This is a genomic window from Bacillus sp. RAR_M1_44, from assembly GCF_020165935.1.
GTDB classification, from domain to species: Bacteria; Bacillota; Bacilli; order Bacillales; family Bacillaceae; genus Bacillus; species Bacillus altitudinis.
On the sequence record NZ_JAIUKX010000001.1, the window covers coordinates 1,257,630 to 1,315,300 of the forward strand.

62 protein-coding genes and 1 other RNA gene (2 of these 63 cut by a window edge) are annotated in these 57,671 nt (G+C 41.9%); 14 read left to right on the forward strand and 49 right to left on the reverse strand.

From position 1 onward, the window contains the following. A protein-coding gene (locus LCD34_RS06875) for a heavy metal translocating P-type ATPase (protein ID WP_060781415.1) crosses the window boundary here: on the reverse strand, positions 1-195 show its 5' portion. The gene continues 1,905 nt to the left of window position 1, outside the view; 195 of the gene's 2,100 nt are visible here — the first part of the coding sequence; the start codon lies at positions 193-195; its stop codon lies off the left edge, out of view. A 422-nt stretch (positions 196-617) separates the two neighbouring features. Between LCD34_RS06875 and LCD34_RS06880 the strand changes: the two genes are divergently transcribed. From LCD34_RS06880 to LCD34_RS06890, 3 genes are read left to right on the forward strand one after another with little or no spacing between them, the layout of a single operon-like run. Then, complete coding sequence (locus LCD34_RS06880) at positions 618-1,361, forward strand: metal ABC transporter ATP-binding protein (protein ID WP_035701622.1); 744 nt, start codon at positions 618-620, stop codon at positions 1,359-1,361. Then, a complete protein-coding gene (locus LCD34_RS06885; protein WP_007500236.1) occupies positions 1,361-2,233 on the forward strand; it encodes a metal ABC transporter permease in 873 nt (290 codons plus the stop codon). The genes LCD34_RS06880 and LCD34_RS06885 overlap by 1 nt, the downstream gene beginning before the upstream one ends. A 13-nt stretch (positions 2,234-2,246) precedes the next feature. Then, positions 2,247-3,185, forward strand: coding sequence for a metal ABC transporter substrate-binding protein (locus tag LCD34_RS06890; RefSeq protein WP_025207974.1), 939 nt, complete (start codon positions 2,247-2,249; stop codon positions 3,183-3,185). A gap of 38 nt (positions 3,186-3,223) precedes the next feature. Here LCD34_RS06890 and LCD34_RS06895 read toward each other — a convergent pair whose 3' ends face one another. Beyond that, on the reverse strand, positions 3,224-3,772 hold the full coding sequence (locus LCD34_RS06895) for a hypothetical protein (protein ID WP_025207975.1): 549 nt from the start codon (positions 3,770-3,772) through the stop codon (positions 3,224-3,226). A gap of 88 nt (positions 3,773-3,860) precedes the next feature. Between LCD34_RS06895 and LCD34_RS06900 the strand changes: the two genes are divergently transcribed. After that, complete coding sequence (locus LCD34_RS06900; protein WP_050826611.1) at positions 3,861-4,469, forward strand: TetR/AcrR family transcriptional regulator; 609 nt, start codon at positions 3,861-3,863, stop codon at positions 4,467-4,469. Between the two features lie 14 nt (positions 4,470-4,483). Here LCD34_RS06900 and LCD34_RS06905 read toward each other — a convergent pair whose 3' ends face one another. The 10 genes from LCD34_RS06905 to LCD34_RS06950 form a co-directional block, all read right to left on the reverse strand. Then, positions 4,484-5,419 carry a response regulator gene (locus LCD34_RS06905; RefSeq protein ID WP_224558708.1) on the reverse strand — a complete coding sequence of 312 codons (936 nt, stop codon included), beginning with the start codon at positions 5,417-5,419 and terminating at the stop codon, positions 4,484-4,486. Next, complete coding sequence (locus tag LCD34_RS06910) at positions 5,416-6,732, reverse strand: sensor histidine kinase (protein WP_224558709.1); 1,317 nt, start codon at positions 6,730-6,732, stop codon at positions 5,416-5,418. The genes LCD34_RS06905 and LCD34_RS06910 overlap by 4 nt, the downstream gene beginning before the upstream one ends. A 117-nt stretch (positions 6,733-6,849) precedes the next feature. Next, positions 6,850-8,295 (reverse strand): aspartate ammonia-lyase, encoded by a 1,446-nt coding sequence (aspA, locus tag LCD34_RS06915; RefSeq protein WP_007500224.1) that lies wholly within the window; start codon positions 8,293-8,295, stop codon positions 6,850-6,852. 16 nt (positions 8,296-8,311) lie between these two features. Continuing rightward, positions 8,312-9,589, reverse strand: coding sequence for a cation:dicarboxylate symporter family transporter (locus LCD34_RS06920; RefSeq protein ID WP_007500222.1), 1,278 nt, complete (start codon positions 9,587-9,589; stop codon positions 8,312-8,314). A 439-nt stretch (positions 9,590-10,028) separates the two neighbouring features. Continuing rightward, complete coding sequence (locus LCD34_RS06925) at positions 10,029-10,226, reverse strand: hypothetical protein (protein ID WP_035701394.1); 198 nt, start codon at positions 10,224-10,226, stop codon at positions 10,029-10,031. Next, positions 10,223-12,658, reverse strand: coding sequence for a heavy metal translocating P-type ATPase (locus tag LCD34_RS06930; protein ID WP_224558710.1), 2,436 nt, complete (start codon positions 12,656-12,658; stop codon positions 10,223-10,225). The genes LCD34_RS06925 and LCD34_RS06930 overlap by 4 nt, the downstream gene beginning before the upstream one ends. A gap of 84 nt (positions 12,659-12,742) precedes the next feature. Next, on the reverse strand, positions 12,743-12,949 hold the full coding sequence (gene copZ / locus LCD34_RS06935) for a copper chaperone CopZ (RefSeq protein WP_008347645.1): 207 nt from the start codon (positions 12,947-12,949) through the stop codon (positions 12,743-12,745). A gap of 83 nt (positions 12,950-13,032) precedes the next feature. After that, positions 13,033-13,338, reverse strand: a complete 306-nt coding sequence (locus LCD34_RS06940) for a metal-sensing transcriptional repressor (protein ID WP_008347647.1) — start codon at positions 13,336-13,338, stop codon at positions 13,033-13,035. A gap of 97 nt (positions 13,339-13,435) precedes the next feature. Beyond that, positions 13,436-13,891: a DUF6376 family protein gene (locus LCD34_RS06945; protein ID WP_046527449.1), complete on the reverse strand. Its 456-nt coding sequence runs from the start codon at positions 13,889-13,891 to the stop codon at positions 13,436-13,438. Positions 13,892-14,146: 255 nt separating this feature from the next. Further along, positions 14,147-15,745, reverse strand: coding sequence for a histidine kinase N-terminal 7TM domain-containing protein (locus LCD34_RS06950; RefSeq protein WP_035389410.1), 1,599 nt, complete (start codon positions 15,743-15,745; stop codon positions 14,147-14,149). Positions 15,746-15,984: 239 nt separating this feature from the next. Here LCD34_RS06950 and LCD34_RS06955 point away from each other — a divergent pair, with 239 nt between their 5' ends. Continuing rightward, complete coding sequence (locus LCD34_RS06955; RefSeq protein ID WP_017359230.1) at positions 15,985-16,230, forward strand: hypothetical protein; 246 nt, start codon at positions 15,985-15,987, stop codon at positions 16,228-16,230. A gap of 102 nt (positions 16,231-16,332) precedes the next feature. On the opposite strand, the gene LCD34_RS06960 is transcribed toward LCD34_RS06955, so the two are convergent. Beyond that, positions 16,333-16,899, reverse strand: coding sequence for a hypothetical protein (locus LCD34_RS06960; RefSeq protein ID WP_224558711.1), 567 nt, complete (start codon positions 16,897-16,899; stop codon positions 16,333-16,335). Between the two features lie 427 nt (positions 16,900-17,326). On the opposite strand from LCD34_RS06960, the gene LCD34_RS06965 reads away from it, so the two are divergent. Continuing rightward, entirely contained in the window at positions 17,327-18,163 is an 837-nt protein-coding gene (locus LCD34_RS06965; RefSeq protein WP_108610980.1) for a hypothetical protein, read from the forward strand. A 110-nt stretch (positions 18,164-18,273) separates the two neighbouring features. On the opposite strand, the gene ssrA is transcribed toward LCD34_RS06965, so the two are convergent. The 7 genes from ssrA to LCD34_RS07000 all read right to left on the reverse strand — a co-directional run bounded on the left by ssrA (position 18,274) and on the right by LCD34_RS07000 (position 23,640). Next, positions 18,274-18,637, reverse strand: a transfer-messenger RNA (tmRNA) gene (gene ssrA, locus LCD34_RS06970). Between the two features lie 181 nt (positions 18,638-18,818). Next, a complete protein-coding gene (smpB, locus tag LCD34_RS06975) occupies positions 18,819-19,289 on the reverse strand; it encodes an SsrA-binding protein SmpB (protein WP_224558712.1) in 471 nt (156 codons plus the stop codon). 139 nt (positions 19,290-19,428) lie between these two features. Further along, positions 19,429-21,768 carry a ribonuclease R gene (gene rnr, locus LCD34_RS06980; RefSeq protein ID WP_008347660.1) on the reverse strand — a complete coding sequence of 780 codons (2,340 nt, stop codon included), beginning with the start codon at positions 21,766-21,768 and terminating at the stop codon, positions 19,429-19,431. A gap of 19 nt (positions 21,769-21,787) precedes the next feature. Continuing rightward, on the reverse strand, positions 21,788-22,534 hold the full coding sequence (locus LCD34_RS06985; RefSeq protein WP_008347663.1) for an alpha/beta hydrolase: 747 nt from the start codon (positions 22,532-22,534) through the stop codon (positions 21,788-21,790). A 123-nt stretch (positions 22,535-22,657) separates the two neighbouring features. After that, positions 22,658-22,891: a preprotein translocase subunit SecG gene (secG, locus tag LCD34_RS06990; RefSeq protein ID WP_003212746.1), complete on the reverse strand. Its 234-nt coding sequence runs from the start codon at positions 22,889-22,891 to the stop codon at positions 22,658-22,660. Between the two features lie 187 nt (positions 22,892-23,078). After that, complete coding sequence (locus tag LCD34_RS06995) at positions 23,079-23,369, reverse strand: AbrB/MazE/SpoVT family DNA-binding domain-containing protein (RefSeq protein ID WP_008347666.1); 291 nt, start codon at positions 23,367-23,369, stop codon at positions 23,079-23,081. A 37-nt stretch (positions 23,370-23,406) separates the two neighbouring features. Further along, a complete protein-coding gene (locus tag LCD34_RS07000) occupies positions 23,407-23,640 on the reverse strand; it encodes a helix-turn-helix domain-containing protein (RefSeq protein ID WP_008347669.1) in 234 nt (77 codons plus the stop codon). 154 nt (positions 23,641-23,794) lie between these two features. Here LCD34_RS07000 and LCD34_RS07005 point away from each other — a divergent pair, with 154 nt between their 5' ends. The 3 genes from LCD34_RS07005 (at position 23,795) to LCD34_RS07015 (ending at position 25,134) form a co-directional block, all read left to right on the forward strand. After that, complete coding sequence (locus LCD34_RS07005; protein WP_007500204.1) at positions 23,795-24,199, forward strand: helix-turn-helix domain-containing protein; 405 nt, start codon at positions 23,795-23,797, stop codon at positions 24,197-24,199. Between the two features lie 130 nt (positions 24,200-24,329). Beyond that, positions 24,330-24,731 carry a helix-turn-helix domain-containing protein gene (locus LCD34_RS07010; RefSeq protein WP_061420173.1) on the forward strand — a complete coding sequence of 134 codons (402 nt, stop codon included), beginning with the start codon at positions 24,330-24,332 and terminating at the stop codon, positions 24,729-24,731. Between the two features lie 82 nt (positions 24,732-24,813). Further along, complete coding sequence (locus LCD34_RS07015) at positions 24,814-25,134, forward strand: winged helix-turn-helix transcriptional regulator (protein ID WP_007500199.1); 321 nt, start codon at positions 24,814-24,816, stop codon at positions 25,132-25,134. 81 nt (positions 25,135-25,215) lie between these two features. On the opposite strand, the gene LCD34_RS07020 is transcribed toward LCD34_RS07015, so the two are convergent. From LCD34_RS07020 to LCD34_RS07035, 4 genes are read right to left on the reverse strand one after another with little or no spacing between them, the layout of a single operon-like run. Then, the gene (locus LCD34_RS07020; protein ID WP_224558713.1) at positions 25,216-25,905 is read right to left on the reverse strand and encodes an ABC transporter permease; all 690 of its coding nucleotides are present in this window, start codon (positions 25,903-25,905) and stop codon (positions 25,216-25,218) included. Between the two features lie 21 nt (positions 25,906-25,926). Continuing rightward, positions 25,927-26,844 carry an osmoprotectant ABC transporter substrate-binding protein gene (locus LCD34_RS07025; RefSeq protein WP_041507780.1) on the reverse strand — a complete coding sequence of 306 codons (918 nt, stop codon included), beginning with the start codon at positions 26,842-26,844 and terminating at the stop codon, positions 25,927-25,929. A 13-nt stretch (positions 26,845-26,857) separates the two neighbouring features. Beyond that, on the reverse strand, positions 26,858-27,511 hold the full coding sequence (locus LCD34_RS07030) for an ABC transporter permease (protein WP_008347681.1): 654 nt from the start codon (positions 27,509-27,511) through the stop codon (positions 26,858-26,860). Positions 27,512-27,524: 13 nt separating this feature from the next. Continuing rightward, positions 27,525-28,673, reverse strand: a complete 1,149-nt coding sequence (locus LCD34_RS07035) for a betaine/proline/choline family ABC transporter ATP-binding protein (RefSeq protein ID WP_017359222.1) — start codon at positions 28,671-28,673, stop codon at positions 27,525-27,527. 269 nt (positions 28,674-28,942) lie between these two features. Between LCD34_RS07035 and LCD34_RS07040 the strand changes: the two genes are divergently transcribed. Further along, a complete protein-coding gene (locus LCD34_RS07040) occupies positions 28,943-29,479 on the forward strand; it encodes a GbsR/MarR family transcriptional regulator (RefSeq protein WP_017359221.1) in 537 nt (178 codons plus the stop codon). Positions 29,480-29,534: 55 nt separating this feature from the next. On the opposite strand, the gene LCD34_RS07045 is transcribed toward LCD34_RS07040, so the two are convergent. Further along, positions 29,535-30,170: a MarC family protein gene (locus LCD34_RS07045; RefSeq protein WP_035389414.1), complete on the reverse strand. Its 636-nt coding sequence runs from the start codon at positions 30,168-30,170 to the stop codon at positions 29,535-29,537. 118 nt (positions 30,171-30,288) lie between these two features. Between LCD34_RS07045 and LCD34_RS07050 the strand changes: the two genes are divergently transcribed. After that, a complete protein-coding gene (locus LCD34_RS07050) occupies positions 30,289-30,753 on the forward strand; it encodes a hypothetical protein (RefSeq protein ID WP_224558714.1) in 465 nt (154 codons plus the stop codon). 15 nt (positions 30,754-30,768) lie between these two features. Beyond that, the gene (locus LCD34_RS07055) at positions 30,769-31,233 is read left to right on the forward strand and encodes a GNAT family N-acetyltransferase (protein WP_148779720.1); all 465 of its coding nucleotides are present in this window, start codon (positions 30,769-30,771) and stop codon (positions 31,231-31,233) included. 20 nt (positions 31,234-31,253) lie between these two features. On the opposite strand, the gene LCD34_RS07060 is transcribed toward LCD34_RS07055, so the two are convergent. The 13 genes from LCD34_RS07060 to LCD34_RS07120 form a co-directional block, all read right to left on the reverse strand. Further along, a complete protein-coding gene (locus LCD34_RS07060) occupies positions 31,254-31,535 on the reverse strand; it encodes a hypothetical protein (RefSeq protein ID WP_074041889.1) in 282 nt (93 codons plus the stop codon). Next, entirely contained in the window at positions 31,536-31,901 is a 366-nt protein-coding gene (locus LCD34_RS07065; protein ID WP_019743631.1) for a hypothetical protein, read from the reverse strand. Continuing rightward, positions 31,898-33,295 (reverse strand): hypothetical protein, encoded by a 1,398-nt coding sequence (locus LCD34_RS07070; RefSeq protein WP_224558715.1) that lies wholly within the window; start codon positions 33,293-33,295, stop codon positions 31,898-31,900. Before LCD34_RS07070 ends, LCD34_RS07065 begins: the two co-directional genes overlap by 4 nt. Next, positions 33,267-34,034 carry an ATP-binding cassette domain-containing protein gene (locus tag LCD34_RS07075; RefSeq protein ID WP_148779722.1) on the reverse strand — a complete coding sequence of 256 codons (768 nt, stop codon included), beginning with the start codon at positions 34,032-34,034 and terminating at the stop codon, positions 33,267-33,269. Before LCD34_RS07075 ends, LCD34_RS07070 begins: the two co-directional genes overlap by 29 nt. A 59-nt stretch (positions 34,035-34,093) precedes the next feature. Continuing rightward, a complete protein-coding gene (locus LCD34_RS07080; protein ID WP_008347702.1) occupies positions 34,094-34,363 on the reverse strand; it encodes a hypothetical protein in 270 nt (89 codons plus the stop codon). Positions 34,364-34,643: 280 nt separating this feature from the next. Further along, the gene (gene eno / locus LCD34_RS07085; protein WP_003212752.1) at positions 34,644-35,936 is read right to left on the reverse strand and encodes a phosphopyruvate hydratase; all 1,293 of its coding nucleotides are present in this window, start codon (positions 35,934-35,936) and stop codon (positions 34,644-34,646) included. A gap of 29 nt (positions 35,937-35,965) precedes the next feature. Continuing rightward, the gene (gene gpmI, locus LCD34_RS07090) at positions 35,966-37,501 is read right to left on the reverse strand and encodes a 2,3-bisphosphoglycerate-independent phosphoglycerate mutase (protein ID WP_017359214.1); all 1,536 of its coding nucleotides are present in this window, start codon (positions 37,499-37,501) and stop codon (positions 35,966-35,968) included. After that, positions 37,494-38,255, reverse strand: coding sequence for a triose-phosphate isomerase (gene tpiA / locus LCD34_RS07095; RefSeq protein WP_017359213.1), 762 nt, complete (start codon positions 38,253-38,255; stop codon positions 37,494-37,496). The genes gpmI and tpiA overlap by 8 nt, the downstream gene beginning before the upstream one ends. A gap of 30 nt (positions 38,256-38,285) precedes the next feature. Then, the gene (locus LCD34_RS07100) at positions 38,286-39,470 is read right to left on the reverse strand and encodes a phosphoglycerate kinase (RefSeq protein ID WP_017359212.1); all 1,185 of its coding nucleotides are present in this window, start codon (positions 39,468-39,470) and stop codon (positions 38,286-38,288) included. Positions 39,471-39,683: 213 nt separating this feature from the next. After that, positions 39,684-40,691, reverse strand: coding sequence for a type I glyceraldehyde-3-phosphate dehydrogenase (gene gap / locus LCD34_RS07105; protein ID WP_007500174.1), 1,008 nt, complete (start codon positions 40,689-40,691; stop codon positions 39,684-39,686). A gap of 31 nt (positions 40,692-40,722) precedes the next feature. Then, a complete protein-coding gene (locus LCD34_RS07110) occupies positions 40,723-41,760 on the reverse strand; it encodes a sugar-binding transcriptional regulator (RefSeq protein ID WP_008347711.1) in 1,038 nt (345 codons plus the stop codon). A gap of 288 nt (positions 41,761-42,048) precedes the next feature. Then, positions 42,049-43,434 carry an amino acid permease gene (locus LCD34_RS07115; protein WP_046527456.1) on the reverse strand — a complete coding sequence of 462 codons (1,386 nt, stop codon included), beginning with the start codon at positions 43,432-43,434 and terminating at the stop codon, positions 42,049-42,051. Between the two features lie 138 nt (positions 43,435-43,572). Then, positions 43,573-44,766 carry an ornithine--oxo-acid transaminase gene (locus tag LCD34_RS07120; protein ID WP_025207994.1) on the reverse strand — a complete coding sequence of 398 codons (1,194 nt, stop codon included), beginning with the start codon at positions 44,764-44,766 and terminating at the stop codon, positions 43,573-43,575. A gap of 209 nt (positions 44,767-44,975) precedes the next feature. Here LCD34_RS07120 and LCD34_RS07125 point away from each other — a divergent pair, with 209 nt between their 5' ends. Beyond that, a complete protein-coding gene (locus LCD34_RS07125; RefSeq protein ID WP_079920163.1) occupies positions 44,976-46,418 on the forward strand; it encodes a sigma-54 interaction domain-containing protein in 1,443 nt (480 codons plus the stop codon). Between the two features lie 27 nt (positions 46,419-46,445). On the opposite strand, the gene LCD34_RS07130 is transcribed toward LCD34_RS07125, so the two are convergent. After that, positions 46,446-47,183 carry a FadR/GntR family transcriptional regulator gene (locus LCD34_RS07130; protein ID WP_212046952.1) on the reverse strand — a complete coding sequence of 246 codons (738 nt, stop codon included), beginning with the start codon at positions 47,181-47,183 and terminating at the stop codon, positions 46,446-46,448. A gap of 173 nt (positions 47,184-47,356) precedes the next feature. Continuing rightward, the gene (gene rpoN, locus LCD34_RS07135) at positions 47,357-48,655 is read right to left on the reverse strand and encodes an RNA polymerase factor sigma-54 (protein ID WP_224558716.1); all 1,299 of its coding nucleotides are present in this window, start codon (positions 48,653-48,655) and stop codon (positions 47,357-47,359) included. Positions 48,656-48,725: 70 nt separating this feature from the next. On the opposite strand from rpoN, the gene yvfG reads away from it, so the two are divergent. Further along, positions 48,726-48,941: a protein YvfG gene (gene yvfG / locus LCD34_RS07140; RefSeq protein WP_008347725.1), complete on the forward strand. Its 216-nt coding sequence runs from the start codon at positions 48,726-48,728 to the stop codon at positions 48,939-48,941. Positions 48,942-48,965: 24 nt separating this feature from the next. Here the strand turns inward: yvfG and LCD34_RS07145 are convergent, their stop codons facing one another. The 9 genes from LCD34_RS07145 to LCD34_RS07185 form a co-directional block, all read right to left on the reverse strand. Continuing rightward, positions 48,966-50,291, reverse strand: coding sequence for an MATE family efflux transporter (locus tag LCD34_RS07145; RefSeq protein ID WP_224558717.1), 1,326 nt, complete (start codon positions 50,289-50,291; stop codon positions 48,966-48,968). A 64-nt stretch (positions 50,292-50,355) separates the two neighbouring features. Then, positions 50,356-51,171: an ABC transporter ATP-binding protein gene (locus LCD34_RS07150; protein ID WP_224558718.1), complete on the reverse strand. Its 816-nt coding sequence runs from the start codon at positions 51,169-51,171 to the stop codon at positions 50,356-50,358. Between the two features lie 11 nt (positions 51,172-51,182). Continuing rightward, positions 51,183-51,998, reverse strand: coding sequence for a nickel import ATP-binding protein NikD (nikD, locus tag LCD34_RS07155; protein ID WP_224558719.1), 816 nt, complete (start codon positions 51,996-51,998; stop codon positions 51,183-51,185). A 4-nt stretch (positions 51,999-52,002) separates the two neighbouring features. Then, positions 52,003-52,836, reverse strand: coding sequence for a nickel ABC transporter permease subunit NikC (gene nikC / locus LCD34_RS07160; protein WP_224558720.1), 834 nt, complete (start codon positions 52,834-52,836; stop codon positions 52,003-52,005). After that, positions 52,833-53,777, reverse strand: coding sequence for a nickel ABC transporter permease subunit NikB (gene nikB / locus LCD34_RS07165; protein WP_048001972.1), 945 nt, complete (start codon positions 53,775-53,777; stop codon positions 52,833-52,835). Before nikB ends, nikC begins: the two co-directional genes overlap by 4 nt. An 18-nt stretch (positions 53,778-53,795) precedes the next feature. Further along, positions 53,796-55,415, reverse strand: a complete 1,620-nt coding sequence (gene nikA / locus LCD34_RS07170; RefSeq protein WP_224558721.1) for a nickel ABC transporter substrate-binding protein — start codon at positions 55,413-55,415, stop codon at positions 53,796-53,798. Between the two features lie 164 nt (positions 55,416-55,579). After that, positions 55,580-56,743 carry a DegT/DnrJ/EryC1/StrS family aminotransferase gene (locus tag LCD34_RS07175; protein WP_224558722.1) on the reverse strand — a complete coding sequence of 388 codons (1,164 nt, stop codon included), beginning with the start codon at positions 56,741-56,743 and terminating at the stop codon, positions 55,580-55,582. Next, complete coding sequence (locus tag LCD34_RS07180) at positions 56,740-57,429, reverse strand: acetyltransferase (protein WP_224558723.1); 690 nt, start codon at positions 57,427-57,429, stop codon at positions 56,740-56,742. Before LCD34_RS07180 ends, LCD34_RS07175 begins: the two co-directional genes overlap by 4 nt. Continuing rightward, positions 57,392-57,671, reverse strand: partial view of a sugar transferase gene (locus LCD34_RS07185; RefSeq protein ID WP_017359198.1) — the end only. Its footprint extends 314 nt past the window's final position; the window shows 280 of its 594 coding nt (coding positions 315-594); the start codon falls outside the window, past its right edge; it ends in the stop codon at positions 57,392-57,394. Before LCD34_RS07185 ends, LCD34_RS07180 begins: the two co-directional genes overlap by 38 nt.

The window sequence follows — 57,671 nt, forward strand, 5'->3', positions numbered from 1 at the left end:
GGACTGAACGGTTTTTTCAATACGCTTTGACATCGTTTCTTGTGCATCAGCATGTGTCACAGTTAATGTACCCGTCGCAAAATTAATTGAGCAGGCTTCAACCCCTTCGAGTTTGCTGACGCCTGTTTCAATTTTACGTGCACAGTTTCCACAATCGAGACCGCTTAATACGTATTCATCCTTCATCTTTTTCATGTTCTCACCTTTTTCTATATAAGTAGCCTTCCCTGATTCAATTAAACCTATCAGCTGCTGTAGATATTATATATGAGCACATATTCATATATTGAATTACCCTTATTATATGAGGAGTTCTTACAAACTGTCAATCATTTATAAGCAAATGTTTGAGATTTTTCGTATTCAAGGATGTCACGTGAATTTTCAATAATCCATGCTCATGTCCCCTCTTCGTTGCATAACATAAAAACGATCGCTTGATGGGAATATTCAGCATTTCTCTTTACAAAAGAAGGACATACGATTAGAATAAGATAAAAGTTTCCTCAAGGAAACAAATTAGCGTTAGAGAATCATTTCATCCTTTAGTCAAAATTATTAAATGTATGCATATATTTTTAGGAAACGCAATTGATGATCGAAAGGGGCCGCAAGAGATGTCAAATGCTTTAACAATCGACCGCCTGTATGTCTCATACCACGGACAGGATGCACTAGAAAACGTCTCTCTTTCCATACAGGAAGGAACGATGACTGGAATCATTGGTCCAAATGGTGCTGGTAAATCGACTTTATTGAAAGCTTGTTTAGATTTAATTGAAAAGGATCAAGGGGACATTCGTTTTTTTGAACAACCTTTTAAACAAGTGAGAAAACAGATCGCCTATGTACCGCAAAGAAATGATCTAGACTGGACGTTTCCTATCCATGTGCTAGATACCGTACTGCTTGGCACATACCCAAAGCTCGGATTGATCAAACGACCGAAAAAAGAAGACCGTGCCTATGCGTACCATTGCTTAGAAAAGGTTGGGATGCAGGACTTTGCCAAAAGACAGATTGGGGAATTATCCGGCGGTCAGCAGCAGCGTGTCTTCCTTGCGCGAGCACTCGCTCAAAACGCACAGCTCTTTTGTTTAGATGAACCATTTGTCGGAATTGATATGGCAAGTGAAGAAACGATGATCCGCATTTTGAAGGAATTACGAGATGAAGGAAAAACCATTCTGGTCGTCCACCATGATTTAAGTAAGGCCGATGATTACTTCAGCCATCTCGTTCTTCTAAATAAGAAGCTGGTCAAAGCAGGGCCTGTACATGATATTCTTCGTCCTGAGGTCATGCTCCAAGCATACGAAACACAGCTGCCATTTTTAAAATCAGCAGGAGGAGACGCGTAATGGAATTCTTAACCGGACTTTTTGAATATGCATTTTTACAAAAAGCGTTATTTACATCCGTTATGGTAGGGATCATCTGCGGCGTCATCGGCTGCTTCATCATTTTACGGGGAATGGCTTTGATGGGAGATGCGATTTCACACGCTGTACTTCCAGGTGTCGCCATCTCTTATATGCTCGGCATTAACTTTTTCTTTGGTGCGGTTCTAACTGGTGTACTGACAGCCATCGGCATCGGATATGTCAGTCAAAACAGCCGCATTAAAAATGATTCTGCCATCGGGATCGTATTCACTGCTTTTTTTTCCATTGGGATCATTTTGATTACATTTTTGAAAAGTTCCAGCGATTTATATCATATCTTGTTTGGAAACGTACTAGCCGTTCGTTCATCTGATATGTGGATCACGCTTGGCATCGGCATTTTCATTTTGCTGGCTGTCATCGTTTTCTACAAAGAACTGCTCATTAGTTCATTTGATCCAGTGATTTCTTCGGTTTACGGTTTACCGAATCGCATGATCCATTATTTCCTCATGACCTTATTGACCTTAGTGACCGTGGCGTCCCTGCAAACTGTAGGTATTATTCTTGTTGTTGCAATGCTTATTACACCAGCTGCCACCGCTTATTTACTGACAGACCGGCTATGGATCATGATTTATTTATCTGCTTTTTTTGGAGCAGTTTCAGCCGTCGTAGGACTTGGGCTCAGCTTTACGTATAACTTGTCGTCTGGTGCTTCCATTGTGCTGGTCGCGACCATATTATTCGGCAGTGCCTTTATCTTTTCACCGAAACAAGGGATATTGTGGAGATCCTTAAAATCGAAGCGAAAACGAACACAGTTAAAAAAGGAAGCGTCTATGTAAAAGGAGGACATATATGAAGAAGGTATTAGCAATCCGTTTGACCGCAGTATGTATTGCCCTTTTGGTCATCGCAGGCTGTTCTACTCAGCAAAAAAGTTCCGGAAAAGATGACGGTACATTAAAAGTTGTCACGACCTACTCCATTCTTTATGACATTGTGAAGGAAGTAGGCGGACAGCATGTCTCTATTCACAGCATTGTTCCCATTGGTACAGACCCACATGAATTTGACCCACTGCCAAAGGATGTTCAGTATACGACGGATGCAGACCTTGTTCTATCTAATGGCTTGAACCTTGAAACAGGGAATGGCTGGTTTCAAAAACTGCTTGAATCGAGCGGCAAGGACGGGGATGATGCACCTGTAGCCGAGTTAAGTAAAGGCGTCAAAGTGAAGCATTTGTCTTCAAAAGGGCTTGAAAGCCAGCAGGACCCACACGCATGGCTGAATGTCGAGAATGGGATTCTTTATGCGCAAAATGCCAGAGATGCGCTCATTCAAGCAGATCCTGAGCATAAAGAGGATTACGAGAAAAATGCTGAAACCTATATCAAAAAACTTCAAACGCTTCACGATGAAGCAAAAGACAAGTTTGATCAACTCCCAAAAGACAAAAAACTCCTTGTCACAAGCGAAGGGGCATTCAAATATTTTGCGGATGCGTATGGACTGAAAGCCGGCTACATTTGGGAGATCAACACAGAAAGTGAAGGAACTCCTGGACAAATGAAGCGCATCATTCATTTTGTTAAAGACCATCAAGTTCCTGCCCTTTTTCTTGAAACAAGTGTAGATAAGCGCAGCCTTGAAAGCCTATCTGAGGAAACCGGAGTTCCGATTAAGGGGAAAGTATTTACGGACTCTATTGGCAAAGAAGGTGAAGATGGGGACAGCTACTATAAGATGATGAAATGGAATATTGACACCATTTACAAAGGATTGTCCTCATAGCAAAAAGACAGGTGGAATGAGTCCGCCTGTCTTTTTTGTCAACCTGCTATATTTTCCGGGTGTTTTTTCGGCCAAATGACGTAGCTGATGCTAATGATGAAATCAATGGTTAAGACCATCCCCCACACACTGACAAGCTGCATCAGAGATTCCGTTCGTTCTGGTGCTTGGATGAGATAGGTCAATCCATATAACAGCCCCGCTCCGATGACATAAGAGATGAAATGACGCGTCCAGCCCACCATCTCATACAAAGACCGCTCCTTCCCGTACTTTGGTTTTCCCTTCGGCTTAGGGCCTCCTGCAAAACGATAAGCAAACTTAGCATCCGCCCATTTCACCATTTGATGTCCAAAGGCAAGGCTCACACCAATATAAACAGCCGCAAGCCCGTGAATGACGTTCGCCACAGCCCCTTGCTTTAAATCTATATAAGTAGCCGCAAGAAGGATGAGATCTAAAACCGGCGTACAGACAAGAAAGAAAGCACCCCATTTTTTCTGTTTAAACACATAACGCAGTGTTAAGCCCATAAGAATAAACAGCCAAAAACCAATTTCACATGCCACAATCAATAAACCGACCAATTTCCCCACATCCTTTTTAACACGATTGTATTAAATAAAAAATAACACAACTGTGTTAAAAAAACAATAGCTGTGCTAAAATCAAGGTATGCCAAAAATCGTCGATCACCATAAACAAAAACAAAAGGTCGCTCAAGCTGCTATGAGAGTGATTAAACAAGAGGGATTGGAAAGCGCTTCTGTACGAAAAATAGCCGTTGAAGCTGGCATTTCAGCCGGCTCTATGCGTCATTATTTTTCCACACAGCAAGAATTATTTCTATTCTCCATGAATTTAATTCAGGAAAGAGTGAAGGAGCGAATTGCTAAGCTTCCATTAAACGGTTCAACAGAGGAAAATGTATTCACTTTATTGGAGCAGGTTCTTCCACTAGACGAAGAACGAATATTTGAAATGGAGGTGTGGCAGGCTTTTACAGTCAAGGCACTGACTGAACCAGATTTACAGCCGCTCAATGCAAAGATGTATGACGAGCTTTTTCAAACCGTTCAATTTTGCTTAATGAAATTGAAAGAGGATGAGCTACTGCTAGATCATCTCGATCTTTTATTAGAAACTGAGCGGCTTTATGCGGTCATCAATGGGCTTGCATTGAATGGAATCGTACAGCCCCATCGTTTACCGCCACAGCTCATGCGCTCCGTGCTACAGATGCATCTTCAATCCATCACAAAAAAAGACATGCTCTCCTTATAGAGAGCATGTCTTATTTAATCTTCCATGAAAATACGTTTCGCCTCGTAATAGAGCACCTGTACAAATTTCTTCACATTGATACGTGTGTGCTCTTCTCTTCCACTTTTCTCTTTTGTGAGTTCACTCATTTTCTTACGCACAATGGTAAAATCGAAAAATTTTGATGCATAGTTTTCAAAGGTTGGGTGAGAAAAATCGGTTAACCCGAGCGAGGCGATGTGTTTCAATGATTGGTTGATCGCACGTCTTACCCGCTGTTCCGCTGCTTTTGCTTCTCTTGCGATGTCTGCTGATGTAAAAGGTTCGTTTAATTTATCCTCTGTGATGCCAGTGAAAATTACTTTTAATGAAGGAAAAGAGTCGTGCTGATCGGCATGTAACGCTAAATACTGATCTGTGAAAAGAATCATATCTAGTAAATCCTTAGACCCTTTTTCGCCGACAATCCCAAGCTCCGCCAGCAAAAACTGACCTGCCTCTGCAAGACTTTTCCCACGCTGCTTCGTTTTCGTGGTCTGTCCGCGCTGCTGGAACTGCATGACCGATTTGAGCGAATGCTGAATATTTTCAATTGAGTGCTCTAAATGCAGACGTTCAATCATGAGGTGGAGCACACTTAAGACCTCTACCCGATTGATCGGCTTTGTCACATAATACTCGACACCGAGCGTATATGCCTGGCCGATGAGTTCCTTTGTTTCTACCTGTGACAGCATTAAATATTTCCCATGAAATTCATCCTTGATCGCTCGAATCGTCTCAAGCCCGTCCCTTTCCGGCATCAGAAGATCAATACACAAGATATCAATGTGCAAATCATTTAAATAGCTCGCTGTTACTTCAGCACCATCCTCTGCTTCCCCTGCCACAATGCCAAGCTCTTCATCTTCAATGAGCTGTGTGAGTGAAGAACGAACGGCTTCATCATCATCAACAATAAAAAATCTCATCTCCCATTCCCCTCTTTTCTGCTGACTTGATCAATTGGTATCGTTAAAGTGAACATCGTTTGTTGATTTGGGATACTCTTCATTTCAACACTTCCGCCAAGCTTCTCGGCTGTGTCTTTCACATAGGAAAGACCGATGCCGCTTGATGGGTTCCCGGCTTGGTCGTATTTTAAAGTGAAGCCCGGTTTAAAGATCACATGATGGTTACGCTCTTTAATGCCTGGCCCGTTGTCACTGATTTGAAAAATCACATCATTCTCTTTCCGCGAAATGGATAGTGATACCTCTCCATTTACTGGAATCGCTTCAACGGCATTGGATACAATGTTATTTAATAAAGATAGAATGGTATACACATGATAAGCAGGGTGTTGTCCTTCTTCATCATAATGAAAAACGATGTGTTTTTTAAGAGATTCCGTATAATTTTCATGGATACGAATCACAAGTCCAGCGATATGAGCAGGACTTGCATACTCCTGAAAGTTTTCCTCATGAATCAGTTTTGATAAGGCAGAAAAAATTCTCTGATTATCCTTTTTGATTTCGTGTACCTCACCTGCAATTTGCAAAGCTGTTTTTCCGAGTTTTTTTAAATCTAATGATTCCGTATCCTTTGCATGATGCAGTGATTGATACAATTGATAGGAAGTAGCTGTAATGTGCTCAGCATGTGCAAGGGTTTTATAAAAATATGTAGATTCCGTATAAAGATTTGACAGCAGCATCAGCAGGTGTTCCTTTTCCTTCTTCATTTGGCGCTCTCTCGCCTGTTCTTCGTATAATCGAATCATCGTATAACAAGCCAATACGAAAAAGCTTCTGAAAATCGCCAATACAAATAGTTGAAACAGCGTTCTCACTGTTAAAATTTCATCAATGGCTCCCCTGAGTGCAATCATTTCAACTACACTTGCGCATAGTTCCATGATGATCCCTGTCGCCCCAATCAGCCAAGGCTTATCACGCAAACGTCTGACCTGTAATACATAAAAAAGCGTACCATAGACGACGTAATACAGCAGGGAAGGAAATCTTAAAGAAACGGCCTCTTCCAGCGCTAAGTGGCCTGACACAGCAGTATCAAGAAGCACCCGGAATGCAAACACTGATCCCCCCGCAATGATGCCGCTTGCCCACGCCGGGAATTTTTTCATTTGAAGCAGGATAAAGAAAAAGACAACGGTTCCAAAGCTGACCCGAAAGCTATCCTCAAATGGATAAAATTTCAGCTCTCCCCCAATCGGAGTCAGAACAATGAGCATGATAATTAAATAAGGCTCTGTATTCAACCATTTTTTCAGTAGATTCAAACGCAGTCACATCCCTAATAATTGACGATAGTATACTATGTGCGCTTCAGAAAAACAAACAGTCCATGAAAAAACGCACACCGGATATTTGTCGGTGTGCGCTTCTCATGATGCCGCTTAATCTTCTAAACGATCCTTTTCTAAAAGTGATGCGCCAGCAATACCTGGTTTCGTCATTTCAAAAGGATTTAAGATGATATCAAGCTCTTCCTCTGATAACACATCATTTTGCAGACAAAGCTCACGTACAGATACGCCTGTAAGTATCGCTTCTCTCGCAATTCGTGCAGCAGCTTCATAACCAATGTGCGGGTTAACCGCCGTCATGACACCGGCACTCTTTTCTACATATTCTTTTAATCTCGATTCATCTGCTTTTAGGTCACGCAAGCAGTTATCGACAAAGGATTCAAATACATTTTTCATCATGCTGAGTGACTGTAGTAAATTGAATATTAAAACTGGTTCCATGACGTTCAGTTCAAGCTGACCAGCCTCTGATGCAAGGCAGATCGTGTGGTCATTTCCAATGACTTGGAATGCCACTTGGTTCATGACCTCAGGCATCACTGGGTTGACTTTCCCTGGCATGATAGATGAACCTGGCTGTCTTGGCGGCAAGTGCAACTCACCAAATCCTGCTCTAGGACCTGAAGCCATCAAACGAATATCGTTTGCCATTTTGGACATATTCATCATACATACTTTCAGTGCAGCTGATACTTCTGTATAAGCATCTGTATTTTGCGTAGCATCGACCAAATCTTCTGCTCCAACTAACGGCAATCCGCTAATGTCAGCTAGATAGCCAACTACCTGGCGAATATATTTAGGATCAGCATTCAGTCCTGTTCCAACTGCGGTTGCGCCCATATTGACTTCATATAAATGCTGTCTAGACTGCTTGATTCGTTTAATATCACGAGCAAGAACCTTTGCATATGCACTAAACTCTTGACCAAGTCTGATTGGAACAGCGTCCTGAAGATGCGTACGTCCCATTTTGATGACATGATCGAATTCTTGCGCTTTTTCTGTCATGACTTGATGCATGTTTTCCATCGTATAAAGTAGTTTTTCAATCATATTCAATGTTGAAATATGAATCGCTGTTGGGAAAACGTCGTTTGTTGACTGCGACATGTTCACATGCGTGTTTGGACTTAGCTCAGTATAAGCGCCTTTTTCCTTTCCTAGTAGTTCAAGCGCTCTGTTTGCAATGACTTCATTGGCATTCATATTCATTGAAGTGCCAGCCCCGCCTTGAATTGGATCGACAATAAATTGATTGTTCCATTTTCCTTCAATCACTTCATCTGCGGCTTGAACAATTTTTTCTCCAAGACCAGCATATAGTCGCTTTGTATCCATATTTGCAAGTGCGGCTGCCTTTTTGACAATCCCTAATGCTTTGATGAGTTCCTCATGAACATGGTAGCCAGTAATTGGAAAGTTCTCTACTGCACGTAATGTCTGAATTCCATAATACGCTTGAGTGTCTACTTCCTTTTCACCTAGAAAGTCTCGTTCGATACGAACTTGCTTGTCCTGTAGCTTCGTCATTTGAAAAGATCTCCTTTTACGCTGCTTTTGTTTGTTGTTTTAATTCCTCAATATACTTCTTCGATTTCTCTTGATCAAACACTTTTTCCCACTTAGACATGACAATGGCTGCAAGTGAGTTACCAAATACGTTAACAGTTGTACGAACCATGTCAAGGATACGGTCGATCCCAACGATGAAGGCAAGTCCTTCAAGTGGAAGTCCCATTGCTCCAAGTGTTGTGATGACAACAACGATCGATGCACCTGGTACACCAGCCATTCCTTTTGATGTGAGCATTAAGATTAATAGTAACGTAATTTGCTCATAGATGGAAAGAGGCATGCCGTACATTTGTGCAACAAATATGGCGGCAATGGATTGATAGATGGCACTTCCATCTAAGTTAAAGGTATAGCCTGTTGGGATAACGAACGACGTGATCGCTTTCGGGCAGCCGAACTTCTCCATTTTATCCATTAGTCTAGGCAGTACAGCTTCTGAACTTGCTGTTGAGAATGCAAGAATGATTTCTTCTTTTAACACTCTAAATAGTGTAAAGACGCTTGTTCCAGCTAATTTTGCGATAATGCCAAGTACGACAATCACGAAGAATGCCATTGTGCCGTATACGACAAGTACCAGTTTACCTAGCGGGAGAAGCGCTCCGACCCCGAATTTGATCACCGTCACACTGATGAGCGCGAATACACCAAATGGTGCAAACTTCATCACTTTATTGGTCACCCAGAACATCGCTTCGAGGATGCCCTCAAAAAATCCTAACACTGGTTTTCCTTTGTCTCCAACTGCTGCAATTCCTAATCCGAATAACACTGTAAAGAAGATTGTTGGTAATAGATCACCTTCTGCAATGGATTGGAACACGTTTGTTGGCACAAGATGCACAATCGTTTCAGAGAAACTAGCTTTTTCGGCAGAAGACTTAGATGTCTCTTCATATTTAGAGATATCGCCTTTCTCCATGTTGCTCATATCAATTCCTGTACCAGGATGGAAAACGTTTGCTGCAAGCAGTCCAACTGCTAATGCAATCGTTGTCACAATTTCGAAGTAAAGAATCGTTTTCCCACCGAGTCTTCCGATGGTTTTCATATCGCCTACACCTGCAACAGCTACAATCAATGCAGCAATAACAATTGGAAGAACGATCATTTTAATTAAGTGGATGAATATATCGCCAATTGGCGTTAACACATTAATAACGGTTTCATTTTGATAAAACAGCGCTCCTACGACAACACCCAAGACAAGTGCGATGAGTATTTGAGAAGCTAACCCTAACTTTTTCATACGTGGACCCCCTTTTTTTGATAACGCTTTCTTTGTTGCTTAATCGCATCTTAACGATGAACCTACAAAAAACGACAAAAAGGAACAAAAAGAAGTGAATTTTTTATGAAAAATCTTTTAAAAGGTGGGTTTTTCCACAAAATTGTTAAAAAAAGACTTCGCTTTTGGCGAAGTCTCAGATTATTGACAAAGGGCTAAAATGAACTTTATTTTAGCCCTTTGTCTTCTTTTCAGTGTGATAGAAAACCTTTGCAGTCTAGGAAGGACGAGCACCGGAGCAGAGCGAATTTGACATTCGTGAGCACCGGAGCGCAGGACTGACAAAGAATGCGAGGGTTTGTCTACACGCTGAGACTTCGCTTTTGGCGAAGTCTCAGGTTGTTGAGAAGAGCTAAAATGAACATTATTTTAGCTCTTTGTGATAGAAATCCATTGAAGTCTAGAAAGGACGAGCACCGAAGTGCAGGACTGACACCGAATGCGAGGACTTCGCTTCTGATGAAGTCTCATGTTGCATATGATCAGCTGGCGGCTCTTGAAGAGGGGAAAGTTCGACATAAATCGCATAACCTATCAGTACAAAGGCTACATAAATCACAGCACTCACCGTCCACACCCATTTGACATTCAGCTTCATTTTGCTACACCCTCTCTGACAGGTTTCAATCGCTGTAATCTTAGTGCGTTCAGCACAACCGATACAGAACTAAAGGCCATTGCCGCTCCTGCAAGCCATGGTGCCAGGAACCCAAATGCAGCGATCGGTATACCAATACAATTGTAAGCAAGCGCCCAAAATAGATTCTGTTTAATGTTTCTCATCGTTTTTCTGCTAAATTCAAGTGCATCTGCAATGGCATGGAGATCTCCTGTCATGAGCGTAATATCTGCCGCTTCCATGGCAACATCTGTACCTGTTCCGACGGCCATCCCGATATTTGCTGTTGCAAGGGCAGGGGCATCATTGATGCCGTCTCCAACCATCGCCACTTTTTTTCCTTGTTTCTGAAGCGCTGCAATATGAGCCGCTTTTTCCTCAGGAAGAACTTCAGCGATCACATGATCTATGCCTGCCTCACTCGCAATCGCTTCTGCTGTTCGTTTGTTATCTCCTGTCATCATCACGACGTGAATCCCTTGCTCTTTGAGACGAGCGACCGCTTGAGAAGAAGACGATTTGATCGTATCTGCAACGGCGACAATACCTGCTGGCTCGCGGTCAATGGCAATGAGCATCGCCGTTTTTCCTTGTTCTTCGAGCTCAGTCACAACTGCTTCTAGTGCTTCGCAGCTGATATGATGTTTCTTTAAGAGCTTCCGTGTGCCAATCAAAAGCTCATGTCCCGCAGCCCTTGCTTCAATTCCATGACCAGGATCTGCTTGAAAAGCTTCTACCTCGACCGCTTGGAGACCCCGGTTCTTCATGCCTTCTGTAATCGCTCTGGCAAGTGGATGCTCTGACTGCTGTTCTGCCGATCCTGCTAACTGAAGCAGCTTATCTTCTGTCCAATTGGCAGACGCAATCACATCTGTAAGACTCGGCTCCCCTTTTGTCACAGTCCCTGTTTTATCTAGCACTACTGTATCTAGTGATTGGGTTATCTCTAAATGCTCTCCGCCTTTAAACAAAATCCCTGATTCAGCTGCACGGCCGCTGCCTGCCATAATAGAGGTCGGTGTAGCAAGACCAAGCGCACAAGGACATGCGATGACGATGACCGCTATAAAGGTCTCAAGGGCTGCTGTCACATTTCCTGGATCAACAAAGATATACCAAATCAGAAAAGTGAGCACAGCCAATCCTACAACAATGGGGACAAATATCCCTGAAATTTGATCTGCCATTCTTTGAATTGGTGCTTTTGAGCCTTGCGCTTGTTCGACGACTCGAATGATTTGTGAAAGAGCCGTTTCTTTTCCTACTTTTGTTGCTTTCACTTTCACAAATCCATTTTTATTGATGGTTGCCCCGATGACTGTATCTCCTGTGGTTTTATCAACTGGCAGACTTTCACCTGTAATCATGGATTCGTCGATCGCTGTTGTTCCTTCGATGATTTCTCCGTCTACTGGAACTTTTTCACCCGGCTTGACGAACACAAGATCATTCACTTTCACTTCAGAAATAGGAACGGTCATTTCTTTCCCATCTCGCTCTATCACAGCTTCTTTCGCTTGTAAACCCATCAGTTTTTGAATAGCTTCTGATGATCTCCCTTTCGCTCTTGCTTCCATTAATTTTCCGAGCACAATTAGCGTAATGAGCACAGCACTCGTTTCATAATAGAGGGCCGCCTCATGTGTGCCTTGAACCGCTGACTGAATACTTTCATATAAACTATAGAAAAAAGCAGCTGATGTCCCTAATGCCACAAGGACATCCATATTGGCACTTTTATTTTTCAACGCTTTATAAGCACCTACATAAAAAGGCCAGCCGACAATGAACTGGACGGGCGCTGCTAATGCGAGCTGAACCCATGGATTCATAAACGCTTCTGGCAACCAAATAAACGATGTGAAAGAAAAATGACTGACCATTGCCCAAAGAAGAGGCAATGACAAAATCATCGAGAACAAAAAGCGTGCCGTTTGTTTCTCAATCGCTACTTGGCGATGGTCTTTTTTCCCTTCCTCTGCATGCTCTTCGGCTGATTCGATTAATGAATACCCAATGGATTTCACAGCCTCTTTTATGTCACTTGGAGATATTTGCCCAGGATGATACGTCACCTGAAGTGACTCAAGCGCAAAGTTCACTGATCCTTGATCAATACCGTCCATCCGGTTGACTTTTTTCTCAATTCGGTTTGCACAAGCCGCACATGTCATTCCCTCTATATCAAATTCGGCTTGCTCCATCACCACATCATAGCCAAGAGATTGAATTTTTTGTTTTAGATCCTCTGCTGTGAGTTGTTCTGTTTCATACACAATGTGGGATGTTTCAAGCGCTAAGTTCACACTGGCGTCGTCCACACCTTCCAACCTGTTCAAGCCCTTTTCAATGCGGCCTGCACAGGCGGCGCAAGTCATTCCCGTAATTTGAAAATCAATTTCTTTTTTCATTTATCTCACCTCTCCACATACTCCATGGGGGTATTGTTATTTTTTAAAAAATACGTGCTGTCTTATGCAGCACGTATGCTCATTTTATACGACATCATATCCCTGTTCTTCAATGACATCAGAGATCTGGTGTAACGTGATTTGATCTGAGTGAAAGGAAACCTCCACCTGACCCTTATCTAAATGGACTTTCACAGATTCAACACCTGCTAATTCTCCTACATTTCCTTCGACTGCTTTCACACAATGTCCGCAAGACATGCCTTGAACTTGTAGTGTTGCTTGTTCCACTTCTCATCGCCTCCATCAATCATTTTCTATTTTTACTATACCCTAGTAGGGTATCATTGTAAACATAAATGATCCGCTGTTTGCTACGATTTTGTCAGCTTCGTGAAGACATTCATTAACTCCTCAATGGCTTCATCCCCATTACCACTCTTAATGGCATCTGCTACGCAATGATGTGTATGCTTTTCCATTAATTGAAGACTCACTTTTTTTAAAGCTGCATTGACAGCAGAAATTTGATTCACGACATCTATACAGTAACGATCGTTTTCAATCATTTGCTGAATCCCTCGCACTTGACCTTCCACTCGTTTTAAGCGGTTGATTAATTGCTCTTTTTCCTTCTCGGCTCTAGGCGAAGCGATATGTCTTTCTTCTTGTTCTGTCATCTGATCACCTTTTTTCTATCATACTTGTCTTACATTCAATTAAAGCATATCTTCACCTGAAAAGGCAAAGATATGCTGAGATCACCGTTTGTTTATCCTAGTTTGTCAACTGTTCAATATCTTGCAAAAGGTTGACGGATTGCTGAAGCTGCTTCATGAGGCCTTGCTGATCCTCTAAAATAGCTGCAGCATCGAAGTTGTCCATTTTCAATTGCTGTAAATAGGTTTGAATCTCCTCTGACAGTACTTTATTTTTCTCCATGATTTGTGCGTGCAGGTCTTTTGCTATTGATGGGGCTGTGAGTTCATTAAATTCTTGAATGTCTGCTTTCAATGATTCAAGCTGCTGCGTCAAATCTGCTCTTTTGGCAGCATCTTGTACAGCTTCTTCCGCAAGCTGTGGAAAATCCTCTGTGAACTGCTGAATATCCATCACATACTCATTTGCTTCTGTGACATATGTCGTTGTATCGTTCACTTGGTCTAGCAGTCCTGAACATCCACTTAACAAAAACGTACCGGTAAATAGAAACGCCATCACATGTTGTTTCAAGATCCATCATCCTTTCATCTGCTATGTTGAAACCCCTCATTTGTCCAGCTCCCAACCACACAGATGCAAAAAGACCTTAAAAAAAGCCAGACCTTTGCCTCAAGTGTGATAGGCAAAGGTCTGGCTAACATGTTCATGCCGGAATGGCCGAGAAACAACGGATGCTTCTGTAATGACGACCAAACCGTAAAAGCTACTCCCCTTTAGGAAACCGTTCAAATGTTATGTTTATCATATCTAAATGAAGGACAACAGTCAATGAGAAGTAGGCGGAAGATCCTGCTTTTGGTACAGCATATAGTCCGAACCAGTTGATGCATAAATCCGATTACGTCCCTGGCGTTTTGACATATACAAGGCTTGATCTGCCTCAAATAGAAGCGTTTCTAATATAGAGGGATCATTCGCTGTATGGGCGACGCCAAAGCTTGCTGTCACTCTTACTTTTTTCTCATCTGTCTGAAAGAAACTCACTTCAAATGAATGTCTCATTTGTTCCGCAATACGACATGCCTCTTCAAATGAATGATGCGGCAGACAAATGGCGAACTCTTCTCCACCATATCGACCAAATAAATCATCCATCTTCAAATGCTGCTGACAAATGGACACAACATGACGCAACGCCTCGTCTCCAATATGATGTCCATGCGTATCATTGATTTGTTTAAAGAAATCAATATCAAATAGCAATATCGCAGTATCCTGCGCATCCTCTTCCAATAACATCTGCGTTCGTTCAATAAAGGAAGACCGATTGAAGATATTCGTCAAACCATCAATATATGCTCGGCGCTCCAGCTCTTCCTGCAATAGCCGCTGCTCAGTAACATCGCTGATCACAATTTGCCTGCCTTCGACTTCGCCTCTTCTATTAAAAAGAGAAGAAGCAGTGAGATGATAATAGAAGGGCTGCTCTTTTTCCCACATTAAATCATACTGTGAATGATCCTGCGGAGAACGCAGCCACTGGATAAACGCCGGCTCTTTGATGATCCCTGAGAATATATCATCGATTTTATAGCCGATTCCCTTTTTAGCGAGCACAGGAATGATCAATGCAGCCGCAGGGTTATAATCAATCAGTGTTCGGTATCGATCCAATAGAAGAACACCTTCTGACATATGTTCAAACACACGCTCCATCGCAATGGGAGAGAGCTTAAAGAGATGAAAAGACATAATCGCCCATAAGTAGAGTGCGTTGGTTAAAAACATCACCACTGGTACTGGGTCAATGTGAAAGGGCGTGACACCTAATAAATAGATAAAAGAGGTGGTGATCGGTAATAATATCCCAACGAGCAAGATCAGAACCTGTTTCAAATAATCTTTCTTCACACGTAAAAACCAAAGCAGCATAAAAATAGCGAGCATAGAACAGCCAAATGTATAGACCCCATGAATGATATACCAATAACCAATGGTAAAATCAGCCAATAAAAACCCGTCTACTGTATTCATCGTGATGCTTCGGTAAAAGAGTGAATGAAAAGAGTTGGTGAACACCAAAATGGTGGTTAAAATTGGAATCAGCAAGAAGAGAAGCACGCGGCGCTTTGTTACATATTGATGGAAACCAGTAAACTGCAGCACAATCATCAGGCTAAATGGTGCAATGAACGGAAGACCTATGTATTGAAAACTAACCCAGAATGTAATTTCTTGAGGGGTGCGCGCCAATAATTCAAATGTATGTCCAAAAATATAAATCGCAGTTGCTCCAGACATATACATAAACAATTGACAGCCAATATACCGATGGCGATTTGCATGAGCAATGATTGATAATATTACGGACAGAATGCCAGAAACACTCATGATCACAATAAAATGTAAAACAATCGAATCCATGTAAACGCCCCAATTTCAGTTATTTAGAACTAGTCTAATCTTACTATATATGAGGACGTCTCAAATGGGAAGATGTGATTTTGAATTGGTTGGCGGTTTTTTGGAAAGCGTTCGTCATTTTACTAGTCGTGGTGCCTCATCTGTTCATTACTTTTTACTTATTTTATGGATAAAGCATATTGTAGCAAGTGAAATATCTGTACAATGTGGAGATGAATGAAAAGGAGGCTTGATAGGAGATGACTTTTTTGATCATCATGGCAGGTTTGTTCATGCTGATTCTTTTAGAGAAGCCATTTCAGAAGAAACGATCTGAGCTGTTATTTTTGATGAGTTATTTGCTGCTGATTGCGGTTTATGTGATTCAGACAACATTTGTGGAGATTATGCCTGATGGGCTTTTGTTGATGATGGCGGTGATTGTGGTTTGTCCTTTGTTTATTCGGTTGGTTCGGTTTTCTTCAAGGAACTTACATGAAAAGTAAGAAGGATGACAGTATGTAGCATCCTTCTTACGTTGTGAACTAAACTCGTTATTCTTAAGACCCTCTGAGCTTTGTAAAGCAGACGTCTTTTTCTTTACTTAATTATGAATTTGATTTATCTTTTTGTTTTTCATTTGATTTATTGTCTTTCATTTTACTCATCTCTTTTTTAGCATTATCCACTTCTCCTAAAGCTTTTTTCATTCTAGAATTCATGAAACTTAAATCATCATCACTGACTTTATCTCGCTTGATTACTTTTAAGATATCTTTGAAAAGTGATTCAAATTTGTCATCCGCTTTCACCAAGTACTCGTTTACTTTTTTATACGTATCAGGAACTTTAACTTCTTTGTCTTTGGCTTCGCTGAGTAATTCTCTCATGCTATCAATCTTTGTCTCAACATCACTAGCCCATTCTTTATCGTAAACCTCGTCTAAAGGAACCAACGATAAAACAAAAGACATAATTCTTTCTTCAAACCGTTTTAGATATCCCTTATACCATGATGCATATTCGCTATCAGTCATTTTTTCTATTTTTTCTTGTTTTGCTGCTGCTTTGTTTGATGAACCGTTTGCTGATTCATTTTTACCGCATGCTGTACCCATCATCAATGTAAATACTAAAAGAAATACTGAAATGATTGTCTTTTTGTTTGTTTTCATTTTTATGAATTACTCCTTATCCTTTGAGACTTTTTCTAATTCGTCAACTACTTTAGCTGTTTCATCATATGCTTTGTAGGGTCTATTCGAACTTTTTTCTTTTAACTAAAATGTCCCCCTGTCATTATCTGGTGATATTTCCCTACAAATTATCATCGGTTAAAAAATAGGTATATTTAGGTATTCTCCCTAACTTTCTAATAAAAAATTCTATAAGAAACAACCTAAGCATCTATCTTCCAGACACTAGATACGACGGCTTCTGAAAGTTTAGAAACAAGCTACATTGCCGAATCGCTTCTTAATTTTTGAATTTCAAGTGTGAAATGAATTACATGAAGTATATTAAAGTATAATAAAGAGGTTAAAAAATGAAGTTAGATAATCTTCTAATAAATAAAGAGTGGACATAAAGGAGAACTTACGAATGACTTTTGATGAATTAATGGAACTTTCAGAAGAAGAATTTATAAATTATGATTTCAAAAGAGAGGTTTTTGATTTAAGAAATTTAATATATGATGAAAAAAACCCTATTGCAAATATCATTCTATATAAAGGTAATATTTATGGTTCCCAATCTGATTGTGATAGATTACCTTTGACCCTCGAAATATACAAACGCTTATGGGGAAATCAATTTGAATTCTGGAATACTAAACAAACAGATTTTGTTGAGGCAAATGGAGAAACAATGAATTCATTTGTAACTCCTTACAAAGCCTTTTATAAGGAGACATATGATTTATCTAATCCTATATTTAAAGATTATGCAAAATTAACACACACAGTAGGTAATTTTATACCTGTATACGCCATCAAAAATAATAAAAATTGGTTTTCTCCTTTTAATAGCAAACGTTATAAATCTACCTATGATTATTGGGATCTAACTTTGAACCATATGAAAGTCATTTTAAATGATTTTATGAATAGTAATGATTCTATTGAGATTTTTTTAGAAAACACAATGAACAATAACACTTTTAAGTATAAAAAATATATTATTGAATCCGCTAAGTGGATTTTAAGTTTTAAAACTTGGCCTAATTTTGTGGAGAAGAATTTTTTGCAGAGCTTTTTAGAAAACCCAAAAGATTTAACCAGTGAACCAAAAGAATTTTGGCGCAATCACTTTAAAGGAACAGTTAGTACCAAAGATGAAAATAATCTGAGTGAATTTTTAACTTTTGTTAATCAAGCTATTCTTGAACGAAGTTCACTTATATATAAACAACTGAAACTAAATTATGAATTCCTATAATATTTGTAACAGCAACATATAGCAAAAGTTCATTGCAACTATAAAATTTCACGTATTTAAAAAGTGTCAAAACCCTTATCTAACATGGGTTTTGACACTTTTTTAAAATCATATGGAGACGGTGGGAGTCGAACCCACGTCCAGAGACATCGATTACTTAAGCGTCTACGAGCGTAGTCAACATATTTACGTGTTCACTCATCCTCATGCCTGCTGACGGGCGCTTGGAGAGCTAGTCTGATGGATCTCTTCTTACGTCCTCAGACGAAAACGTAAGCGTAGCCTACTTCATTGGGCTCCTCACAGACACATAGGCGATGTCAGGAAGAGCTCGCTGCGCTTATTAGGCAGCTAGTGCTAAGTTTTGGTTAAAACTTTTAGTTTTGCCAGTTACATTTAGGTGCGTGTTAACGAGATCGCCTCTCGGCTCGCAGCCTAAGCTCGAACCATCCCTGTCGAATCCGTAACGTCCCCTTGTAAAAGGGATATACGGGATGGAAACGTTCTTTCGCTTAACTGCTTCCGTATATGACTATTATAACAATCTCATCGCTCGAAACAACTGGTGGTTTCTGTAAAAAAACGACGATGATTGTTTACTGCATAACATATTGTAGCATAATGCTTCCGCTCTCAGCAAGCCATCTGCATCAGGCTAGAATTGCTTTTGACGATCACGGAAAGCTCGCTCGATTTCACGTTTCGCATCTTTTTTCTTCAGATCTTCACGTTTATCATATTTCTTCTTCCCTTTACCGACTCCAATTAGCACTTTGGCAAAGCCATTTTTCAAATAGAGTTTAATGGGAACAAGTGAGTAGCCTTCTTCCTTTGTCGCACCAATCAATTTACTGATTTGTTTGCGGTGGAGCAGCAGCTTTCTCGTTCTGAGCGGATCATGGTTATAACGGTTCCCCTGCTCGTATGGGCTCACGTGCATATTGTGAAGAAACACTTCTCCCCGTTCGATTTTGGCAAAGGAATCTTTTAAATTCACTTTTCCTGCACGAATCGATTTGATTTCAGTTCCTTGTAACACAAGGCCGGCTTCATATGTTTCTTCTATAAAATAATCATGGTTGGCTTTTTTGTTTTGGGAAACAACCTTTCCCTCTCCCCTTGGCATTGGCGTACACCCTCCTTTTGACACAGACACGGTCCAAATCGTACGGATTATTTTATCAAACAATCCAGCTTTCGACAATGCTGCTGCCACGTGGTCAAAAAGCAAATAGAGCGTGATGCCCTATTTGCTTTTTGTCACGTTACTTTTTCTTTTTGCGCTTTTGTTTCGGTGCGTTATCAAATACGCGTTTTTTCTTTTTCTTCTTTTTACGACCTGTGAACCAGTCGCCGCCTTTATCCTCTTTGCCTTTTTCTCCAGAGGCCTTTTGACCTCCGCGTCCTTTTTTTGCTGGTGGATCTGTCCGTTTTTTGAACTTGAAGTCTTTTGGTGATTTACGGCGAGTGCCTTTCATCCCGACGATTTCAAAATCAATGGAATGCTCATCTTTATTCACACTCACCACTTTGACAGTGATTTCGTCACCGATACGGTAGACATTCCCTGTCCGCTCACCGATCATGGCAAAGTGCTGTTCATCAAAACGATAGTAATCGTCTGTCATGTAGCTCACATGGACAAGGCCTTCTATCGTATTCGGCAGTTCAACGAATAGTCCGAAATTCGTGACGGAACTAATCATACCATCAAACTCTTCACCGATTTTATCAAGCATAAACTCTGCCTTTTTCAGGTCATCTGTTTCGCGCTCAGCATCAACAGAGCGGCGCTCCATTGTAGATGCATGATCTGCGATTTCTGGCAGCAGTTGGCCCCACTTTTCAAGGGTCGCTTCGTCTGTCTTTTTCTCTATTAAATAGGTTCTGATCAGCCTATGCACGATTAAATCCGGGTAACGGCGGATCGGCGATGTGAAGTGTGTATAGAATTCCGTTGATAATCCAAAATGGCCAATGCTTTCTGGATCATACTTCGCCTGTTTCATTGAGCGAAGCATCACAGTTTGAATGACGACTTCTTCTGGTTGATCTCTGACAGCATCGAGGACACTTTGAAGTGCGCGCGGGTGAATGTTCGTTGACGTTCCTTTGACGATGTAACCAAATGTCGTCACGAACTCTAAAAAGCGCTGAAGCTTCTCAGGATTTGGTTCTTCGTGAATTCGGTAAATGAACGGAACATTCATCCAGTGGAAATGCTCGGCAACTGTTTCGTTTGCCACCAGCATGAATTCTTCAATTAGTTTTTCGGCAACAGAACGTTCACGAATGACTACGTCTTTTGCTGCGCCTTCATCATCTACAAGCACTTTTGCTTCCTTGAAATCAAAGTCGACTGCTCCGCGCTCCATTCGCTTGTCACGCAGAATTTCTGCAAGCTTCTCCATCTCTTGGAACATTGGTACTAACGGCTCGTATTTGTCTAAAAGCTCTTCATCTTGGTCAACTAAAATCTTATTCACATCGGAATAGGTCATTCTTTCCGTCGTTTTGATCACACTTTGGAAAATTTCGTGTTTGACGACTTTCCCACTTCGATCAATGATCATTTCACAAGAGAGTGTAAGACGATCTACCTTCGGATTCAATGAGCAAATGCCATTTGACAGGCGATGAGGAATCATTGGAATAACGCGGTCGACAAGATACACACTCGTTCCGCGCTCATAGGCTTCCTGATCAATCGGCGAATTCTCTGTAACGTAATGAGAAACGTCTGCAATGTGCACGCCGAGCTTATATTTGCCATCATCGAGCTTTTGCACGGTTACGGCATCATCTAAGTCCTTTGCATCTGCACCGTCAATCGTCACGATCGTTTCATTGCGCAGATCACGTCTACCTTCAAGATCCTTTTCATCGATCGTTTCAGGTGTGTCTGCTGCCTGCTGGAGCGCTTCTTCCGGAAACTCACCTGGTAGACCGTGTTTATGAATAATCGATAAAATATCGATGCCAGGGTCATTTTTGTGACCGAGAATTTCCGTCACTTCACCCTCTGCACTCATTCTTCCTTCTGGATAGCTTGTCAGCGTGACAACGACTTTATGACCTTCAACCGCTCCGTTTTTAGCGGATTTTGGAATGAAGATATCGTTTGTGATTTTTTTATCATCAGGAATGACAAAACCAAAACTTTTCGTTTCTGTATAGGTACCGACAACCGTCTGAGTATTACGCTCTAGTATACGGATGACCGTTCCTTCTTTTTTGGTGCCATTTGATTTGTGGCTGACACGAACCATAACGGTGTCGCCATTCATTGCTGTGCCTAGCTCATTTGGCGGAATGAAAATATCATCCTGTCCAAACTCTTCTGGTGTCACAAATGCAAATCCTTTTGCATGAGCAGACAGCTTCCCTTTTACCAAGTTCATTTTTTCCGGTACACCATAGCGGTCGCTGCGGGTACGGACGATAAGCCCCTGATCCTCTAATATCACAAGTGCTTTGACGAGCTCTTTATAATCATCTGGATTGGTAATTTCCATCATGACTTCTAATTCTTGTACTGTTAATGGTTTGTACGCCTCTTCTTGCATAAACGCAAGTAATTCATCCATAAATTCTTCTTTTTGCACACTCTAACCCCCTATATATTTAAATTGACCAATCGAGTGATTCTAAGAATGCATATACATCCTGATGAACCTTCTCCCGCTCTTTATCAAGCGTGATAACATGGCCCGATTCTTCATACCACTTTAAATGTTTTTCATCTGTCTCTACTTCGTTATAAATAATGTTTGCACTGTCTGTATTAATCATATGATCATGACGTGCCTGAACAACAAAAGTAGGTGAATAAATCATGTCAACATTGTTTCTGACATCTGCAATGAGTTCTTGAAGAGCCTTGAGCGTACCCATTGGTGTTTTCTTGAACTCTTCCATCTCTTGCTCAATTTGATCCTCTGACTTACCCTCGAATTTTTTATAGTTACGGGCATAATCTAGTACACCCTGGTACATGACTTCTTCACTTTTTATGTACATAGGTGCACACATAGGTACAATTCCCTTTACAGGTACAGTGTAACCTAATTTCAATGAAAAAACTCCTCCGAGGGATAGTCCGCAGACCGCAATTTCCTCATAGCCTTCGTCTTTTAAAAATTGATAGCCTTCTTCTACATCTTTCCACCAATCTGTAGGACCTGTATGAACAAGCTCCTCTGGCGGTACACCGTGTCCTTTGTATTGAGGTGCATGGCATGTATAGCCTCTTTCATTCAAATAACGCCCAAGCATACGAACATCGGCTGTATTCCCAGTAAAACCGTGAAGAAGAAGCACCGCCTTTTCTCCACCTTTAAACGTAAATGGTTTTGGTGTAACAACTTTCATGATGTGACTTCCTTTCCTTCTGATATGGTTTATATTTTCCACTTGTATGTATGAAACAAACACAAAAGAGTGCTGATAATAAAAAAAGGTCTGAAAAAAGATCAGACCTTCTGTTACTCGCGCCTACACGCCTAAATATGCCAATGCAAGTGTTAAGATGAAGAAAAGCACTGACAAAATGACAGTTAATCGGTGAAGAATCAAGTCAAGACCTCTCGCTTTTTGCTTACCGAAAAGCTGCTCGGCTCCACCTGAAATAGCGCCTGACAGTCCTGCACTTTTACTTGATTGTAATAATACAACGATGATAAGTGCGATACTGACAATTACGAGTAATGTGATAACAAATGCGTGCATGAAAACACCTCCAGACAAACTGGTACACATAACTTTATTTTACATGAAAACAAGGTGCATGTCACGAAACATCAAAATAAAGATTTCCTATATATTGTCGACTTTATATGTCATTTTGATTCAATTTCGCTCCAATGGATTGTATGCAGCATTTTTTATATGCAATTTTTGAGGTTAAAAAACGTTTTTAGCGAGTTGCTTCTTCTTTTAATAGCTGTTTTAATTCTACTAACAGCCGCTCAGCTCCTTCAGGACTCAGCACGACGTTACCATTTCCATAGCTTTTGTTGTATTTCGTTATTTGGCCAGTTAATAAGCAGCTCTTATCTGCATCATATTTTTTCAGCATAATGGTTTGATCTTCGATGAAAATTTCTAACAGCTGCTCTTCTTTTATATTGAGTACCTTCCGCATTTCTGAAGGCAGAACAATTCTGCCAAGCGAATCAATGTGTCTTACCATTCCAGTTCTTTTCAATGAAGCCGCCTCCTTTATGATGATACGATGATTTCATTCATTGACTTTTGTCAACATCTTCATAGTAAAATAAATCTTCAAATTTTTTATCAAAGTAATGAATCATTTTGCCAATGACAAGCTGTCCTGGTTTCCGGTGACCATTCAATACCCTGCTGAGTGTGGCAGGAGAAATGCCAATTTCATCTGCGAGCTGATTTAAAGACATATCGTTTTCAATCATATACTGCATCACAAACGCCCGCCTGATCTGAATCTTTTCGACCATCATTACAACCTCCTATAGGATCAATATGTACAACATGTAGGACTCTCATATCTCCCGGATTCATTAACTTATGTCAACACTTTTACGCCCTTTCTATTTCCTTTGGTCAATGATCATACTAAAATAAGTCATATACTGAAATGTGAGGTTCGATGACATGAATCACTTTGGTGAACAATTACGCATTTTAAGAGAGAATAGAAAGATGTCTGTCAATCAACTCGCCATGTATTCAGGCGTAAGCGCTGCCGGTATTTCTCGGATTGAGAATGGAAAGCGTGGTGTGCCAAAGCCTTTAACCATAAAAAAATTAGCACGCGCTTTGAAGGTGCCTTATGAGGATTTAATGCTGCTTGCCGGTTATATTGAACAGGAAAAAGTGCATGAAATGAAACCGAAATATGAGTCCATATTAAAAATCTATCAAACGGCGCTTCAAAAGGATGTAGAACATCTCCCTATTTTCGATGGAGACCAATGGGAAACACTCACCGCACAAGACATCAGCCAGCTGAATCAATACTTTCTCACGCTCATTAACCAAAAAAAGGCGAACAAATAGCGGGGCATAAACATAAGATACATCCACCATTAACTAATGTCAATATTTTCATGGTGCACTTATTGCCAATAGTCAACAAATCAGGTACACTAGAGATAACTAATCTTTAACCATGTGAGGTTTTGAGTTGATGAACTTCGGTGCATATTTAAGAGCATTACGTGAGAAAAGGAAACTATCGGTGAACCAATTAGCGATGTATTCAGAGGTCAGCGCTGCTGGTATTTCTCGGATTGAAAACGGGAAGCGTGGCATTCCGAAACCTCCTACAATTAAAAAACTAGCAGGTGCATTAAAAGTACCTTATGAGGACATGATGCAGGCTGCAGGGTATATTGAAGAAGCATCTTCTGCCCATGTCATAAAGGAAGAAGAAACGGCTTTTACCCAAATAAGAGAAGCAGCAGAGCAATATGAACTTGATGATCTTGAAATATTTAATGGGGACATATGGTCCACCCTTTCTAAACATGAGATAGAGGATTTAAACCGCTATTTGTTATTTCTACTAAACAGCCGTTCGTCATCGTAAAATGTTTTGATCATTGACAAGCTTTTTGCGCCGATTTTTGACAGAATTACGGTATAATGGGTTCAGATTGGAGTGAAGAAAGATGAATCAATCTGATATGTGCCCGCGGTTTGAAAAAGCAGTTGAGTTATTAAGTAAACGCTGGGTGGCACTGATTGTTTTTCAGCTTCTCTCAGGTTCACAGCGCTTTAGTGAAATCGAAGCAGCTCTGACCAACTTAAGCGGAAGGGTTTTATCTGAGAGATTAAAAGAGCTGGAAGCAGCAGGCATTGTAAAACGGGAGGTTTTTGCTGAAACACCCGTGCGTATTGAGTATTCATTAACTGATATGGGGCGCTCACTTGCACCCGTTTTTGAGGAAATTGCGAAGTGGTCCTCTGAATGGATCACACTTGAATCATAAATTTTTCCTGATGTGAGCCGCCTAATCATGATAAAAAAACCTCCCCTACAGATGTAGAGGAGGTTTTGTCTTTTCAAGCATTTATGCGGACGTCATGTTTTTTTCAGCTAACTCCTTGCTTTCTTTTTTCTTGTTGGTTGGGCTTAAATAGCGTTCAAGCCAGCCCATGACAAGGTCGGCAATAATGGCCATGAGCGCAGTTGGAATAGCACCTGCTAAAATAATGGCTGTTCCGTTTGTCGCGTTTGATCCTCTGATGATGATATCACCAAGTCCTCCTGCACCAACAAATGTCCCAATCGCTGTAATACCGATTGCGATCACAAGTGCGGTTCTTAAACCAGCCATAATGACAGATAAAGCAAGCGGTAATTCAACCATTCTCAGCACTTGCCATTTCGTCATACCCATCGCTTTCCCCGATTCTAAATAGGCATGCTCAATGCTGACAATACCTGTGTACGTGTTACGGATAATCGGCAGAAGCGAATATAAAAAGAGTGATAAGATGACTGTATTTGCCCCAAGTCCTAATACAAGCATCAACACAGAAAGCATCGCTAACGCTGGAATGGTTTGAATGACATTAGTTATCGCGAACACCCAATTGCTCAGTTTGCGGTAATGCGCCACAAAGATGCCGACTGGTATTCCGACAATTGCCGCAAACAATACCCCATACGCTGACATGAGGAAATGCCGGTAAAATTCTTCTAACACATATGAACCGTTCTGTTGATAATACGCCCATAATTGCTGTAGTGTGTCCATCAGCTCTGACACCTCCCAATCTTACTCAAAGTAATTGTGTTTCTTTAGAAAATCTCTCGCAACAGTCGCTGGTTCTTTTAGTTCTCCATCGACTTGATAATTGAGCTCTTGCATTTGTTCGGTATCGATTTTTCCAATCAACCTATTGATCACCTTGTCCAGTCCTGGATTATCTTTTAATACCTTCTCAGGGACAACTGGTGATGCATCGTATGGTGGGAAGAATCGTTTATCATCTTTTAAGATTTTGAGATTATACGCTTTGATCCGGCCATCTGTTGAATAGGCAAGCACAATATCCATTTTTTCATTTTTCAATGCGTCATAGACTAGACCGATCTGCATCGGAAAAGTGCTTCCAAATTCAATTCCGTATGTTTTCACAAACCCTTCGTAACCGTCACCTTTCTTTTTCAGCCAAATATTATCCACACCGAAGCGATAATTTTTGGCATTCTTTTTTAAATCAGAGACTGTTTCTAGGTTGTTTTCCTTCGCCATCTTCTGCGTCACAGCAAAGGCATACGTATTATCAAACCCATAGGAATCAAACCATTTGTAATCATAGCGTTTTTTGAATTCTTTCTGGACGATTTCCATTGCACGCTTTGGATCTTTTTCTGCATCCATTCCTAGCGTACTTGTTAAATCCGTGCCTGTATATCGTGTTGCCGAAATGTCGACATCACCGTTTTCCATTGCTTTTTGCTGCACCGTATTTGAGCCTAAATTCTTCACAATGGTTGTCTTTTTATCTGTGTAATGCTCAATGATGTCTCCCACCATATAGGCCATAATTTCTGATTCTGTAAAGTTTTGTGCGCCGATTCGCAGCGTGCTCCCTGAAGAGCCGGCTAGTCCAGGAAGTGAACAGCCACTTATGAATAGCAAGCATCCGGCAAGCAGTGCACTGATCCATTTTGTTTTTCGATTCTTCACATGAGCCAACTCCTTATGAAACTTCCTTCAATCCTTTTAAGCCTTCTGGTGTTACTTTTTTCTCAAGCTTCATCAATGTAAGGTCAATGATGACTGCTAAAATAGTGACAGGGATTGCACCCGCAATAATGTATTCCGGCTGGTAAAGCTGAAGCCCAATTAAAATGTAGTCACCAAGACCGCCTCCACCGATAAAAGCAGCAAGTGTTGTCCATCCAATTAAATAAATCGTTGAGGTTCTAACCCCTGCCATAATGACCGGAACAGCAAGCGGCAGTTCCACAAGACGAATTTGTTCCCATGTCGTCATGCCAATCCCTTTACCAGATTCAAGCAAGTTTTTGTTCACACCTTGAACACCGGCATACGTATTTCTTAAAATAGGCAAAACGGAATAGAAAAATAGCGCAACGATCGCAGGTATTTTTCCAACTCCCAAAATAGGAATAAAAAATGCAAGAATCGCTAAACTAGGGAGTGTTTGAAAGATATTCACGACGCCGATGACAAAACCGGCGCCTCTTTTCATTCGTGTAAGAATGACGCCTAAAGGAACGGCCACGATAATGCCTAACACAACGGCAATTAAAGAAATGTATAAATGCTCCCACATTTTTGTGAGGAGTTCCCCACCATTTTTCTCAAGAAAATCGATGATTTGATCCATGTGTACACCTCCCTTAGTTCATTTCAGTGACAGCCTCCGGGGTATCTTCTCCCCAAATAGAGTCATATACGACATCTACAAGACTTGCACGTGTGACGATGCCTTTTAAGTGCCCTTTTGCATCGACAACCGGTACATATTTAATGCCGCGTATTAAGATCTTTCGGACAGTATCTCTAAGAAGTGCACCTTCTTGTACTGTATAAAATTCTGTATTTAAAATATCGCCAACGAAGGCTGCTTTTCTACGGTTTGCATCGATGGTTTCAATGTCGATATAGCCTTTCAGCACATGATTTTCATCAACGACAAGCAGGGAATCAACCCGCTTTTCTCTCATAATAAAGATGGCATCTGTCAATGTTTTTTCGACGGTAATTGTGACTGGAGATGTGTTCATCATTTGTTCCACACGTTCCATATTCGGATTTGACTGAAGCAGACGTTCTTTCCCGATGAATTCTTCTACGAATTCGTTCACAGGGTTACGTAAAATATCATCTGGCGTGCCCACTTGGACAATCTCTCCATCTTTTAAAATGACAATGCGGTCTGCAAGTTTAATCGCTTCATCCATGTCATGTGTGACGAATACGATTGTTTTATTTAACGTTTTTTGCAGTTTCTTAAATTCTTCCTGCAATGAATCTCTTGTGATCGGGTCAAGTGCTCCAAATGGTTCATCCATCAGGATTAAAGGGGGTTCTGCTGCGAGTGCGCGAAGAACGCCGATACGCTGCTGCTGTCCTCCACTGAGTTCATGAGGGTAACGCTCTAAGTATTCCGGCCCCATGTCGACGAGTTTGAGCAATTCACGCGCTCGTTCTTTTCGTTTTTCTTCCGGCCACTTCAGCAGCTTCGGCACAAGGGAAATGTTTTGTGCGATGGTCATATGAGGGAAAAGTCCAATTTGCTGAATCACATAACCAATTTCTCTTCTTAATTGGACTGGATCTTTTTTCATAATGTTTTCTCCCTCGATCAATATGTTTCCTGAGGAAGGTTCAATCAGTCGGTTAATCATCTTCATGGTTGTCGTTTTTCCACAGCCACTCGGTCCAATAAAACAAATAAATTCTCCTTTTGCTATTTCTAAATCAATATTTTTGACAGCTTTTTTTCCGCCTTTATACGTCTTAGATACATTCTCTAGTTTCAGCAAATGAGACACCTCCAATTAGTCGGATATATATTTTCAGAAAATTTACACCTTATTTATTATAGTGCAAACTTTATAAAATAAAAAGTTTACAATGTGTTTGTATTGCATAAGATTTATTTAAAATTTTCAGTTAACGGCCTGATATGTACCGATCCCTCCTTTTTCCTCCAACTTACGAGCAAATACTCAATATTTATTGTTTTCATCAACAAACAGGTATATGATATATTGTGTTACAAATTGTCAGTCGTGAAGGGATGAAGCGGGGAATGGACAAGCAAGCGTTAGGCGCCATTCAAAAAGCACAGGATCATTATATTGAAAAAGCTGCCGAGAACATGAATGCCTTTGGTCTTTCTGCCACAGTGGGTAGAGTGCTTGGTATCATTCATATGAACCGTAAACCAATGACGCTCGGTGAGCTCTCAGAGGCGACCGGCATGAGCAAAACAAGAATGAGTCAAGTCGTTCGAGAAATGCTTGATCTGAATATTGCTGAAAAGGTTTATGAAAAAGGAATACGCAAAGATTTATATGACGTTGAGCAAGATCAATATCAAACCTTTATTTCATTGTTTGCAGCCAATTGGTCACGTGTTGTCAGCAAAAATCGCAAGGCACATAAGAAGACATGCAAGGAACTGCTGGAGCTGCTTGAACAAGATGACCTGCCAGAAGAAACAGTAGATAAAATCAATCTTCTTCTTTCAGAAATCAAGGAAAGTCTCGATTATTATGACTGGATTAGCCGTTTAATTGAGTTCTTTGAAAGTGAAGAAGTATTTCAACATGTGCCAAAACCTTAAAAAAAGCTGTTTTATTTTACAATTTTGTAGAAGAAAACAGCTTTTTTATATACACTTATGACATTAGCATTGGGAACATCCCTTTGATCCCTGCGCCAATCATCTCTACTGCCACAACAGCTAGAATCAATCCCATTAATCGTGTCACGACATTCATCTCTGTTTTCCCCATTTTCCGCATAATGAAACTTGAATAATGAAATGCATAATAGGTCATGGCAAGTACAACCACAATGCCAATAAGAATCGCAAGCAGATGAAGCGTTACTTGGTGGCTTCCTGGCGTTAAGCTCATGACAGTCGCAATTGTACCAGGTCCGGCAATGATCGGAATGGCGAGCGGGGTCACCGAAACATCGGCCTTCTCTTTGCTCTCTGCCTTTTCATCCGAATGAGGGTTTTGAACATGTGATTCTTTTGCATTCAGCAAATTGTAAGCGATACCAAAAATAAAAATACCTCCGGCGATACGGAGTGCATGGATATCAATGCCAAACAATTTGAAAATGAGCCTGCCTGCCAAAAGAAAGGCAATCAAAATCATAAAAGACACAACAATCGCTTTTTTGGCCGTCTGGGCGCGTTCTTTTTCTGAGTAGCCTTCTGTTAAAGTGATGAAAAGAGGCACGTTTCCAATGGGGTTTGAGACAGCAAATAGTGACACAATGACATGAATCATAAAGGAAATCAACAGACACCCTCCTTTTTTCATAGTGTCTGCTAATCTGATGCGAATATTCCCTTGTTCTGTTAAAACCTGGTTTGTTTTAACCGATGATAATAGAGGTTTAACGAAAGGGGAATAGAACATGAAAAAAAACATTACGATCATTGTCTTGTCTGTGATCATCCTAGGTGCAACTGGCTGGATTGTGTGGCAGCAGCAGTCGCTCACCGCGGCAGAGAAAAAACACCAGCAAGAAACCAGAACGAACGATAAGCAGCTGGCACAGTTAAAGTCAGAAGGAACGGATATGAAAGATGAAATGGATGGTCAAAAAAAGGAATTGTCCACCGTCACAAACAAGCTGAAGAAAGAAAAGAAGGCGCATCAAAAAGAAATCAAACAGCGTAAAGCGCTTGAGTTAAAAATAGACCAGCTTCAAAAAGAACTGGCATCAGCGAAAGCAACGGCTCAAGCGAATAAGCAGGCAGCACAAACGACTAGGAAAACAACTGTTAAGAAAGACCCAAATGTCACCCATCATCCTCCTTCTCAATGGGTGCAGGATCAATATGATTGGGGTGTTAAACAAGGGTATATCAAAGAATAGAGAGGATGAAATGATTTGATACAGATTCGGCCATTGTCTCATGATCAATCTGTTCCTATGGATCTTTTACTATTAGCTGACCCTTCAACTGAAAAAGTCATTGCCTATGTACAATCTGGTTCTTGTTATGTTGCTTTTCATAAACAGGACATGATTGGTGTGTATGTTCTGACGCCTCTGTCTCAGCAGACAGTGGAAATCATGAATGTCGCCGTGAAAGAGTCATGGCAAGGTAGAGGAATTGGGAAGCAGCTGATCCGCCATGCTATTTCAGAAGCCAAGGCAGCTGGCTTTCATACAATTGAAATTGGCACAGGCAACTCTAGTATTCAGCAGCTCGCCCTTTATCAAAAATGCGGTTTTCGCATGGCGTCTATCGATCACAATTTCTTTCTGAAGCACTATGATGAACCGATTTATGAGAACGGTATTCAGTGTATGGATATGGTGCGGTTGTCACTCGTTCTTCAAGCAGACTGACTTCATTCAGCCTGCTTTTTTTATGTTCTTCTCTTTTTCACTGCATGAATCATATATTGAATCAAGAAGTAGAGAGCGGCACCCGCTAAAAAACAGACCACGCACCCAAAGAGCGTTGCCTCTGAGCTGAATTGATACTGTTCAATTTTCATGATATAAAATGGCATACCAAATAGAGTTGGACTTGATTCAACATGATGAACCTCTAGCAGCATTAAAAATACTGGTGTCATAAACACAGCAAACACATAAAGCATCGCAAGCGTTAAGCCGCTAGAAAACGAATGAAATACTTTAACCATTTAGTTCTCTCCTTTCATCTCTTTTAAACTGGCGATGATATTTTTCCCGTCTGGGCAAGCTGGATGCAGCATTACTGTATTTAATAAAGAAAATAGCAGCAATGGATGCGTCAATGGATGCCTCCACATGAAGAAAAGCACACCCGAGCAGATCACTGGAAACACAGGACCTGCAAGTGCCACCATCACATTAAAACCCGGCCGTGAAAATTTCTCATGGACAATCGACACGTGCTTCCAATCGATCATTACCACATAATCAAAGATGGGTCTTTTTTCGATTTTGTTGCACACCATCACCATCAGGATATGACCGAGTTCATGAATGAGCACAACGGCTATTAAGCAAAATAAAAGCGTCATCATCGCACAATCGGCCTCTTTAGCATGGCAGCATATATGAAGATGAAGAATGCGGCTGAACAAGCCATATAGGCAGTTGAGAGCAGCTGGGTATTTGCAGAAAGCCACTGGACTAAAAGCATATCCAACATACTAAACACAGCAATCATCATCACGATCACAAACAGTTTATTAAAATCACTAATCTTCACGACAAACCCGACACATGCCGCCATGACAGTGATCAATAAAATGGACAAACTCGCCAAACCGTGCCCTTCACTTTCAACCCCAATCATGAAATAAGCAAGCCCGATATAGACAAAATAAATCAATATATTCATTGTGTAATAAAATAAAATTCTTGATAATAAATAGGCACCCTTTGATGTATTTAACATAAAAATGGCTCGCTGATGGAGATGATATTCCCTGCCAATCATGAGCGGTAGCATAATAAGGATCTCCTTTAAGGCAAACTGCACAATAAAAGCAAACAGCCAGCCAGTCTCTGCCGGAGTAAAGATGAATGGGAGACCTATCGTGAAACAGACAAGAAACAGGAACAAAATACCTTGTTCTTTAAACACAGCTGATCGGCTAAAATAAACAAGCTCCTGCCGCAGATGTGTGAAAAATGAAGAATCCGATCTGATTTTTTGGTAAGAAAACGACTTCACCTCTACCTTTAGCTGCAAAAACATCCGATTGACATAACAAGCCGCCAAGCCTTTCAGCCAAAACCACCCTGCACATAGAAAGATCATCAGAAATACAAGATAGATAGACGGCCATACGTGAATCATCTCAACCGCTTTTTGAAAAAGGAGAAACACGAAAGCACCGAGCGTCACAAATCCAATCGTTTGCAGCAGTAAATGCTCTTTTGTTTTTGATATAAAATGGCTCACACCAATTCGTATCAGCATCCAAGAAGCAAGCGTATAGAGCGCCAATCCACAGAAAGTGATCGCTACCACAATGATCCAATACAAAGATAGTGTAACGCCGCTAATGATCAGTCCTAATAGGATGGGTAAAAAAAGCAGACCAAGCATGATGAAACAAAACAGCACTGGAAAGAAATACACACAAAGGACAAATGAGACACTTTGCATCGCACTATTCAAAAAGAAGAACTGATACTCTTGACGCTTCATTTTATGACGGGAAAAGACAATACCTGCTCCCAAAAGCAGCAGGGTCATTTTCACAAATTGAAGGTATAAAGCAACTGGTTCGCTCTCCCCTACTTGCATAAAAAAACGCAGGCTCATGACAACGTATATGGCGTAGATCAGCAATAAAAAAACAGCTGCGGCGAGAAGCTGCAAAGGATATTTTTTGCCGAGCTGCTTGATTTTCGTTGTGAGCATGCCCCATTCTATTTTATGAAGAACGTGTCGTGTCCAAGTCATTGAGCAACCTCTCCACCTGCATATAGTAATCTTGATTCACTTCTTTATAAATACCCTCAAGTGATTGATGAGGGAATGTTTTGTTTGTTTCTTGACGTGACATATCCAGCTTGATATCACCGTTTCTTAAGATCATAAGGTGGTCATACAATGTCTCACCAAAGCCCAAATGATGGGTAGAAATAAGAATGCCTGCACCTTGATCTCTCAGCTTCATGAGCACCTTTTTTAAGATGATCATCATATCTGGATCAAGTCCATTTGTAGGCTCGTCGAATACATAATAATCACAAGACCTAAGGAGCTGTGAAATGATTTGGGTTTTCTTTTGATTGCCATGAGACAGCTGGGCAATTGGCTGATCCATATAAGGTCTCAGCTCAAACAGATCGACGAAGGCCTCTTCTCGAGGTCCATTTCGTTTGTCTGGAAGCTGGAGTAAATGAAAATATTCTCTCGGCGTTAAATAATCAAACAAAGCATGATCATCAGGAATATAGGAAACATGTTCTTTCAAAAAGGAGATATGTGCTGAGGATTGAAAATTCAGCTGTTTACCATCTAAAGAGACAACACCCGTAAATGGTGTCAGGCCAAACATAGACTGAATCATCGTGGTTTTTCCTGCCCCATTATGCCCCAAAAGCAGAAGCATACGTCCTTTCTCTACATTTAACTGAATATCGCGGAGAGAAAAGGTGCGGCTATACGTTTTTTCTGTTAAGTGTAATGTCAGCATCATGTCCCTCCATTTATTTCAGATAGAACAGATGACCTCGCATCTGTTCTCACCATTTGTTAGAAGCCGCATTTGATTTTAATATACAGGCCTAAAAACTTGAACTCTCCTAAAAATTTCGAGCCTTTTCCAAATGTTTTGCATGCCCAAATCAAAGCTGCAGCTGTCACAATGCCTAAGATAGCGGCAAGGACATAAATCCAAAATGCATTTTTCTGTACGTTCTTAGAAGTTAGAATTCGTTGCTTCCTTTCATCATATGCCGCCAGTAGGTGAAGGACATACATGTACACGCCTACTGGAAAACGAAGGCTAAAAGGATTCAGCATCTCATCACCCCCTAATATATGTAAAATGATACCACCCCCATGCAAATAGCATAAGTTCAATTCAGATCATATTTTTAGAAGAATTTTCATGATTTATTGCTTATAAATCGTCAAGCTCATCGTTTCGCCTCTGACTGAAGGATGATTTTTTACAAAAATAGGATATGACAAAGGAAGCAGAGCCTATTCGCTTGAGCCAGCTTTGCGTCTTTATTTCAACATAAAAAAAGCGCTGCGATACGCTCTTTTCAAAAGAGCGCACGCAGCGCGTTACTTTACATTACTTATTCAAGTTATAGAATGTAGCAATGCCGTGGTATTGAGCTGTTTCAGCCAATTGATCTTCGATGCGAAGTAATTGGTTGTATTTCGCCACACGGTCCGTACGAGACGGAGCACCTGTTTTGATTTGTCCAGCGTTTGTTGCAACTGCAATGTCTGCAATTGTGCTGTCTTCTGTTTCACCAGAACGGTGAGAGATAACAGCTGTATAGCCTGCACGTTTCGCCATTTCGATTGCATCAAATGTTTCAGTTAATGTACCGATTTGGTTTACTTTGATGAGGATTGAGTTACCAACGCCGTTTTTGATTCCTTCAGAAAGCTTCTTCGTATTTGTTACGAACAAGTCGTCTCCTACTAGCTGAACCTTGCTGCCAAGACGCTCAGTTAATAGTTTGTGACCTTCCCAGTCGTTTTCATCAAGGCCGTCTTCGATTGAGATGATTGGGTATTTCGATACCATATCTTCATACCAGTCAACCATTTCAGCAGATGTTTTCACAACACCTTCACCTGATAAATGATATTTACCGTCTTCTTTGTTATAGAACTCAGAAGATGCAGCATCCATCGCAAGTTTCACTTCTTCACCTGGTTTGAAACCAGCTTTTTCAATCGCTTCTACGATTGTTTGAAGTGCTTCTTCGTTAGAACCAAGGTTTGGAGCGAATCCACCTTCGTCACCTACAGCTGTGTTTAAGCCTTTTGCGCTTAATACAGATTTCAGGCTATGGAAGATTTGTGCGCCCATGCGAAGTGCTTCACGGAAGTTTGGAGCACCTACAGGCATAATCATGAATTCTTGAATGTCTACGTTGTTATCCGCATGCTCTCCACCGTTGACGATGTTCATCATCGGTACTGGAAGCGTTTTGGAGTTGAATCCACCAAGGTATTGATAAAGTGGAATTTGTAAGAAATCAGCAGCCGCACGTGCTACAGCGATAGATACGCCAAGGATTGCGTTTGCACCTAATTTCCCTTTGTTTTCTGTTCCGTCAAGTTCGATTAACATTTTGTCGATCGCTACTTGTTCTGTTACATCAAAGCCTAAAAGCTCTGGTGCAATGATTTCGTTTACGTTGTTTACAGCTGTCAAAACACCTTTTCCAAGGTAACGGTCTTTGTCTCCGTCACGTAGTTCTACTGCTTCATATTCACCAGTAGAAGCACCACTTGGTACTAGTGCACGGCCAAAGCCGCCAGATTCTGTGTAAACTTCTACTTCAACTGTTGGGTTACCGCGAGAGTCTAATACTTCGCGTGCATATACGTCAACAATGTATGGCATCGTTATTTCTCTCCTTTTGAATCAATTTGTTATTTTTGAATCAATGATGTTCCTGTCATCTCTTTTGGTTTTTCAAGTCCAAGTAAGTCTAAAAGCGTTGGAGATAGATCAGCTAAAATGCCGCCTTCTCTAAGCGTCGCACCTTTTTTCGTTACGATGACTGGCACAGGATTCGTTGTATGTGCAGTATGCGGCTTTCCTTCTTCGGTAATGAGCACGTCTGCGTTACCGTGGTCTGCCGTGATGATGGCATGTCCGCCTTTTGCTAGGATTGCGTCGACTACAGCTCCTAAGCACTCATCTACTGCTTCAATGGCTTTGATTGTTGGCTCAAGCATACCTGAATGCCCCACCATATCTGGGTTAGCAAAATTCAGAATGATCGCATCATGCTTGTCCGCATTGATGTCTGCAACAAGCGCATCCTTTACCTCATAAGCGCTCATTTCTGGCTTGAGGTCATAGGTTGCGACATCTGGTGAATTGATTAAGATGCGGTCTTCTCCAGGAAATTCTTCTTCACGTCCACCGCTCATAAAGAACGTCACGTGAGGATATTTCTCTGTTTCAGCAATCCGCAGCTGCTTCAATCCATTTTGAGAAAGTACTTCTCCTACTGTGTTATCCAAATTCACTGGTTTGAAAGCCACATAGCCATCTACCGTTTCACTGAAGTGTGTGAAGCAGACGAAGTGTAAATCCTTCGGATGTGCTTCCCCGCGGTCAAACGAGCGGAAATCTTCATTTGTGAATGTGTTTGAAATTTGAATCGCACGGTCTGGACGGAAGTTATAGAAAATCACAGAGTCGCCGTCGTTTACTTTTGCAACCGGCTCACCATTTTCTCTCGTAATGACAGATGGAATAACGAACTCATCGTAGATTCCATTTTCATAGGAGTCATCAACGACATCATAGATGTTTTGATAACTTGGGCCTTCACCATACGCCATCGCGCGATATGCTTTCTCCACACGATCCCAGCGCTTGTCACGGTCCATTGAGTAATAGCGTCCAGAAAGTGTTGCGACTTCTCCGACACCGATTTCTTTGATTTGTTCTTCAAGCTGTTTTAAGTACACTTTCGCTGTCTTCTGACCAACATCACGTCCGTCTAAGAAGCCGTGAATGTATACTTTTGTTAAGCCTTCTTTTTTCGCTAGTTTCAGCAAGGCAAAAAGATGCTGGATGTGGCTGTGCACACCGCCGTCTGACAAGAGACCGAATAAATGAAGCGCCTTGTCATTTTCTTTTGCATAAGTCATTGCATCTAGGAACGTTTCGTTTTTCTCAAATTCCCCATCACGAATGGCCACATTCACTCTTGTTAAGCTTTGGTACACGATGCGTCCTGCACCGATGTTCAAATGCCCAACTTCAGAGTTCCCCATTTGACCTTCTGGGAGGCCCACTGCCTCACCTGAAGCCGTTAAGGTTTGATGCGGGAATTCGTTCCAGTAGCGGTCGAAGTTCGGTTTCTTTGCTTGGGCAACAGCGTTACCGACTGTTTCGCCTCTTAAACCGAATCCATCTAAGATGATTAATGCAGCTGGTTTCTTACTCATATTGACCTTCCTCCAATAATTGAACGAAAGACTGAGGTTCTAAGCTTGCGCCGCCTACCAAAGCACCGTCAATATCGGATTCTGCCATATATTCTTTAATATTCGCAGGTTTCACGCTTCCGCCATATTGAATGCGAAGGCTGTCTGCCGCTTCTTGACCAAATTCGCTTGCAACCGTTTGGCGAATGTGCGCACAAACATCGTTTGCATCTTTCGCTGTAGAAGATTTACCTGTACCGATCGCCCAGATTGGCTCATAGGCAATGACAGATTCAGCGACTTGCTGCTTCGTTAAACCAGCTAGTGCTTTCTTCACTTGATCAGCGACAAGTTCGTTTGTTTTGCCTGCTTCACGTTCTTCAAGCGTTTCACCTACACAGATGATTGGAACGATGCCATGCTTGAATGCAGCATGTGCTTTTTTGTTCACTGTTTCATCTGTTTCAGCGAAGAATTCGCGGCGCTCTGAATGACCGATCACTGAGTAGCCGATGCCAAGATCTTTAAGCGCAGCAGGGCTGATTTCACCAGTGAATGCACCATTTTCTTCAAAGTGCATGTTTTGCGCACCAATTTTAAGGTCTGTTCCGTTAGAAAGGCTGTTCAGCTTTTCAAGGAAAAGGGCTGGTGCACAGACAATAGATTCCACTTTGTCAGGAGATGGAATAGATGACTTGACTTCTTCAACGAAGCTTACAGCTTCACCAAGTGTTTTGTTCATCTTCCAGTTCCCAGCTATAATTGGTTTTCTCATGATTGACACTTCCTTATAGCAGTTTTGGTCTTATTTATCGTTTAATGCAGTCACACCTGGAAGTTCTTTGCCTTCCATAAATTCAAGTGAAGCGCCGCCACCTGTAGAAATATGGCTCATCTGATCGGCAAGACCAAATTTCTCAACAGCTGCTGCTGAATCTCCACCACCAATGACAGAATATGTATCTTTTGCTTCTGCCAGTGCTTCTGCGATTGCTTTTGTTCCTTTAGCGAATGCATCGATTTCAAATACACCCATTGGTCCGTTCCAGACAACAAGTTTGCTGTTTTTAATGACATCAGCATACTTCTCTCTTGTCTCTGTTCCAATATCAAGTGCTTCTAGATCACTTGGAATTTCAGAGATTGGCACAATGCTTGTATTCGCATCATTTGAAAAGTCGTCGGCTACCAGAACATCTGTTGGAATCAGGAAGTTCACGCCTTTTTCTTTTGCACGGTCCATAAAGGATTTCGCTAAATCTACTTTGTCTTCTTCTAATAGAGATTTCCCTACTTCGTGGCCAAGTGCTTTGACAAATGTATAAGCAAGTCCGCCGCCGATGATCAGGTTGTCCACTTTATCAAGAAGACTTTCAATTACACCGATTTTATCCTTTACTTTTGCGCCACCGATAATCGCTGTAAATGGGCGATCAGGGTTTGAAATGGCTTTCCCTAGAACCTCAAGCTCTTTTTGCATGAGGAAGCCTGAAACAGCCGGAAGATACGCTGCAATACCAGCTGTGGATGCATGTGCACGGTGTGCAGCACCGAACGCATCATTGACATACACATCGGCTAAATCAGCAAACGCTTTTGATAATTCAGGATCGTTCTTTTCTTCACCAGGATAGAAACGAACGTTTTCAAGCACTAGCACATCTCCTTCTTTTAAGTCAGAGATTTGCTTTTTCACGTTGTCGCCGTAAGCTTCATCTGCTTTTTTCACTTCTTGTCCAAGAAGCTCTTGCAGACGTTTTGCTACAGGTGTCAGACGCAGTTCTTCAGTAACTTGACCTTTCGGACGACCCAAATGACTAGCTAGTAGTACCTTTGCGCCTTGTCCTGTTAAATACTCAATCGTTGGTAATGCTGCGCGAATACGAGTATCATCCGTCACTTTTCCGTCCTTCATTGGAACGTTAAAATCTACGCGGCAGAACACAACTTTACCTTTTACGTCAATGTCTTTTACTGATTTCTTATTCATGCTCGTCAGGAGATCCTCCTTTATTCTGGTTTCCTTACGCATTGGACAAGTCTCTCTTTATCCTTTTCCCATTTTGCCCTCATCAAAACGAGAAATCGTGCAGAACGGATAAATACAGAGAAAAAGGGAAAGGGATGCTTCCCCTTCCCTTGTCCGTCTTCATTATATCGTGTCTCTAGGAAAGAACCAAGTGAGTTCCTTCAGTGTGAGAAATTAAAGACCTTGTTTTGCAATGTAAGCTGCAAGGTCAACAACGCGGTGAGAATATCCACTCTCGTTATCGTACCAAGAAATGACTTTCACCATGCTGCCTTCCATTACCATTGTAGAAAGAGCATCGATTGTTGAAGAGTTTGCATTACCATTGTAGTCACCAGATACTAATGGCTCTTCGCTGTAGCCAAGGATTCCTTTAAGTTCTCCTTCAGCTGCTTCTTTAAGTGCTGCATTTACGTCTTCAGCTGTCACATCTTGATTTAATTCAGCAACAAGATCAACTAAAGAAACGTTAGGTGTTGGAACACGCATAGCGCCACCGTTTAATTTACCTTTAAGTTCAGGCAATACAAGTGAAACAGCTTTCGCAGCACCTGTAGAAGTTGGGATGATGTTTTCCGCAGCTGCACGAGCACGACGGTAGTCTTTGTGCGGAAGATCAAGAATTTGTTGGTCATTTGTGTATGAGTGAACAGTTGTCATCATACCGCGTTTGATACCAAATTTATCGTTAAGTACTTTTGCAAATGGAGCTAAGCAGTTTGTTGTACAAGATGCATTAGAGATGACATCGTGGCTAGCTGCATCGTATTTGTCTTCGTTTACACCCATAACGATTGTGATATCTTCTTCGTTAGCAGGAGCAGAGATGATAACTTTTTTAGCGCCAGCTTCTAAGTGTTTAGCAGCGTCTGCACGTTTTGTGAAGAATCCAGTAGATTCAACAACGATTTCTACGCCTTGTTTACCCCAGCTTAATTTCGCAGGGTCACGCTCAGCTGATACTTCGATTGTTTTACCGTTTACTACTAAGTTCGTACCGTCTACAGAAACCTCTGCATCTAGTTTTCCGTGAACAGAGTCATATTGTAAAAGGTGTGCAAGCATGTTAGCGTCTGTTAGATCGTTAACCGCTACTACCTCAACTTCAGGATTGTTTAATGCTGCACGAAATACGTTACGTCCAATACGTCCAAATCCGTTAATACCGACTTTTACTGCCATGATGTTTCCTCCTTTTATAGGTCACAATGTTTTATATTGAGGGATCGATTGACTCCCTTAATAACTCTTTTGCGGCTCCTTCGTCTGTGACGAGAACCGTTCGGCGGGGTTTTTTGAAATAAGCTTCAATGGCCCCAGCCTTTGATGATCCACCTGCAACAGCAATGATGTGTGGAATGCTTTCTAAATCATCTAGCTGCATGCCGACGGAGTGCACTTTGTGGACGACCTCGCCATCACGATTAAAGTAATAGCCAAAAGCCTCTGTCACTGCGTCATGCTCATCAATCTTTTTTAAATCTTCAGCGGGTGTGTTTCGTCTCATCGCCATTGTTTTTGCTTCACCGATTCCATGAATGAGCATCGTGGATGATTTAATTGTTTGAAGCACTTCTTTGACGGACGGCTCTTCAATAATGGAAGAGTAAGCACCTTCTGACAGCTGTCCTGGAACAAACAGCAGTTTGTAAGTACCGGAAGCTTTTTCAGCCATGTGGGCACAAATGGTGTTTGCCTGATTTTTTACATTCTCCCCAAGACCGCCTCTCGCAGGGACAAACATCATGTCTCTGTTTTTGGCATCAGGGGTCATCATTTCGGCAACAGCTTCCATCGTCGTTCCGCCAGTGACGGCGACGATATTATTTCCAGTAAACCTTTTTTTCATACACTGGACAGCAGCTCTTCCCATTTCTTGCTTCACCCACGGGGATTCATCGCTGTCACCAGAAACAATGATGACTTCTTCCAGGCCTAATTTCCTCTTTAATGTATTTTCCAAAAAGGTTAAACCTAAAACGTCCTTCATCATTCCTTCAAGCATTTCAAGCAAAGCATGACCTTCAGTCGTCAGCATCATACCGCTCGTTTTGACATCCAGCAGATTTTGTTCCTTTAAGAACTGAACCTCAGCTCTTAAGATACGTTCACTCAGACCAAGACTTGTCGCAAGACTTCTGCGACCAATTGGTTCAGCTAATCTGATGTACTGCAAAATGTCGTAGCGCTTTTGCATAACTGTGAGAAGATCTGGTAATAATTTTTTTTGAGCTTCCAATAAACGATTCATGGCTAACGACCCTTTCTTTTCACGTTGGACTAAAAACGTCCCACTGTGACAAAAAACGTCCCGCCACAGCCAAAAAAAATCAATCCCTGCTTTCTTTAATTATTTTAACAGGATAATCTTGCATTTTCAACTCTTACAAACACATTTAGACAAAAAATAGACACATTTTGACCGATAACCTGCTTGTCATCTAGCTTTCCGCCATTTTATTTTTTTAAAACTATTTATTTTCTTCTATATTGAATGCATTTGTCTTTGAAAAGGTGCAGGCGGTCAAAAGCCGCCTGCTTATGTTTTCGGTATCGTTTCTTTCTCTTCATTAAATCGTTTCGCATCTTCCTTCGGTTTAATCTTGAGGTAGTAAATGATGTAGCAGGCGGCCATAAATGGAACTCCGCAATAAAGACCAATCCGCTGATCCTCAATAAAGAATAAACTGATAAGAACAATGCCAAATGCGATAAAGCCTGCTAATGGCACAAATGGATAAAAAGGCGTTCGGAAGACAAGATCCTTTACATCTCCGCCCTCTTTTATGAATTGTCTCCTAAAGAAGTATTGGGATAAACAAATCGACATCCAAACCACGACAAGCACCATACCCGAAATGGAGATGAGCCAGACATATACCGTTTTTGGTGCTACAACACTCGTAAGCAGTGATAGAGCGGATACACCCATTGTCACCAATAAGGCATTGATCGGGATTTTACGCTTGGATAATTTTTTCGTGAAAACAGGTCCTTTCCCGTCTTTTGAAAGAGCCCAAAGCATACGTGATGATGCATATAATCCAGAGTTCGCTACAGATAAGACGGCTGTAATGATAATAAAATTCATGATATCTGCAGCGTATGGTATGCCGACCTTGTCCAACACCACAACAAACGGACTATCCACTGCGCCGGCGGTCTGCCATGGCAGAAGCGCTGCAAGAACCGCAATCGATAAAACAAAAAAGACCATCGTCCGCCAAATAATATTCCGAATAGAGCGCGGGAGTGTTTTTTCTGGACTTTCACTCTCCCCTGCTGCAATCCCTACAAGCTCTGTTCCTTGAAAGGAGAAATTGACTGTGACCATGGTTAATAAAATCGCAAAAACACCATTAGGAAAAAGTCCACCATGATCCGTCAAATGACGAAATAGAGGGGCTGGTTCCCCACCTTTCAAGTGAATCATTCCGAAAATTGCGCCAATTCCAATGATAATAAACAATAAGATCGCAGCAACCTTGATGGCTGAAAACCAAAACTCTGTTTCAGCGAAGCTACGAGCTGAGATGGCATTCACGGCAAATAAAATCACGCTAAATGCAAGACACCAAAGCCAAACAGGGATATCTGGGAACCACCTTTGGAGTAGAATACCTGCTGATGTAAACTCCAGTCCAATTGTACATGCCCAGCTAAACCAATAAAGCCAGCCGATCATAAAGCCTGTGGACGGACCTATATATTTGGTTGCATACTCTTGAAAGGAACCGGCTGTCGGCATCGCCACTGCTAATTCACCAAGACAGAGCATGACCAAATACATGAGCAACCCGCCAATGATAAACGAAAGAATGGCTCCCCCTGGGCCTGCCTGATGAATAATGAGTCCTGATCCAAGGAAAAGGCCTGTTCCGATGACCCCACCTAAGGCAATCATAAAGAGATGTCTGCTTTTCATGGAACGCTCTAGTTCATTATGCTGTTCTGGCTTCAAATCCGTTTCCCCACTTTCACTCTTCTATTCATCAACCTTTGACAAAATTCGCCGTTCATTGAAAGAGAAAGGGAGAATTTGAAGGATTCTCCCCTTGATCATTTATGCTTGAAACAATGATTCAATATGATTGATTGCCCAATCCAAGTCTTCTTTTGAAATGGTAAGCGGCGGTGCAAATCGAATCACTGTCTCATGGGTTTCTTTGCATAACAGCCCCTCTTGCTTGAGCTTCTCACAATAAGGTCTAGCTGCCTCAGTCAGTTCCATCCCAATAAATAGTCCACGCCCGCGGACTTCCTTAATGACAGGACTTTGAATGCGTGACAGTTTGTCTTTGAAATATTGCCCTAGCTCCAATGAACGCTCGGCAAGCTTCTCATCGATTAACACATCTAGTGCAGCAAGTGATACTGCGCACGCAAGAGGATTCCCGCCGAAGGTAGACCCGTGAGACCCTGGATTAAATACACCTAAAATATCACGGTTTGCTACAACACATGAGATCGGGAATACCCCACCGCCAAGTGCTTTACCAAGAATCAGCATATCCGGCTCAATGTCTTCCCAGTCGCATGCAAACATCTTGCCAGTCCGCGCTAAGCCCACTTGAATTTCATCTGCGATCAATAACACATGTTCCTTCTCACAAATCGCTTTTGCCTCTTTTATAAAGCCCTCAGGCGGCATGACAATGCCCGCTTCTCCTTGAATCGGTTCAAAGAGAAAAGCTGCTGTTTGCGGAGTGATCGCTTCGCGTAACGCCTCAATATCTCCATAAGGGATGAGCTTTATGCCTGGAAGCATCGGACCGAAACCTCTTTGATATTCTGCTTCCGAAGAAAGTGACACAGCCGTCATTGTACGACCATGAAAATTCCCGGTACATGCAATGATTTCTGCCCGATTCTCTTCGATACCCTTGACATCATAGCCCCATCGTCTCGCTGCCTTTATCGCCGTTTCCACAGCCTCTGCTCCTGTATTCATCGGCAATGCCATCTCTTTATTCGTTAATTTGCAAATCTTCTCATACCATGGGCCAAGCTGATCATTATGGAAGGCCCTTGATGTGAGTGTCACGCGGTCAGCTTGTGTTTTAAGCGCTTCAATAATGCGGGGATGGCGATGTCCTTGGTTCACTGCAGAATATGCACTGAGCATATCCATGTAGCGGTTGCCCTCAGGATCAGTCACCCACACTCCCTCAGCCTCTGAAATCACAATTGGCAACGGATGATAGTTCGCCGCACCGTATTGTTCTGTTTGATGAATCAATGCTTTTGTCTGTGTCATCGTGTATTCCTCCTTCTATAAGCTTGCCTCTTTTGATTGGGTTTATCTTCACTCTTATGTTATGCAAGGATCATGCCAACTTAGTGATCGCTCTGTGCCTAGGATTGTGCTCATCTTTAAAGCAAAATAATTTTGCATATGCAAAATTATTTAAAGGAAACCGCAAAATTTTTCATGTAAAATAGAGGTAATGTCTGGAGGTGGCGCAAGTGAAAAAAGATCAGCATACCGCAAAGCTCGAAAATGAGATTGATCTATATAAACAAATGCTCGATTTAATTGATGTTGGGGTTCACGCCATTGACGAAAATGGCAATACCATTGTTTATAACAAAAAAATGATGGAGATCGAATCTTTAAAACGTTCTGATGTCCTTTATAAAAATGTCTTAGACCTCTTTGTTTTTCAGGATGAGATGCACAGTACACTTGTCCAAGCGCTGCGAACCGGGAAACAAACGGTTCATGCAAAGCAGACGTATCACAACTACAATGGAAAAGAAATCACAACGATTAACCATACATACCCGCTCGTTCGAGACGGTTTGATTCAAGGGGCAGTTGAAATTTCGAATGATGTCACGAAACTGGAACGGCTCATTCACCACAATATGAAGAAAAAAGGAAACACACGCTTTACATTTGATTCAATCATTGGGGAAAGTCCTGCCTTTTTAGAAGTAATTGAACATGCGAAACGAGCCACACGTACCTCTTCTTATGTGCTGATTGTTGGTGAGACAGGGACGGGGAAAGAGCTATTTGCACAAAGCATTCATAATGGCAGCAGCCGTTCATCTGGACCATTTATTACGCAGAATTGTGCAGCACTGCCTGATAACCTGATTGAAAGTCTGCTATTTGGAACACAAAAAGGGGCTTTTACAGGGGCAACAGATCAGCCCGGTCTATTCGAACAAGCGCAAGGAGGTACACTGCTTTTAGATGAGATCAACTCATTACACCCAGCTCTTCAAGCAAAACTATTGCGCGTCTTGCAAGAGAAACGTGTAAGAAGGTTAGGCAGTACAAAGGAAATCGCCATTGATGTGAGAGTGATTGCTAATATGAATGAGGACCCTGTAGATGCGATCGCAGGTGGACGGATGCGAAAGGATTTATTTTACCGGCTTGGCATTGTCACCTTGTTTATCCCGCCACTCTCTGAGCGAAAAGAAGACATCCCCACATTTGTCATGCATTTTATTCAAAAATATAATGAACTGTTTCAAATGAATGTGAAGGCGGCTGATGAAGAGGTACTTGCCCTGTTCCAAACGTATCATTGGCCGGGCAATGTAAGAGAACTGGAGCATGTGATTGAAGCTGGGATGAATATGATGATGGACGAAACATCCTTAAGCTTGCATCACCTTCCTTACCATTTCCGATTCAAGCAAGGAGAAGGTCATCCTAGTGAACACATGCAGATGAGTCCGGTGCAGCCTACAGCTGCAGCTGATACCTTCGTCTACACGAGCTCAGAACATACGACTGATTTCCAAACCCAAATGGAACGATTTGAAAAACAATACATCGTCCATTACTTAAATAAAATGGACGACAATATTTCACAGACTGCAAAGATATTGGGCATGAGCAGGCAAAGTTTGCAATATCGAATGAAAAAGCTGCATATTTCTCTTCAATAATAGAGCTGTGCCGTTATGCGGCACAGCTTATTGTATATCTGGCTTTCCTTCTTGTTCTTGCAGCACATCACCAAGAAGTTGTTCTACTTTTTCCAAATGTGTAAGCATCGCCCTCTCCGCTTCTTCTGGCTGCTTGTCCATGACAGCTTGATAAATACGTTCATGGTCTTTGTAAAGCTGACGTATGGACGCTTTTCTTGAAAATAACACGATTTTTCTCGTTTCCCGCATCGTTTCCATTAATAAGGATGAGACCTGATTCATTAACGCCGCCAGTAAATGATTCTTTGAGGCTTTAGCGATGGCAAGATGAAATGTGAGGTCTGCCTCCTCACCAATTTCTTTATGCGCTTCTGCACGCTTCATTTGTTCTAGTGCCTCATGTAGTCGATGGAGGTCATCGTCTGTCCGCAGCAATGCTGCCTTTTTGACAGCACCTGATTCAATGATTGATCTCACTTCAAGAAGCTGTGCGATATCCTGCTGCTTCATCAAAAAAGCAGGAGATAAACAAAATGTGAGCTGCTCAGGATCGAACTGCTTCACATATGTGCCTTCTCCTTGCTTCATCTCTATTAATCCGATCGCTTTCAGAGCGGACAGCGCCTCTCTCACAGCGGAACGGCTGACTTGAAAATTTTCAGAAAGTGCTTGAACCGAGTCTAATTTTTCGCCTGGAAGAAGCTCCCCCGTTCGAATGGATTCGACTAATGCGTCCGCAATTTCTTCATATATTTTTTTCGTTTTGATTTGTTTATATTTCAATTGGTCTCACCTCATCACTGTTGTCTACCCTATCGGCTCATGCCCTATCTTATACTTTACCCCAAAATTCAGATCACACGTCTTCCCTTTTTTCAATTCTCAAGAAATCTTCTATCACTCTTCCACTCATCAAAAAAGAAGCACATGCCATTGTTTCTGGCATGTGCTTCTTTTTAATCATATCGCTTCCGCAGCGTGGAAGACGGAAGGTTCATTTGTTCACGATATTTGGCAATGGTTCTGCGAGAGACGCGGATACCAAAGGTTTGCTGAAGATGCGTCATGATTTGCTGATCCGAATACGGTTTTTTCTTATTTTCTGATTGAATCAGCTCCGCAATGTGGGTCTTCACTGTGTAGCTGGATGCTTCTTCGAGCGAATGCCCTTCTAGTTTCGCTTGGAAAAACTGTTTCATTTCCATTAATCCGTAAGGGGTCTGCACCATTTTCCCTTTGACTGTTCGACTCACTGTCGACTCATGCACTTGTAATATATCTGCAATCCGCTTCATCGTAAGCGGTTTCATTTTATGCTTCCCTGTCAGGAAAAAATCAGTCTGTTGTAAGATAATCTCACGAACGACATTTGTCATCGTTTGTTTTCTCTGCTTCAGCGCTTGAACAAGCCAATTGTACTGCTGCTGCTTTTCCTTTAGATACGTGTATGCTTCATGACGCTTTTGATCTTGAATCATGGCGAAATACCCTTCATTCATTTCAATGTCCGGAAAAGCACGCTGGTTCAGCTCGAATGTGATGTGACCTCCCGCAGCTGTAATCAACACATCTGGTTCTATATACACATCCTCTTCTTCATAAGAGAAATGAAGGCCTGGTCTTGGTTCGAGAAGCGACACCTCATCTTGTATGGCTTGCAGGGTTTTCAACGGCATACCTGTTTTAGCTGCGATTTCCTTCCAAGCCTTCCTTGCGAAAAGAAAGAAATGCCCTTCGATGATCAGCTCTGCTTCATACCAGCGATCCTTTTTTCGTCTAAGCTGGAGCAGAATGCATTCTTGCAATGATCTAGCGCCAATACCGGCAGGATCTAATGATTGAAGCTGATGAAGAACAGCTTCTACTTCTTCTGCCGAAGCCCCTAGAGCAGCGGCCATTTGGTCAATCGGTTCATTTAAATAGCCATTGGAATCAATGGACTCAATCATAAATTGAAAAATCCTTTGATTCTTTTCACTTAAATTCAAATCAATGGCCTGTCTCTTTAAATACATTTGCAGGCTTTCTTTTTGATGCGTACGATACGGCTCTGTCATTCGATCTTGCGTTCTTTTATGATAAACTGGTTGATAGCTGTCCGTGTCTTTCCGCTCAATCAGAGGGTTCTCAAGCGCTAACTGATCCAGATACTCACCCAGCTCTGCACAATTCAATTGTAGCAGCGTAATCGCCTGCCTGAGTTCTTGCGTGAGTACCTGCTTTAATACTAGTTCTTGTTGCAGTTTAAGGCTCATTGTCTCCCCTCCCTCTCATCATTTTACATGAAGATTGACGGACCGTATATACGAAATAGGAGTGATTTCCATGTCTGAACTTTTTTCCGTTCCATACTTTATCGACAATTTAAAACAGCACATTGCCATGAATCAACATGAAGACAAGATTCATGCCATGAACGCTTATTATCGTTCGGTGGTTTCTACACTTGTGCAGGACCAATTGACGAAAAATGCTGTTGTCTTGAAGCGAATTCAGCATCTCGATGAAGCGTACCAAAAGGTGAAAAAAGAAGGCGAATAAATGGACGACAAACAACACCCTTTCTCATGATTGCAAAGGGTGTTTTTCATGCAGGAAAAGCTTTTGATCCAGCTTCGATTTGTACATCATCAAAAAGCCTGACCGCCCTAAAGTATAAATGATAAAGGCAAACCATAGTCCGTGATTGTGCCATATCGGAATGACTGCCGCTTGAACAGCCACAAACAAAATCATCGCAAAGAGCATTGAATTCCTAACAGGAGCAATTTCTGTCGCACCTGTGAATACACCATACATCACCAAACCAAAGCAAGCAGCAAACGGATAAAGAACGAGCCAATCGGCATATTGCAGTGTCACATCAAGAAGCTGAGGCAAATTTGTAAACAGGCTCAAAATCGGTACTTTAAAGAAAAAGTAACCTGCCGCAATGACACATGCCATCACAACTGCCCATTGTCTCGAAAGGGTTAAAGTTTTATCATAAAGCGCTCGGTCGTTCGCACCTACTGATCTACCGACAAGGATGCTGGACGCATTGGCAAATCCATCGAACAAATAGGCCATGATATAGTGAATTTGAAATAAAATGGCATTCGCCGCCAATTGCTCTGTTCCGAAAGAAGCTCCTTTTGCTGTAAACATGTTGATCACAACAAGCAGACAGATCGTTCGGATAAATAAGTCTTTATTCACATGAAACATTTTCTTTACTGCACGTGTGTCCATCACCTGCTGGATAGACGGCATCCGAAAACCGTTTGACGTATGCTTCAAGATGATCCAGGCCCCTAACACAAAAGCAGTGAGTTCAGAAATCAAAGTCGCCGCTGCCACACCTTTGACGGCAAAAGAAAACGCATGAACTAAGATCAATGCCAAGATCATATTCATGACATTGATCAAAATTTGTAAAGAAAGGGCTTCTTTCATTTTTGCCATCCCCATCAGCCAGCCGAGTATGACGTAATTCATCAAGGTAAATGGCGCTCCCCAGATCCGAATATGAAAATAGTCCGCTGCATGTTGGCGCACATCAGCAGCAGGAGAGATGATCCATAATGCGGATTGAATAATGGGCCATTGAAGAGCAATAAAACAAAGCCCGACGATAATAGCCAGCAAAAAAGGCCTTAGAAAAGCAAGAACACCCTGCTCCTTATTCTGCGCTCCGTTTGCTTGGGCAGCAAAAGCAGATGTACTTACCCGTAAAAAGCCAAACAGCCAGTACAATGTACTAAAAATGAGACTGCCGACTGCGACGCCCCCTATATAAGCGGGATTGGCAAGCTGTCCAACAACTGCTGTATCGACAGCACCGAGTAATGGCGTGGTCATCGTTGAAATGGTTAAAGGGATAGCCAAAGCTAAATATGCTCGATGGTTCATCGATGCCACCTGCCTTTCGTGAAAAATAGCCTCTCCTAAAAGAGGCATTGAGGGAATGAAAAAGTTAACGAAGCGGCCTACCAATCGTTCGGGACAAAGGGTGACTGGCGAGCGTTGCCTCCTTCATTTTCAGCACAGCTTCGTGCTCTGATATAAAGAAATCATCCTTCGATTGAAACTGAGCCACAAGCTCACCCTGATCAAGAATCGCTAATTGATCACTTAAATGATAGGCCGCTGTCAAATCATGTGTGATAAATAAGTATGCAAGCTTCAGCTCTTTCTTTAATTCGACTAACAAATCTAAAATGACTGCCTGCGTAACCATATCTAAGCTACTGACTGATTCATCCAGCACAATGAGCTTTGGCTGAAGCACCAGTGCTCTGGCGATGTTGATCCGCTGTAGCTGGCCGCCGCTAAATTGGTATGGGTACTTGGACAAATCCTGCTCACTGAGCCCTACTCTTTCTAACCAGTGAATCAGTATATGCTGACGTTTTTTTCGGGTCATTGGTTCATAGTTTTCAAGCGGCTCAGATAAGATTTGTTCCACTGTCCACCTTGGATTCACCGCTGAATATGAATCTTGAAATACCGCTTGTACATGTCGGCGGAAATGCTGATGTGTCCGCTGATCTGCACGAATGATATCCTGACCTTCAAACAGAACTTGTCCGCTACTCGGCTTCTCTAGTCCAAGGATGATGCGGCCGAGTGTACTTTTCCCTGCACCACTTTGACCTAATAATCCAAGACAAGTGCCTTCTTCAATGGTCAAATGGACGTTTTTCAAGACAGGGGTTCTCCCTTTTGTCCTCATCATAAACGATCGGTTGCCATATGAATGACTCACTGCTTTCACTTCTATTAAATGCAACGGTTTTCACCTCAAATCGGGCAAACAGCTGGAATGGATGGACGAGCTGCTAAAAGTTTCTTTGTATAATCATGCTTCGGGTGTTCAAAAAGCTCAAGAACTTCAGCCTTTTCAACGATTTTTCCTTGTTTCATCACCACGACCTCGTCTGCCATTTCCGCAATCACACTAAGATCGTGGGTAATGAGCAAAATCGCCGTTCCGTATTCATGACGAATTTGATTCAAGTGCTCAAGCACCAGCTTCTGATTGTGTACATCTAATGCGGTTGTCGGTTCATCTGCGATGATCAGAGGCGGATGCATACAGGCAGCCATAGCAATCATGACACGCTGGAGCATCCCCCCGCTTAATTCAAAAGGGTACTTACTCAGTAATTGATCTGGATGCGGCAGGTTCATTTTCTCTAAGGCTTTCATTGCCTGGACCCGTGCCTGCCTTTTACTGACAGCTGTATGCCGGCGGATTGTTTCAATCAATTGATGTCCAATCGTCCATACAGGCGTAAAGCTATTCATTGGATTTTGCATGATATATGAGAGATCTTTGCCACGAATAGACCGCATATGCTGTTCACTCAAACCAATCAATTCTCGACCTTGTAGAGTGATACTGCCAGTCACATCCGTTGTTTTTCGATCAAGCATGTTTAAGATCGACATACTTGTCACCGTTTTTCCGCATCCGCTCTCACCAATTAATCCAACAATTTGACCGTGCTTTACCTCAAATGCTATTTCCTGAACGAGAGAAATGGTTCCTTGCGGCGTTTTCGTATGCACATGCAGGTTCTCTATATTTAAAATAGACTCTTCCAACTGACTCATTCCTTTACACACGACGTTTGATGCCATATTTCTCTGAAAGGGCTTCTCCCAGTAAGTTGAATAGAATGACCACAGCCATAATCACAAGACCCGGATAAAGCATCAGCTGAGGATTTGTTTGAATATAAGATTTTCCTTCATGGATCATCGCTCCCCATTCAGGCGTAGGCGGCTGAACCCCTAAGCCTAGAAAAGACATGGCTGAAATGTCCATAATCGCCCAGCCCATTTCAAGTGTGCCCACAACTGCGAGTGGCGGCAGTACATTCGGAATCATATGCTTTCTCATGATATTCCAATGGGAAGTACCACTAATCTTCGCAGCTGCAATAAAGTTTTGTTCTTTTAAACTAAGGACCATCCCTCGAAAGACGCGAGCGTAATACACCCACTGCACAAGCATCAAAGCCAGCACCACTTGAGAAAGCCCTGGTCCAAAAATACCGACTAATCCAAGAATCAGTACCAAATTCGGAAATGCCATGACCCCGTCGCACAATCTCATCAATACGTGATCGATCCAGCCGCCTTTATATCCAGAAATCAGCCCTACGATTAAACCGATAGATAGAGAGGAAACAAAGATTAACAACGCACAGCCTAGTGAAATACGAGCACCATATAGAATACGAGATAAATTGCATCTTCCCAATTGGTCGGTGCCTAGAGGATACTCCCATGAAGAACCCTTTAGCTTCATTGCAAGATTGACAGCCGCTGGGTCATGCGGAGCGATCAATGGTGCACATATCGTCACAATGAGCAGGAGACCGAGCAGCACCACACAGATCGAGATCATCTTTTGATGATAGAAGAGGTGTTTTACTTTTGTCATCATGGCTGGCGGCCTTCCTTTCTAGAAATACGGGGGTCAATGAGCAGCTGAAGAAGATCCACTATCAAGCTGCTTAAGATAAAGATACACGCCGCCATCAACACATAAAATTGAATGACCGGCAGATCCCGGTTAAAGATTGCTTCAATAAAAAATCGTCCAAATCCAGGCCATGAAAAAACAGCCTCTACAATAATAGTCCCTGTGAGCAGCTTGCCAAGATTCACGCCAAGTCCTGTCAGCATCGGTGATATCGCCATTCTGAAGACATGTTTGAACATAATCGATTGTTCCTTTAACCCTCTCATTCTCGCATATTGAACAAAAGGCTCGTGAAGCGTCTCACTCACACTCGCTCGCAATAATCTCGTATACATCGCAATTAACGGCACAGCCAGTGTAATGGATGGCAGTACAAGATGTTCCCATGTACCAACACCTTCAACAGGTAAAAGATCGAGTTTCACTGAAAAAAAGAAGATGAGCAAATACCCCAAAACAAAGGTCGGGATAGATGCTCCTAGGAAAGAAATCATCCGGCTCATATGATCTACAACGCCGTTTTTTCTCAAGCCGCTGAAAAAGCCCAGTGGAATACTGACACAAATTGCGATCAGCAGACTAGTGAACGCCAATTGAATCGTCGCAGGTATTCGATAGATCACCTCATCAAGCACAGGCTGATTGGTCATATACGACCGCCCAAAATCAAGACGGACGACTTTTTCAATCGTATGAAGGTACTGCATGTAAAAAGGTTCATCTAAACCAAATTCACTTCGTTTTTGGGCTAATACTTCATCAGTAGGCTGAATATGAGCCGCTGCTAAATATGCCTCCGCTGGATCAACTGGTGACAGATGAATCATGCCAGTTGTGAACAGTGTGGCTAGTAGAAATACAGGAATGATAGATAACATTCGTTTGATGATATAGCGGCTCATTTACTTACCTTCCTTCTGTTACTTCAGCTTGATGCCTGTGAAAGGATGTTCATCTCGATTCGCAGGGAAATCAAAGTCCTTCACATCTTTTTGATAAACAGCTGTCTTTTTAAAATAAGAGATTGGCACAATCGCCCCTTGATCTTGCAAGGATGATAAGACGGACGAATAAAGTGCTTTGCGTTTGTTTTCATTAGTTGTCGATGGAATCTCCGTCATTTCTTTGATCAGCTTATCTTTATTCGGATACGCTGAGATCGCCTCTTTGAATCCAAAACCATCTGATGAGACAACGTTCATAAATGTATGCGGATCATACGGCGCTCCGTAATTGCTAAAGAAGTTCATATCAAATTTGTTCGCTTTAAACCGCTGAACCTGCGTCGCCAGCTCGACACCTTCAAGTTTGACACCAACGCCAATGGCTGCCCATTCTGCCTGCAGTGTTTCAGCCATTGTTTTTTGAATCGATTCTGCTGAGTCATACATCATACTAAACTCAAGCGTTTTTCCGTCTTTTTCCCGTATGGTTTTTCCTTTTGGAAGTGTCCAGCCCGCTTCATCCAGTAAAGCCTTCGCTTTGTCCACATCATACTGGAAAGATTTCACCCGGATGCCTGACGTATATGGCATGTTTGTCGGCAAGATGTGATCTGCTACATCCTCTAATCCAGAGGTCACACCTTCCACCAATGATGTTTTATTGATCGCATACTGAAGGGCGTGACGCACTTTCTCATCTGACAGCTGATCGACTTTTGTGTTCATGACAAGCTGTCTTGTGGCTACAGGCTCTGACATCTTCGTTTCATACTTGCCGCTCGCCTCTAGTTGTTTAAAAGCATCAAGGCTAATCGTTCCTTCTCCGTAAAGTAGATCTACATCGCCTTTTTCAAATGCCATCACTCTTGTTTCGGCATCTGGAATGACCTTCACTTTGATTTCTTTGACCTTTGGTTTCTCTCCCCAGTAGTGGTCATTTCGTTCAAAAATCGCGTAATCATCTTTTTTGTACGTCTTTAATACCCAAGGACCTGTTCCCACTGGTTTTTCGATTCCTTTTGATGTATCTCCGTTTTTCGGAAAACCTGCTTCGCCTAGGAAACGAACGGGGCGCACAACAGCTAACTCTTGAACAGTTGGATAATAAGGCTCAGTTAATATGAGTTTAAACGTTTGCTTGTCCACTGCTTCTGTCTTTTTAATTTTCTTTATGACACCTAACCAGCTATGTACTTCTTTGTTTTTTAAAATCGCATCAAAATTCTTTTTCACAATGTTCGCATTAAATTTAGATCCATCTGAGAACGTGACATTGTCTCTAAGATGGAACGTATACACCTTGCCATCCTTGGAAACATCCCATGATTTTGCTAATTCAGGTTTAAGCTTCCCATTTTTTTGATAGCTCACCAATGGTTCGTAAATCATGGATTGGGCAAACAATTGTGATGGATTGTATATGTGTGGATTCATTTCGCCAATATCTCTTGGCCATGCCATGGTGATCATATCGGGATGATCCTTGTCTCCACTTGCTCCATTATTTGCTTGAGAACAGCCTACTAGTAAGAAGATCAGTAGGATAGGTAATATTGTATTTATTTTAATTTTCGGAAAATTACTCCAAATAGACATAAGTTGCTCCTCCTAATTGATGCTGATAATCATTTTCATTTTAAGGAGGAAGGACTCTGTTGTCAATATCATATTTGAAACGAAATGACAATATATATTCCTTATTATTCCACAAATTAAGAGATTTGTTAAAAAGAGAGGCAGGCTGCTGATGAACGAGCAGCCTATGAGGAGGGTAATGCTTTCTTTTGCAGGGCGTTGTACAGTGTATCAATGACAAGCTCCTGTTCCGCGTCTGTCATGCTTGTACCAGATGGCAGGCAAAGACCTGTCTCAAATAACAACTCAGATGCAGGGACTTCATCGGCTGTTGTATAAAAAGGATAACCATGAAAGAGCGGCTGCTGGTGCAGTGGCTTCCATACACGCCTTGCTTCAATCTGCTTTTGTTCTAAAGCATCTATCATCTCTACTGGAGACATCTGTGCATGATGATCCATGGTGAATGTGGTCAGCCAGCGGTTTGATGTGGTTTCTTGATATTCTGGCATAAATTGAAGGCCCTCAATATCGGCTAAAGCATCTTGATAACGCTCGAAAATGCGACGTTTTTGCTGAACACGCTCCTCTAACACTTCCATTTGTGCAATTCCTACACCTGCGAGCAGGTTACTCATCCGATAGTTATATCCCTCCTCTTGATGTTCATAGTGTAGGGCATGTTCTCTTGCCTGTGACGCGAGAAATCGGCAGCGGTCGATGGCTGCTTCATCATCACTGACAAGCATTCCGCCTCCTGATGTTGTAATGATTTTATTTCCGTTAAAAGAGTAAACACCGAACCTGCCTATTGAACCGCTTTTTCTTCCTTTATATAAACTGCCTAACGATTCAGCCGCATCTTCAATGATTGGCACATCATATGCCTCACACACCGCTATGATTTCATCCATTTTCGCACTTTGTCCGTATAAATGAACGACAATAACCGCACGGGGTCTTTTCCCAAGTCGTTTTGTTTCAGCAAAGGCTTTCTCTAACGCCAGCGGACACATATTCCATGTCTCTTTTTCTGAATCAATAAAAACAGGCGTCGCTTGTTCATATAAAATAGGATTTGCACTGGCAACAAATGTGAGAGTGGAACAAAAGATCATATCTCCCTTTTGAACGCCAATGAGTTTTAAGGCAAGGTGAATGGCTGCTGTTCCTGAAGATAATGCCGCTCCACTCTTCACGCCTGCATAATCCGCGACCACTTGCTCAAATTCATTTACAAGCGGTCCTAATGGTGCAATCCAATTGCTTTTAAATGCCTCCTCTATTTTCTTCTGTTCTTTTCCACTCATATGAGGAGGAGATAAGTAGATTCGTTTCCTGTCTCTCATGATTTCCCACCTTCTCTTCGATCTTTGATCTCAATTGCAGGAACGCCTACAGCGACTTTCTGATCATGTATATCTCGGGTCACTGCCGCTCCTGCGCCGATTACTGCCCAGCTTCCAATGGTTCTGCCAGGTATGACAGCAGCCCCAGCTCCAATATGAGCACCCTCTCGCACAGAGACACAGCCGGTGAGCACAGCTCCCGGGGATAGGTGCGTAAAGGATTCGAGAAAGCAGTCATGCTCCACGATAGAACCGGTGTTGATAATGGCATGCTCACCAATCACTGCATCTGCTTGCACAACAGCCCTTGCCATCACAACCGTTCCCCGGCCAACCTTCGTTGACGAGCTCACAACTGCCTCTGGATGAATCAGTGTGGCAAATGCCCTCTCTTCAAATGCGAGACGTTCTTTGACCCTCTGTCTGATTTCGTTTTGCCCAATGGCAATCAGCCATTGCATATCAGGTATTTCATCTCTTACCTTTTGACTGATAGAAATCGGACCATGCAGAATGCCGGTTTGAGTGTCAGCTTCCTCAAATCGATCGTCTAATACCGCACACAATGAGTAATCAGGATGCAAAAAAATCAACTCCTGAATGACCTTGCTGTGTCCGCCAGCCCCTATTAAGCCAATGGGCTGCTCTTTACGTATCGGTTCCTTTGAATTTTTCAGCTGTTGCATGATTTGGCTGCTGCACCCCTTCTGTTTTGATGACTTTCAGTAAGGTCATCCATAAGATTTTCATATCGAGCCAAAACGATTGATGCTCTACATACCAGAGGTCATAGGTGAATTTCTCCTCCCAAGAGAGAGTATTTCTCCCATTCACCTGGGCCCATCCAGTGATACCAGGCTTCACAAGATGACGCTTCGCTTGCTCCTCTGTGTACATTTGTAAATACTCCATTAAAAGCGGTCTTGGT

What these genes read in the sequence shown, in the direction of transcription:
- rpoN (WP_224558716.1), bottom strand. Translation starts at nt 48,655, where the DNA reads ATGAGCCTTAAACTGCAACAAGAACTAGTATTAAAGCAGGTACTCACG.
- tpiA (WP_017359213.1), bottom strand. Translation starts at nt 38,255, where the DNA reads ATGAGAAAACCAATTATAGCTGGGAACTGGAAGATGAACAAAACACTT.
- LCD34_RS06950 (WP_035389410.1), bottom strand. Translation starts at nt 15,745, where the DNA reads ATGGATTCGATTGTTTTACATTTTATTGTGATCATGAGTGTTTCTGGC.
- LCD34_RS07050 (WP_224558714.1), top strand. Translation starts at nt 30,289, where the DNA reads ATGAAAAAAAACATTACGATCATTGTCTTGTCTGTGATCATCCTAGGT.
- LCD34_RS06905 (WP_224558708.1), bottom strand. Translation starts at nt 5,419, where the DNA reads ATGAGATTTTTTATTGTTGATGATGATGAAGCCGTTCGTTCTTCACTC.
- LCD34_RS07015 (WP_007500199.1), top strand. Translation starts at nt 24,814, where the DNA reads ATGAATCAATCTGATATGTGCCCGCGGTTTGAAAAAGCAGTTGAGTTA.
- LCD34_RS07180 (WP_224558723.1), bottom strand. Translation starts at nt 57,429, where the DNA reads ATGCAACAGCTGAAAAATTCAAAGGAACCGATACGTAAAGAGCAGCCC.
- yvfG (WP_008347725.1), top strand. Translation starts at nt 48,726, where the DNA reads ATGTCTGAACTTTTTTCCGTTCCATACTTTATCGACAATTTAAAACAG.
- nikD (WP_224558719.1), bottom strand. Translation starts at nt 51,998, where the DNA reads ATGAGTCAGTTGGAAGAGTCTATTTTAAATATAGAGAACCTGCATGTG.
- LCD34_RS07070 (WP_224558715.1), bottom strand. Translation starts at nt 33,295, where the DNA reads ATGACTTGGACACGACACGTTCTTCATAAAATAGAATGGGGCATGCTC.
- LCD34_RS06965 (WP_108610980.1), top strand. Translation starts at nt 17,327, where the DNA reads ATGACTTTTGATGAATTAATGGAACTTTCAGAAGAAGAATTTATAAAT.
- LCD34_RS07100 (WP_017359212.1), bottom strand. Translation starts at nt 39,470, where the DNA reads ATGAATAAGAAATCAGTAAAAGACATTGACGTAAAAGGTAAAGTTGTG.
- LCD34_RS06890 (WP_025207974.1), top strand. Translation starts at nt 2,247, where the DNA reads ATGAAGAAGGTATTAGCAATCCGTTTGACCGCAGTATGTATTGCCCTT.
- LCD34_RS07115 (WP_046527456.1), bottom strand. Translation starts at nt 43,434, where the DNA reads ATGAAAAGCAGACATCTCTTTATGATTGCCTTAGGTGGGGTCATCGGA.
- LCD34_RS06900 (WP_050826611.1), top strand. Translation starts at nt 3,861, where the DNA reads ATGCCAAAAATCGTCGATCACCATAAACAAAAACAAAAGGTCGCTCAA.
- LCD34_RS07075 (WP_148779722.1), bottom strand. Translation starts at nt 34,034, where the DNA reads ATGCTGACATTACACTTAACAGAAAAAACGTATAGCCGCACCTTTTCT.
- LCD34_RS06920 (WP_007500222.1), bottom strand. Translation starts at nt 9,589, where the DNA reads ATGAAAAAGTTAGGGTTAGCTTCTCAAATACTCATCGCACTTGTCTTG.
- LCD34_RS07065 (WP_019743631.1), bottom strand. Translation starts at nt 31,901, where the DNA reads ATGATGACGCTTTTATTTTGCTTAATAGCCGTTGTGCTCATTCATGAA.
- gap (WP_007500174.1), bottom strand. Translation starts at nt 40,691, where the DNA reads ATGGCAGTAAAAGTCGGTATTAACGGATTTGGACGTATTGGACGTAAC.
- LCD34_RS07030 (WP_008347681.1), bottom strand. Translation starts at nt 27,511, where the DNA reads ATGGATCAAATCATCGATTTTCTTGAGAAAAATGGTGGGGAACTCCTC.
- LCD34_RS06925 (WP_035701394.1), bottom strand. Translation starts at nt 10,226, where the DNA reads ATGAAGCTGAATGTCAAATGGGTGTGGACGGTGAGTGCTGTGATTTAT.
- aspA (WP_007500224.1), bottom strand. Translation starts at nt 8,295, where the DNA reads ATGACGAAGCTACAGGACAAGCAAGTTCGTATCGAACGAGACTTTCTA.
- nikB (WP_048001972.1), bottom strand. Translation starts at nt 53,777, where the DNA reads ATGAGCCGCTATATCATCAAACGAATGTTATCTATCATTCCTGTATTT.
- gpmI (WP_017359214.1), bottom strand. Translation starts at nt 37,501, where the DNA reads ATGAGTAAGAAACCAGCTGCATTAATCATCTTAGATGGATTCGGTTTA.
- LCD34_RS06955 (WP_017359230.1), top strand. Translation starts at nt 15,985, where the DNA reads ATGACTTTTTTGATCATCATGGCAGGTTTGTTCATGCTGATTCTTTTA.
- LCD34_RS06960 (WP_224558711.1), bottom strand. Translation starts at nt 16,899, where the DNA reads ATGAAAACAAACAAAAAGACAATCATTTCAGTATTTCTTTTAGTATTT.
- LCD34_RS07110 (WP_008347711.1), bottom strand. Translation starts at nt 41,760, where the DNA reads ATGAATCGTTTATTGGAAGCTCAAAAAAAATTATTACCAGATCTTCTC.
- smpB (WP_224558712.1), bottom strand. Translation starts at nt 19,289, where the DNA reads ATGCCAAGGGGAGAGGGAAAGGTTGTTTCCCAAAACAAAAAAGCCAAC.
- LCD34_RS07175 (WP_224558722.1), bottom strand. Translation starts at nt 56,743, where the DNA reads ATGAGAGACAGGAAACGAATCTACTTATCTCCTCCTCATATGAGTGGA.
- LCD34_RS06985 (WP_008347663.1), bottom strand. Translation starts at nt 22,534, where the DNA reads ATGAAAGTTGTTACACCAAAACCATTTACGTTTAAAGGTGGAGAAAAG.
- LCD34_RS06940 (WP_008347647.1), bottom strand. Translation starts at nt 13,338, where the DNA reads ATGACAGAACAAGAAGAAAGACATATCGCTTCGCCTAGAGCCGAGAAG.
- LCD34_RS07120 (WP_025207994.1), bottom strand. Translation starts at nt 44,766, where the DNA reads ATGACACAGACAAAAGCATTGATTCATCAAACAGAACAATACGGTGCG.
- LCD34_RS07020 (WP_224558713.1), bottom strand. Translation starts at nt 25,905, where the DNA reads ATGGACACACTACAGCAATTATGGGCGTATTATCAACAGAACGGTTCA.
- LCD34_RS07010 (WP_061420173.1), top strand. Translation starts at nt 24,330, where the DNA reads ATGAACTTCGGTGCATATTTAAGAGCATTACGTGAGAAAAGGAAACTA.
- LCD34_RS07000 (WP_008347669.1), bottom strand. Translation starts at nt 23,640, where the DNA reads ATGATGGTCGAAAAGATTCAGATCAGGCGGGCGTTTGTGATGCAGTAT.
- LCD34_RS07005 (WP_007500204.1), top strand. Translation starts at nt 23,795, where the DNA reads ATGAATCACTTTGGTGAACAATTACGCATTTTAAGAGAGAATAGAAAG.
- LCD34_RS07080 (WP_008347702.1), bottom strand. Translation starts at nt 34,363, where the DNA reads ATGCTGAATCCTTTTAGCCTTCGTTTTCCAGTAGGCGTGTACATGTAT.
- LCD34_RS06885 (WP_007500236.1), top strand. Translation starts at nt 1,361, where the DNA reads ATGGAATTCTTAACCGGACTTTTTGAATATGCATTTTTACAAAAAGCG.
- nikC (WP_224558720.1), bottom strand. Translation starts at nt 52,836, where the DNA reads ATGATGACAAAAGTAAAACACCTCTTCTATCATCAAAAGATGATCTCG.
- LCD34_RS06880 (WP_035701622.1), top strand. Translation starts at nt 618, where the DNA reads ATGTCAAATGCTTTAACAATCGACCGCCTGTATGTCTCATACCACGGA.
- LCD34_RS07060 (WP_074041889.1), bottom strand. Translation starts at nt 31,535, where the DNA reads ATGGTTAAAGTATTTCATTCGTTTTCTAGCGGCTTAACGCTTGCGATG.
- LCD34_RS07145 (WP_224558717.1), bottom strand. Translation starts at nt 50,291, where the DNA reads ATGAACCATCGAGCATATTTAGCTTTGGCTATCCCTTTAACCATTTCA.
- secG (WP_003212746.1), bottom strand. Translation starts at nt 22,891, where the DNA reads ATGCACGCATTTGTTATCACATTACTCGTAATTGTCAGTATCGCACTT.
- nikA (WP_224558721.1), bottom strand. Translation starts at nt 55,415, where the DNA reads ATGTCTATTTGGAGTAATTTTCCGAAAATTAAAATAAATACAATATTA.
- LCD34_RS07040 (WP_017359221.1), top strand. Translation starts at nt 28,943, where the DNA reads ATGGACAAGCAAGCGTTAGGCGCCATTCAAAAAGCACAGGATCATTAT.
- LCD34_RS06930 (WP_224558710.1), bottom strand. Translation starts at nt 12,658, where the DNA reads ATGAAAAAAGAAATTGATTTTCAAATTACGGGAATGACTTGCGCCGCC.
- eno (WP_003212752.1), bottom strand. Translation starts at nt 35,936, where the DNA reads ATGCCATACATTGTTGACGTATATGCACGCGAAGTATTAGACTCTCGC.